This is a genomic window from Vibrio methylphosphonaticus (genome assembly GCF_023634655.1).
Taxonomy (GTDB): Bacteria; Pseudomonadota; Gammaproteobacteria; order Enterobacterales; family Vibrionaceae; genus Vibrio; species Vibrio methylphosphonaticus.
The window spans coordinates 115343-159160 of record NZ_JAMKMS010000012.1 but is presented as its reverse complement, the minus strand read 5'-3'; the positions used below and the strand labels follow the sequence as shown (position 1 = coordinate 159160).

Below are 43818 nucleotides of genomic sequence, written 5' to 3'. Positions count from 1 at the left end.
CTTTCTTTATCGCCTTGCAAAGCAAGAACTTGAGTTTTTTTTAAAGATAATTGGATTTTTTCGGTGATATCGGTTTGGAGTGTGATAAAGCAGGAAAAAGCAGAAGTTAATCATAAAAAAGTCTAAAGTTATTAGACGTAACGTCGAATACCGGCGTTATGATTGCAGTAAGGTCATGGCTAAGTTCGGGGTTTGCTTCGCTTGAGCCAAAATGCTCGTGCTTACTTGCTGTAATATCTGCTGTTTAATCATTTGCGTGGTTTCTTTGGCGTAGTCGGTGTCTCGGATCCGGCTTCTCGACGATGACAAGTTCTCTTCCATATTAGCGAGATTATTAATGGTATGTCCAAGTCGATTTTGATTGGCCCCCAATTCTGAGCGATGACTATCAACGAACTTCATTGCCTTATCAATAACAGAAACGGACAGCTGAGCGCCGCCTACCGAATCTATCGACAGATCGTCAACGGTGACAAAACCTTGCGTCTCCATCTGCAATTCGCTTGCTAGCGCCCCTGAAAACGTCACTTCGTTCGTCACTTTTTGCGAATCGGCAAACAACTGTAATTGTCCATGCTCATTCACAGATGCCGACAACACCTTTGTTTGACCATTAATGTATGTCGCCACCTGCTCTATGTCATCGCCAATTTTCGCTTCAATTGTTTCTGTCATACTACGACCTGCTGAGTCTACATAGCTAAAGCTAAGCTGTTGCTGACCTTGCATAACACGCCAATTTTCCGATGCTCCATTCAATGATTGGTACGCCGATCCGCCCATTTGCAGCTGATCGGTTCGCATACTCTTAAGCTCAACCTGCAATGCCTCCCCTGCTGCCGCGCCAATTTGAAAAGACGTACTGCCAAACTGACCATTGAGTAACTTTCTTCCGCCAAAAGAGGTCGTTTCTGCAATACGATTTAGCTCATCGTTAAGTGCAGTGAACTCTTCTTGCAAAGCTCGCCGGTCATTAGGAGAATTCGCGCCATTAGATGACTGCAACGACAAGTCACGCATACGTTGCAAAATTTTCGATGTTTCATTCATAGCACCTTCCGCCGTTTGCATGATGGAAATACCATCGTTGGCATTTCGTTGCGCGACACTTAATCCCGAGATTTGTGCATCTAGACGGTTGGAAATTTGTAGCCCTGCCGCGTCATCTTTTGCGCTATTAATACGACTGCCCGACGCCAATCGCTCTAACGATTGATTTAGAGCGTCAGTCGCCTTGTGGAGCTGATTTTGCGCCATCATTGCACTAACATTGGTATTAACGGTAATAGACATAACAATCCACAAAACAGATGATTGTTATTGATATCGGCGGGTAAAAGAAAAACTTAAGGAAGGTAAACCCGGTGTGCAAGTGAAGCAAACGAGTTTCTTGCTCGAACCGCAAGAAACTCTATATTGGTCGTTATACTGATCGCTATCGAGCAAAGGCCATTATTTTACGGTCAACTCAGCTAGCATGCCCTGAGAAGGGGCAAAGAAATACGCGCCAGTGACGGCTTTAGTAAAACGCAGCAATTGGTCGGTTTTCCCATCGGTTACCCCGTACATACTTTCAAGCATCGCATCAAAGTTATGAACCGTATTACAGTAAGCGATAAACAGTAAACCGTGCGCGCCACTGACACTGCCGTAAGGCAAGCTGTGACGAACAATTTTCAACCCTACGCCTTCTTCTTTCAAGTCCACTCGCCCTACATGAGAGGCCGCTGGCACATCGTCGAGTTCAATGGAGTCTGGCTTAGTTCGACCAACCACTTTTTCTTGTGCCGCAACATTGAGTCGACTCCAAGCAGGAAGGTTATGTTCAAAACGTTGGACCATCACATAACTGCCGCCAGCTAATTCACCTTGGCTGATGAGCGCGACTTCTGCACGCTTTTCGCCTTTAGGGTTTTCAGTACCATCGACGAAATCTGTCATATCGCGTGAGTCCATAAATCGGAACCCTTGAGTCTCGTCGACAATCGTCACATCGGATGAAATGTCTAACATCAACTTACGCAAAACGAAGAAATGTAAATCATGACGCTTAGAATGACAGTGAATGAGTACATCCACATCTGTCGAAGGCGCATGAATCTCGCCTTCACCTAATTCAGGAAACGGCTTCAGCTCAGCTGGCATTGACTGAGTAAGTCCGGTCCAAAACTGGTGGCTGAATGCTAGAGATAACGTCAAAGCTGCGTCGGGTTGAGATTGATTGAGATCATCCACCAGCTTAGGTAAGGCTTGTAATGCAGCGAGCACTTGTTGCGGATTTTGGTTCACTTTCAATTGCGTATACAGCGCGAAAGGTTCCGCATCTGGGATAATGGCACTTTGTGGTAATGACATAAAAACTCCTCTATTTTTGCTCAGTGTATTTTTAACTAGTGACTAGAGTTATGATTGTGATCAGTAACCGAACGGATATCGTTTGGAATTGCCAAACAATCTACCACAGTACGGCTGTTGACCAAATAAATGGCGAACCAAAGTAGCAGCACTAAGGTCAGCGCATTGGTCCAACTGAACCCCCAATGTTGTAAATTCACTAAATACGTGGTGTGGATCAACTGCCCTGCGACCACAACCAAAGAAATCGGTTTCAAGTAGTTCACCAGTCCGTTTATGAATGTCGACTCCGGCTTCCTTAAACTGATCAGCCACATCGCAATAGCAATAGGCAATCCCATCGCAAGCCCTATATACAGCATCTGCTGATCAGGGTAGACGTACTCTAGAATGGTTACACCATCATTTCGGCTAGCGCCAGCCACGACAAACACCACCCATGCTCGGATCAGGAAAAACCACCCTAACCATAACCAAATGGGGGCTTTTAAAAAACCATGTTTATCGTATTGCTCAAATGCATAGCGCATGTGTCTATCTCTCTTTGTCTCGTATCACATTATATTGAGTTGCACGTATGACTATTCAAGTTCATGCGCGACATTGTGATAAAATAAAGACAATGTATTTGCGAGTCGCTTGGTATTTATAAATAATGAAAAATCAACAACCCATCCCATCCGCTGAAACTCAGCAAGAAGCAATGAGAATTGCAAAGTCCACACAAAAACCCGGTCAAACGAAAGAGCAAACGCGATTAGTCGCACAAGGGATTGAAAAAGGGATCGCCCTTTATAAGAAACAACAAAAAGAGAAAAAACGCCAAGCGGATAAAGCCCAAAAAAAACAACGAAGAGAGAAACTAAAACCCGCGATAACGGATCACACGGAACCAAGTGACTCTGTCTCACCTCAAGCCGTAACGCCCCCTTCGAGGCTGCCTTGGGGGTTATTAACGATCAGCTGGATAGGTTTTGCTGCGTATGTATTCTTTCTGCACTCATAAAATATCAGCGGCATTGCTCTGCATTGTCATGTTATCCGGGTGCTCGTCACCTGCGCATAACCTCACGCAACAATCTGCATCCGTGGTACTGAGATTGGATCAAAATATTGATACGTCACAGTGCCAATGGAAAGGCGACGTGACTGGCTCTGAAGGGCATTGGTATAACTTTCTCTTCCTACTCAATAGCACTATGGCACGAGGTGCGATGAATGACATTAAAAATAACGCGGCCGAAATAGGCGCTAATACGGTCTATCTACTGTTGCCAATTGATTTCCAAACATCTGTCACACTGTTCGGTAGCGCTTACGATTGCCAAAAATAAAGCCAGGGTCTAGACCCTGGCTTTATTTTTTATTCGCTCGCACGTTCTTAATATTTCATCCCCGTTCGAAGATGACCATTGCTGCTATACGCCTAACGTTGATTCAATATCAACTTTACGCTGTACGACCCATTGGCTATCAAACGGTCCCCAGTCAGATAACTGGTAATATCCATCATTGTGTCTACGCCCATCTTGAACAAACATCAGTTCAATACCGATACCGGGTAGCGCTTTGATCACATCTTGTATGGTGCGACGAGGCCACCCCGTTCTTTCAATCAGCTTTGGCACATTCGGTCTGTCTATGCTCTCAACAAGCAGTGCAAGATAGAGACGACGTGCAAATACAGGACTCAGTTCCATTGACACCTCCTAATTATGTGCTTCACCAATATATTCAATTTCACCAGCATGGTGTTGCGCTTGATCAATTTCTCGATAATCGGTTTTGTTTCAATTACCTTGATTTTGTAACGACTCTTTAGGATTTTGCAGCAAATCACGGTAATTCTTCGCCAAACTGACCTAAAAACCAACGAGTAAAAGTCCGACCAAGACCGACAGGCTTTGTCTCTCACAACACTTCTTGATAGGATGCAAAGAACAACACCCATAACAAGAACCCTCATATCTAAAGAGGGATCATCAGCGCTCAAAGGACACCAATATGTCGACAACTATGTTTGGAATTCCAAACTGTGACACCATCAAAAAAGCAAAAAAATGGCTTGAAGCCAATAACATTGAATGCCAATTTCACGACTATCGTAAGCAAGGCATTACCCCTGAATTAGTTGAACAGTTTTGTCAGCAACTCGGCTGGGAATTAGTACTCAACAAACGTGGCACCACATACCGTCAGTTATCACCAGAACAAAAAGAACAATTAAACGAAACGAATGTTGTCGCTCTGCTGGTTGAGCAGCCTGCCATGATTAAACGCCCAATTCTCAAAGTTGACGATCAACTGCACATTGGCTTTAAGGCAGAACAATACCAACAAATTTTCAATCTATAACCCTATCGGTCACTGTGACCAGTTCCGATAACACCGTTAAAAATAAGATACAAGGATCCTCAAGGATGACAGACAGCCCCGTTTTGGCACTAGCAAAAGACTTAATTAGCCGCCAATCAGTAACACCCGAAGATGCCGATTGCCAAAAAGTGATGATAGAGCGACTTAAAGCCCTAGGATTCGACATTGAAATTATGGTATTCGAAGATACCACTAATTTTTGGGCTCGCCGCGGAACCGCCGCGCCACTTTTTGCGTTCGCCGGTCACACAGATGTCGTGCCTGCTGGCTCTCTCGACCTTTGGCATACTCCACCGTTTGAGCCAACCATCATTGATGGTCACTTACATGGCCGCGGCGCTGCCGACATGAAAGGCTCACTCGCTTGCATGATCGTCGCCGTTGAACGCTTCATCAAAAACAACCCTGATCACACCGGATCCATTGCGTTCTTAATTACGTCTGATGAAGAAGGTCCTTTTATCAACGGTACGACACGTGTCGTCGACACCTTAATGGCGCGTAATGAACTTATTGATATGTGTATCGTGGGTGAGCCTTCCAGTACCGAGCATGTTGGAGACGTTGTTAAAAATGGTCGCAGAGGCTCCATCACTGGCGACCTATGCGTTAAAGGGATTCAAGGTCACGTTGCATACCCTCAATTAGCTCGTAACCCTATCCATCAATCCCTCACCGCATTGGCTGAGTTAGCGGCAACTAAGTGGGATGACGGTAATCAGTATTTTCCACCAACAAGCTTTCAAATTCCAAACCTGCATGCAGGCACAGGGGCAAGTAATGTCATCCCTGGCGAATTTAATGTCCAGTTCAACTTTCGCTTCAGTACTGAATTAACCGATGAAGACATTAAGAAACGTGTCCATTCAACACTCGACTTACATGGCCTAGAGTATGATTTACAATGGACGCTCAGTGGTCACCCCTTCCTAACGGACACTGGAGATTTGCTCACCGCAGTCGTTGATGCAGTCGCGACAGTGAATAACCAAAAGCCAGAACTTCTTACAACCGGTGGGACATCCGATGGTCGCTTTATTGCAAAAATGGGCACACAAGTCGTTGAACTCGGTCCTGTAAACGCAACCATTCATAAAGTAAACGAATGTGTTAACGTCAGCGATCTTGAAAAGCTCACCGATATGTATGAGCACACACTGATTAACTTACTCGGTCAGTAATAATGATAGATACGTCGCTTGTAGGACTCGATGACACCCAACTGATCGATTTAAAGGTCGCTCAACGTTTATTTCAAGTCCACCCAAATGTTCACAAGGATTTGGCGCATTTAATACAAGCGGCATCCTCCGCTGGCTTTGACCTTTTCATCGCCAGTGGCTATCGCAGTTTCCAGCGACAGTTAGTCATTTGGAACAACAAAATGAATGGCACTCGACCGATCCTGGATAGCCATGGAAAGCCACTAATCACCGAGCAACTGACTGAAAAAGAAAAGGTGTTTGCCATTTTGAAATGGAGCGCTCTTCCCGGCGCAAGCCGCCATCATTGGGGAACGGATTTTGATGTCTATGCTGGAAACTTACTACCAGAAGATACGCCACTACTGCTAGAGCCCTGGGAATATTTGAATGGACATCAACACGCCTTTTACCAGTGGCTAAATCAGAACCTTGCAAGTTACGGCTTCTTTTTTCCCTATCAACAAAGCCTGACTAATGGTGTTGCTTTCGAGCCTTGGCACATCAGTCATCGTCAAGCTTCACAAGAAAATTTGAACCATATGACGGTTGAAGCATTGAGTGAGATCATTAAGCAATCTGAAATTTTGGGACGAGATACCATACTCTCCGAGCTTAATACCATCTACAATCAATACATCATCAACATCAGCCTTTGAGGGCAAATTATGATTGAATGGCTATTCAACCCTTGGGTCATCATCATTGTGGTTTTAGCGGTGGTATTTGGTAACATTGCTGCTTTAAAGTACACCGCTAACATGAAGTTTGATAACCAAAAAAATACGGCTAAGAAAAGAAAATACGAGCTCGATAGACTTAACGAACTCGATAAAGAAAAATACGGCAAGCATGATAAAAAATAAAAAGGACCATAATGGTCCTTTTTATTTTATTGGCTCGCTTTACCCTGTTTTATCACCGTCGAAATTAACGGCTCCAACGAGCGTAACAAGCTCTCGTTGACCGGTTTGCCATCTTTGTCGGTGACATTGATTGACGTACGGTTACCAAGATCACCAAATAGGAAAGTATACTCTCCCGGCTCTAGATCGATAGGCTTCAAGCCAACATCATTCCAAAACTCATCATCTGGTGAGGCGTACTTGGCCTTGGCCGTACCCTGAGACTGATTACGAGAATCAATAGTAAAGCCCATTCTAGGCAATAACTCTGGGACTTCTTGCCACATCACGTTATACGGGGTACGCGCAATAATAACAGGTAGACCACTGCGGTCTGTACCCATACTGATTGGAATTGATTTAACCAGTTGCTGAGCTTTCAACTCTGCTTCTTCTCGTAAATCACGATCATAACGTGCTGTAACCAAGTTGGTCATCAAGGTGTTATAACGCTCTTCATTGGTACGAGTTACTGGCTTCACTGTGCCGGCTTCTCGCCAATCAATCAATTCCATTTTAAAGCCAAAACGACGGTTGGCTTCAAAGCGTGTGATTTCATATCGGCTGCCAATCTCAACATCTTCATCTTCAGAAATCCAAGTTACCCAAGCCGTTTCAATTCGGTCATCGGTTTCTTCAAGCGCTTTGACATCGATCTCGGTAAGCATTTTTTGGACTGTCGCCCATACTTTGTCCATTTCGTCTTGCTTAAGAAGCCATAATGTCACTTCAGAACCTTGACGTTCAACTCGGGCTCCTGGAATTAACTCCAGTACTTGTTGTGGTGGTCGAATATCAACTTCACGCCCGATTCCACCCTTAAAGTCACCCTCTGGGATCTCATAGTTAGGGTAGAATTGTGGAGTGGCGTCTTCAGCCAATTGCCAAGTGCGAAGCTCCGGCGTTTCTAAATAGTTGAAATCATCTTTTGCTTCACGACGAGTGTTAGGATCACTAGAGCAAGCAGCTAATACAATAACAGCTAACGAAGAGACCGCTAGCTGACGAGAAAATTTCATTGAGACTCCCTTAAAAGAGGAGCATAACGCTCCTCTTATATAATCTATTTTAGTAGATACAAGCTTCCGACATTGCCTGAGCAACGACTGGCTTAGCTTGTTCTGACAGTTCAGTCAGTGGCAAACGTAGACCACCTTCTTCAATCAAACCCATTTTGTGCGCCGCCCACTTCACCGGAATAGGGCTTGACTCAACAAACAGGTTTTTATGCAGTGTCATGAGTCGCGCGTTGATTACATGCGCTTCTTCAAATCGACCTTCTAGAGCAAGATCCATCATCTTAGCCATATCAGCCGCTGCAATATTGTTGGTCACAGAGATAACCCCTTTACCACCTTGTTGAATGAAATCCAACCCGGTTGAATCATCTCCACTTAGTAAGATAAAATCTTCGCCACAAAGTTCACGGTGAATTTGAATTCGTGACAAATCACCCGTCGCATCTTTTAATGCAACAATACCTGGAATCTTAGACAGGCGCGCCACCGTCTCAGGCAGGAGATCGACACCGGTGCGTCCTGGAACATTGTATAAGATTTGTGGAATATCACTCTCTTCAGCAATCGCTTTGTAATGCTGATATAACCCTTCTTGAGTTGGCTTATTGTAGTATGGAGTCACACTCAAACAGCCCGCAATACCCACGTTATTTAGCAATCGGCTAAACGTAATGGCTTCATGTGTAGCATTCGCTCCAGTACCTGCAATAATAGGTACTCGTCCAGCGGCAAATTCAACCGTCTTAGCGACAACCTTGACATGTTCTTCTACAGTTAATGTTGCAGACTCACCCGTCGTTCCGACTGCAACGATGCCGTCAGTACCCGCGTCAACGTGAAAATCCACTAGCTTCTTTAAGCTAACAAAATCCACCTCACCATCTGGAGTGAATGGGGTTATTAATGCAACAATACTTCCTGAAAACATGGCTATCTCCCTAAATTGATACTTCTTGCATGGTACTGTAATGATATTGATAAACACAAGAGATTAAAAACAGTTCCCATAAAGAAGTGAATGATTAATTACAGATTTCAGATATGAGGCACGTATAAGATGCGCTTTTGGTGAATATCGGTGTCAACCAACCGTCAAATTTAGCCAGAATATCTTGGTTAGCCTCTATTATTTTCGGTTAGTTTCTATTATTTCACTGAGCTTCTAAGTTGACGCTTAATCTAAGGAGAGAAAAGCCTAAGATCGTGAATGTCGTTAGGATCGGTTTGCACAGATTGAAGCCTTTAGCCGCATTTAAGGGGACATTAGAGAACACTTTCAACAAAAACATCGGTGGTTTTCATCACAGCAACCACAAGAGCTTTAATTTGAGTTGTGCTACCATATCAACAAACATGGAATAGAAGTGTCGCTATGAATCAATACTTAGTCATTACCGCCGTTGGTACCGATCGCCCAGGGATTTGCAACGAATTGGTGCACCTTGTCACTCAATCAGGATGCAATATCGTCGATAGCCGTATTGCTATGTTTGGCAATGAATTTACTTTGATTATGCTGATTTCTGGCAACAGCAGTCATATCACTCGCGTTGAAACCACATTGCCACTACTTGGCCAAGAGCATGACCTCATCACTATGATGAAGCGCACCTCTAAGCATGATTTTCTCGCTAACCAATATACCGTTGAAGTCTTCGTTGAGTCAGAAGACCGCGTCGGCCTAACCGAGCAATTCACACAATTTTTTGCTGACCGAGATATTGGCCTTGCCTCATTAAGTGCACAAACCATAGTTAAAGAGCGAGCGGGTACGGATATTGACCAATTCCAGATCGCCCTAAGCGCCAATGTCGAAGAAAACTGCAATTTAATGCAGCTGCAAGAAGAATTTGATGCACTATGCCAAACCTTGTCGGTGCGCGGTTCTCTTAATTTTATTAGTAGCAACAAGCTATAAGTCAATTACCTATAAAAATAATCACTTCAAAGGAATCAACATGAATACGCTGACGGCTGGCTCACCAGCACCAAACTTTAGCCTTCTCGACCAAGATGGCAATACCGTCTCGCTGGGCGACTTTAAAGGTAAAAAAATTCTTTTTTATTTTTACCCTAAAGCAATGACACCGGGCTGTACGGTGCAAGCCCAAGGCTTACGTGATATTCAATCTCAACTGGCGGAGCATAATGTCGTCGTACTAGGTGCCAGTATCGACCCGGTAAAGCGTTTAGGTAAATTTATTGAACGTGATAACCTCAATTTCACTTTGTTATCGGACGAAGAACACATTGCTGCTGACCAATTTGGCGTTTGGGGCGAGAAAAAATTCATGGGTAAAGTTTACGATGGACTGCACCGCATTAGCTTCCTGATTGATGAAAATGGTGTGATTGAGCACGTATTCAACAAGTTCAAAACCAAAACTCACCATGATGTTGTTTTGGATTATTTAAAAGACAACGCCTAATTAAACGTCGTTGTAAACATAAAAAAGCCTCGCTATTGCGAGGCTTTTCTTATTTCGATTCACGATTCACAGTTGTGTCTCAGTAACCCACACAATCCATTATGTCAGTCTTAGGTTGTCGTTCTGGGATCTTCATGACTTGGCAACGCATTCCAAACCGCTTTGACTAAAGTTGCCAACGGTATGGCGAAGAACACGCCCCAAAAACCCCACAGCCCACCAAAGACTAACACGGCGACAATAATCGCTACAGGGTGCAAGTTAACCGCTTCAGAGAACAGCACAGGGACTAAAACATTACCATCTAGTGCTTGAATGATGCCATAAGCGAGCAACAACCAGTAAAATGGTGGGGTGAGCCCCCATTGGAATAAACCGACGATAGCGACAGGGACAGTAACCGCCGCAGCGCCTATGTATGGAATCAACACCGAGAATCCCACCAGCACAGCAAGTAACGCTGAATAACGTAAGTCTAAAATTGCGAAAGTAATGTAGCTGACACTACCAACAATCAGTATTTCTAACACCTTACCACGTATGTAGTTAGAAATTTGCTGGTTCATCTCCACCCAAACCTCATTCGCCAAGCGGCGATTGCGAGGCAGTAAGCCACTTGCCATACCGACCATTTCTTCTTTATCTTTGAGCAAGAAGAAAACCAATAGCGGAACCAATATCAAGTACACGGCTAACGCTGCTAGGCTGACTAACGAAGCAAATGACCCCTTAACCACATTTTCACCAAGCAGTAAAACTTTATTCTTGAGATTAGACATCACCGACTCGACCAAGTGAATTTCAGCAAGATCTGGATAACGTTTCGGAATTTCTACGACAAATTTTTGCATTCCCGCATACATATTGGGCACATCGTTGATCAGGTTACCGACTTGATTCCAAATCGTTGGTACCAAACCAAACACTGCGAGTAACATCAAGCTGATGAACAATAGAATAACCCCGATAACCGACACGGTTCTAGGCAGTCCAATTCGGCACAGTTGACTGACGGGCCACTCCAGTAAATAGGCAAGAACAATAGCGACAAGTAGAGGTGCAATCAGATACCCAAAAAAGTAGATGGTGATGAAACCACATAGCAATATAAGGACAAGGCTTACCGCCTCTGGATCGGAAAAGCGTCGTTTGTACCAACGACGAATCATATCTAGCATCTACAAATTTTCCTGTTTACTGACAGTAAGTGTGGTGACGTTCCCTGCTTTTGAGCAATCTACGTCGGCATTTTGCATCATAAGGTAGTTGAGTATATCTCTTATTGAGCTCTCATCTATTAATTGAATATGCAATTGTTCGTCGAGCCCTAAGGGCTTAAAAGAACGTTTCACTAATAGAAGTGACATTGGGCAACGCTCTTGACTAAGATCTAAGGTTTGAATCGACATTCGTTTACTAACAACTTAAGTTATGTGCCTCTATAGTAACACCTAAACGATTTGGTGCTATCGCACATTGCTTATCATTCACATTCACAAATGCATTTATCGACATTTATACACCCTGACAATAAATATAATCCTCTTTCCTAGGAGATATTCATCATTTAATGGCGAGGGACATAGAGCGTTAAGTGCTTCCTAATCATTAAGCCATATGCAAAAATGTGGGGATATGGAAAAAGGTAGGAAACCAAGCTCAACAATAGTGGTCAAAACTACCAAATCACAGGAGTTACTTGAATCAGTATGTTAAAACGCGCCCGTTCTTTAGTTTGCCTATGTGTTGCGACAGCTCTAGGCATGCCGCAAGTCACATATGCTGAAGCGGATCTGCCTGAAATTGGTACGGCGGCAGGCGCCACATTAACCATAGACCAAGAAATCATCTATGGTGACGCCTACATGCGAATGCTGAGAGCAAGCTCGCCAATCGTCAACGACCCCGTAATGGTTGAGTATGTTGATTCTATTGGGCACCGCTTAGTATCCAGTGCCAACGATGTAAAAACGCCGTTCACGTTTTTTTTGATTCGTGACCGCAATATTAACGCCTTCGCGTTTTTTGGTGGTCATGTCGCCTTGCACACCGGATTATTTCTTCACGCCCATACGGAAAGCGAACTTGCCTCTGTAATCGCGCACGAAATTGCCCACGTCACTCAGCGACACCTAGCTCGTAGAATGGAAGATGAAGCACGACGTTCACCGGCTACGGTTGCAGCGCTCGTAGGCTCCTTACTACTGGCGATTGCTTCTCCTCAAGCCGGTATGGCAGCATTAACAGCAACCACCGCAGGCTCAATGCAAGCGTCCATAAACTACACCCGAAGTAATGAAAAAGAAGCCGACCGCTTTGGCATTGCGACGTTGGCTCGAGCCAAATTTGACGTCAATGATATGCCTCGCTTCTTTGGTCGACTTGCTGATGACTATCGCTATGCCAGTAAACCGCCACCCATGCTCCTGACTCACCCATTACCCGAGGATCGTATTACCGATACGCGAGCACGTGCGCAAAACTACCCACCATTGCGAGTATTGCCTTCTATTGATTACCACCTAGCAAGAGCAAGGGTCGTCGCCCGCTATGCCAGTATAAAACAAAGTGCGGCGCTAGATTGGTTCGCGCGCACAGCAAAGAAAGCCGACCCTGCCATTAAAGACTCTTTTGAGTACGGCAAAGCATTGGTGTATTTAGATAATAATCAACTCGACAAATCCGAGGCAATTTTAACGAGACTGCTCAAATCAAGACCCAACGATAATTTCTACCTTGATGCCGCTTCCGATCTTTATATTGCGCAAGGTAAGCCAGAGAAATCTGTGCAGTTGATGCAAAAAGCCTTAAAGACCAAACCCAATAATCCGGTGATTACTCTCAACTATGCCAATGCATTACTAGAAAGTGACCAACTAGACCAAACGGTTCAAGTATTACAGCGCTACACCCATGACCACCCCGACGATACCAATGGTTGGCACCTACTTTCAGAAGCCAATATTAAGTTGAGTAACAGTGAAGGTGATTTAGCGGCACGAGCTGAAATCATGGCATTAAATGCACAATGGGATAAAGCGATCCAGCTCTACTCACAAGCTAGCCAACTTGCTGCATTAGGAAGTTTAAAACAAGCTCGCTATGACGCTCGTATCGACCAACTATTGGTTCAACGAGACCGTTTCATGGCATTACAATAAAAAGGAATCCACATGTCAGTCACTATTTTTCACAATCCCCGCTGTTCTAAAAGCCGCCAGACCTTGGCTCTATTAGAAGAGAAAGGCATTCAAGCAGACGTCGTGAAGTACCTCGATACGCCACCGAGTGTATCGGTATTAAAAACACTTTTTAAACAACTCGAGCTAGATAGCGTTCGTGCCATGATGCGAACCAAAGAAGATCTCTATAAATCACTCAACTTAGCCGATGCCGCACTCACCGATGACCAATTATTTCAAGCCATGTTTGAAAACCCAAAACTCATTGAACGTCCAATTGTCGTAAGCAATGGCAAAGCCAAACACGGACGTCCACCAGAGCAAGTACTCGAGATCTTATAGTGAGCTGTCGCATTTTAGTGCTGTACTATAGTCGACACGGTAGCACTCGCCACCTAGCCCGCGCGATCGCAAGAGGGGTGGAAAGCGTTGCTGGCTGCGAGGCGATGCTAAGAACGGTTGAAGAGTTCAACGGCAGTCAGGGGGAAGCAAGCGATGCCTTCGCCACCCTCACTGATTTGAAGCAGTGTGACGGTTTAGCGATGGGAAGCCCTGTTTGGTTTGGTAATATGGCGGCACCATTGAAACACTTTTGGGATCAAACCTCGAGTTTGTGGATCAGTGGGTCACTGATTGATAAGCCAGCGTGCGTGTTCACTTCGTCATCCAGCTTACATGGCGGACAAGAAACTGTGCAACAGTCAATGCTATTGCCATTGTTACATCATGGAATGCTTATCATGGGGATCCCCTACAGCGAGCCTTTACTCCATACTACGACCTCTGGCGGTACCCCCTATGGAGCCTCTCATGTTGCCAGTGACAGCAACCAATTAACCACTGAAGAAGCGACGCTATCCCTCGCACTAGGCAAGCGTTTAGCGACCATGGCACAACAACTCAAACAATCATAATGGACATGAAACGATTGCAACCTAAAGTTCACTACGTACGCTATTTTGCGCTTTGTACCAACTTAACATTACTTGCCTGGGTCATTTTATGGCATAGCACCCTTTCGCCTCATCCGCACGTTAATGCACTTGCCATTACCGTCGCGTGGGCGATCCCATTGCTGCTGCCTTTGCCTGGAATCATTGCTGGTAAACCTTATACTCATGCATGGGCAAACTTCATGCTCATGCTTTATTTCTTGCACGGCTTTACTTTGCTCTACACCGATGAAGGTGAGCGCTGGCTAGCGGCGATCGAGTTACTGCTCACAACATTGACGTTCGTCGGCAACACGCTTTATGCCAGAGTGAAAGGAAAAGAGATGGGACTCAAGTTACCACGCTTATCCAGCGTCGAGAAAAAAGAAAAAGAGACGTTTGAAAATAAGCAATAAGCAATAAGCAATAAGCAATAAAAAATAGGAGGCTTAGCCTCCTATTTTATTACCAGTCATTTAAATAACTAATGCGATATTAGTACAGCCACTCAAATACAAGCTTCGGTTTTGAAATTAGCCCAGACGCGGTTTTCGTATCGCCACTTGGCTCTAGCGATGAGTCCGTTACCGGCGATTTTAAATCGTCAGATACCGTAACATCAGAAACATTTACACCCGTTTCAATCGGCGTTTCCTGCCCATTTTCCTCTGGCGTCAATGCTGAGTCCTCTGGGTATTGAGTCGATTCAACAGCTTCAGTCACTTCTTCAACCACATCCACTTTTTTAACCAAACCAAGTTTCAGCACTTCTTGTTCAAAAGAATCGATAGACCCTAATAGCGCTACACGTACGATTGCATTATTGCCACGAATTTCTGCCACATCAACACGAGCAGTAGAGGCAAGTCGACCTAACGCGCGCTCTAAAGTAAAGAAAGCATCTGCATTCACCAGACCATTAAAGGCGACCGTGACAGTACCTTCACTCTCACCACTGACTACTGAGGTATTTTTAGACGCATAGTAATCACTCACTTGGGCTATTAAGCTTTGAGTCGCTTGATCACCGGACGCACCACCGGTAATTGGTGCAATCTGAGTTTTGCCTAAACTGGCAGGAGATTGATCATATAAAGACCAACGTAGCTGACGACCATCCGCTTTAATCACCATCACAGCATCAACAGGGTAACGCAGTGTCGCCTGTCCTATTGAGCCAACAAAACCGCCCCATAAGTCAGTTGACTGAATACCCGTCATATCATCGAAGTCTCCGACTGGAAACGTTAAAGGCAAACCACGCTTTTTCGCTTCTGTACGCAACTGAGTTGCAATCGCAGAATTGCTGTGCTCCCAAATAATTGAGCGGTCATAGCCATTGTCTTCAACTAGCCACACCATGACGTTACTACGTTCGGCAGGCCAAGATGCCAATTCAGCTTGCTTCAATAACACATCAATCTGATTGCTATTAAACTTCATTTTCAATGCTTGCTCGCCATCAACCTGGGTATAACCAAGCTGAGAAATATAACGAGAGCTCTGCCCTAACGCTTTTTTCACCACACTATTGGAAGCGACGTTCGCGTCACCACTAGCGCGAACCAACACTTCTAGCATTCCCTGCTGACGTGCAATTTCATCGGCGTTTGGCTCTTCCGTATTCACCGCAATTTGAGTTGAATAAATATCAACTTTAGTCAACGCATACGCTGGTAACGAACATAATCCAACCAACAACCAAGCAAAATAACGCATAGGAATCCTAAATAACAAAGATATAAGTCGGAATAATAAGCAAACATGACGGCAGGAGCAAGCAGAGTGCTTCAAGGTTTAGTTAAATTATCCAAACACAAGGTGGGCTTAGCACCCACAAATAGAATAGCACAGCAAGTATTGAGATATTTGTAACAATAAAGGGGATTTATTTACTAAGATCATTAAGCAATCGATTACAAAGTGATACTATCTCGCGAATTTGCCTGACTACGGTTGGGTGTGCTTATGACTTGCTTGGAATATTAAATAATGAAAACTATTCTTCAAGGTTCACAAATGCTATTCGTGGCATTCGGCTCCTTAGTTCTTGTCCCTTTACTGACAGGGCTTGATCCTAACGTTGCCCTATTTGGTGCCGGCGTTGGTACCCTTCTTTTCCAACTAATCACTAAACGCAGCGTACCCATTTTCCTAGCTTCTTCTTTTGCTTTCATTGCTCCAATCATGTTTGGTATCCAGACATGGGGCGTTGGGGCGACCATGGGTGGTCTTATGGCTGCTGGGGTGGTTTACGTCTTAATGGGTGTGCTCATCAAAGTGCGCGGCGTAGCAATTATTCACAAACTATTACCGCCCGTTGTTGTGGGACCCGTTATCATGGTGATTGGTCTTGGTCTCGCACCCGTCGCAGTTAATATGGCGCTAGGTAAAACCAGTGATGGTAGTGTCCAGCTTATCGCCGCTGATGCATCACTATGGATCTCTGCAATTTCATTGCTAGTGACCGTTGGCGTGAGTGTTTTTTCTAAAGGCTTCCTTAAGTTGCTTCCTATCGTGAGCGGGATCCTAGCAGGGTACATCACCAGCCTAGTTTTTGGCGTTGTTGATTTTACTCCCGTCGTTCAAGCGGCATGGTTATCTCTCCCTAACTTTACCGCCCCAGAATTCAACATCAATGCCATCTTGTTTATGTTGCCAGTGGCTATTGCTCCAGCGGTAGAACACGTTGGCGATATGCTTGCTATCTCCAATGTTACCGGAAAAGATTACCTTAAAAAGCCTGGTTTACACCGCACCATCGCGGGTGACGGCGTAGCAACAATCGCGGCATCTATGATGGGCGCGCCACCCAACACGACTTATAGCGAAGTGACTGGTGCAGTGATGCTCACTAAGGCCTTTAATCCTGTCATCATGACATGGGCTGCAGTAACGGCAATCGTACTCGCACTGGTTGGAAAACTTGGAGCGGTACTACAAACGATTCCAGTGCCGGTGATGGGCGGTATTATGATCTTACTATTTGGCTCAATCGCAACGGTGGGGCTCAATACATTAATCAAGAACAATGTTGATCTTCATAAGTCGCGCAACCTTGTAATTGTTGCGATTACTTTAGTGTTTGGTATCGGTGGTATGGCTTTTGGAATTGGCGACTTCAGCCTTCAAGGCGTGAGCTTATGCGGTATCGTTGCAATTATCTTGAATCTTGTTCTGCCTCACGATCTAGGTGAAAACAAGGTTGTAGATAACGCGCAAATAGAAGACTAGACCTACGCAATAAAAAAGGCTGACATCATGTCAGCCTTTTTAAATACTAATTTAGTCGAACTAGCAGCAAGCTAATGCTTAAGGTATCGCCTAGCTAAATTACAGGGTACCGAAGATTTTATCGCCCGCGTCACCAAGACCAGGAACAATATAACCCTTGTCGTTCAAGCATTCATCGATAGCAGCAGTGTAAAGCTCCACCTCTGGATGTGCTTTCTCTAGCGCTTCAATCCCTTCCGGCGCGGCGACTAAAACAAGTACTTTGATCGACTTACAACCTTTCTCTTTAAGAAGATCGATAGTGGCGATCATTGAACCACCCGTCGCTAGCATCGGATCCACAACCAACGCAATACGCTCGTCCATATTTGATGCTAGTTTGTTAAAGTAAGGCACTGGTTCAAGTGTTTCTTCATCACGATAAATACCAACAACACTAATACGTGCACTTGGCATATGCTCAAGAACGCCATCCATCATGCCTAGACCAGCACGAAGAATTGGAACCACCGTGACTTTCTTACCCTTAATCTGATCCACTTCAACGGGACCATTCCAACCTTCAATTGTGACTTTTTCCGTCTCAAAATCTGCAGTTGCTTCATAAGTCAGTAAGCTACCCACTTCAGTGGCAAGCTCACGAAAACGCTTTGTGCTGATGTCCCCTTCGCGCATCAAACCAAGTTTGTGCTTAACAAGTGGGTGTTTAACTTCAACAACTTTCATGTCCAACTCCGGCAATTTTTACAAAACCCCAAAATTATACATGCTTTATTGGCTTATTTCAGTTGAGTTTCGTCAATAACGACAACTTTACACGGAAAAGATTGATCTAATCCTGCTTATTCTTGTCAAACCATGCCTTGGAAAATAGTTTAAATTTTCTTACGCAAACGTTTTCCTTTTTGCGTAAAGCCCTGTTAGAATAGCGCCGCTTTTCACTTCCAATTATTTATCGAGGACTGTCCCGTGAGCGGAAACAACACTTCCCTAAGCTATAAAGACGCTGGTGTAGACATTGATGCTGGTAACGCGTTAGTTGACCGTATTAAAGGCGCAGTTAAGCGCACTCGTCGCCCTGAAGTAATGGGAGGCATCGGTGGATTTGGTGCTTTATGTGAGCTGCCAACTAAATACAAAGAACCAGTATTAGTTTCAGGCACTGATGGTGTCGGCACAAAACTTCGCCTTGCACTTGACCTGAAAAAACACGACACCATTGGTATCGACTTAGTGGCAATGTGTGTAAACGATCTTATCGTTCAAGGTGGTGAGCCGCTATTCTTCTTAGACTACTATGCGACTGGCAAACTAGACGTTGATACGGCTGCAGATGTTGTTTCTGGTATTGCAGAAGGCTGTGTTCAAGCAGGTTGTGCACTCATTGGCGGTGAAACTGCCGAAATGCCAGGCATGTATGAAGGCGATGACTACGATGTTGCTGGCTTCTGTGTTGGTGTCGTAGAAAAAGCAGACATTATTGACGGTACGAAAGTAGCGGCCGGTGATGCACTCATTGCTGTCGGTTCAAGTGGCCCGCATTCAAATGGCTACTCTTTAATCCGCAAAGTGCTTGAAGTATCAGGCGCAGACAAAAACGAAATTCTAGGTGAGCGCACAATTGGCGAACACCTACTAGAACCAACAAAAATCTATATCAAGTCGGCATTAAAGATGATCGCAGAGCATGACATTCATGCAATTTCTCACATCACAGGTGGCGGTTTCTGGGAAAACATCCCTCGCGTACTTCCTGAAGGAACCAAAGCGGTTATCGACGGCAAGAGCTGGGAATGGCCTGCTATCTTCAACTGGCTTCAAGAGAAAGGCAACGTCGAAACCTTTGAAATGTACCGTACATTTAACTGTGGCGTTGGCCTTGTTGTCGCACTTCCAAAAGAACAAGCTGATGCTGCGGTAGCTTTGCTACAAGCAGAAGGTGAAAACGCTTGGGTTATTGGTGAAATCGCCACAGCCGACGCTGGTGAAGAGCAAGTAGAGATCAAGTAATTCATGAAGAATATCGTTGTTTTAGTTTCAGGGAATGGCACAAATTTACAAGCGATTATTGATGCTTGTGAAACGTCGATCACCAACGCAAAAGTGCGTGCTGTATTCTCTAATAAAGAATCAGCTTTTGCTTTAGAGCGAGCGAGAAAAGCCGGTGCCGAAGCAGAGTTCCTTGATCCAAAAGCCAGTGAATCAAGAGAAGCTTTCGATGCCGAGCTTATGCGACGCATCGATGTGCACAACCCTGATTTATTGGTGTTAGCTGGTTACATGCGTATTTTGAGTGGTGAATTTGTTCGCCACTATATGGGGAGAATGATCAATATTCATCCTTCATTATTGCCAAAATACCCAGGTCTCAATACGCATCAACGCGCCATTGATAACTGCGATGAACATCATGGCACTAGCATCCACTTTGTCACAGAAAAACTTGATGGCGGCCCGATCATTTTACAGGCCAAAGTTCCAGTATTTGATAATGATACAGTGGAAGTTCTAGAACAACGAATTCAAATTCAAGAGCACCAAATTTACCCATTAGTGGTGAAATGGTTTGTTGAAGATCGCCTGTCTATGGATGGCAGTAAAGCGGTACTTGATGGACAAGAGCTTGGGGCTCAAGGTTACGCGGATCAATAACTACGTGGATCAATAACTACGCTGTTCAAAAATAAAGTGATGCGAATTTGCTAATAATAGCCTTTACAAAGCGACTATAGCAAAGCGCAGCGACAAAAAAGCGAGTGTTTTTAACACTCGCTTTTTTAATACCCAAACCAACGTTCAGAAGTTGCCCACTCGCCTCTAGCACTACAATGGTTCAGTGGGTGCCTGACTCGCAGGCTTTGCCGCCGCATAAGGTACATCTTTCAATTGCTCACTGTTACTTAATACCAGCTCACCAAAATGAAACAGATTAAACTCACCAGGCTTCATTCGATGCCAAGTCTCATTGCCTGTTAACGGCTGCGTAGCGATCACCGACACCACATCATTGGGCGTAGTCTCCATCTGAAAGTTAATGGTGACATCTTCATCCAATAATGTCGCCTTTCCAAAAGGTGCTTTACGGGTAATCCAATAAAGGTGATTGGTACAAAACGTCATAACAAACTCACCATCACTCAGCATCATATTGTAGACACCGAACTGACGTAGCTCATCACAACACTGTGCCACATAGGCAAACATCGCCATCATGTCTTGTGGTGGCTCAGGAAAGCGACCTTCCAATTTATTCAGTAACCAGCAAAACGACAATTCACTGTCGGTTTCACCCACCGGCCGATGACGCCCTGTGATCAAACTCTGATAGTCCGTTAATTGACCATTGTGTGCAAATGTCCAATAGCGCCCCCAAAGCTCTCGAGTAAAGGGGTGCGTATTTTCTAAGTTTACTTGGCCACGGTTAGCCTGACGAATATGGCTCACTACCGCTCGGCTTTTTATCGGGTAGCTTTGCACTAACTCCGCAATCTGCGAATCACAACTCTGGTTTGGGTCTTTAAACGTTCTAAAGCCCTTCCCTTCATAGAAAGTAATTCCCCATCCATCCTTATGAGGACCTGTATTTCCGCCTCGCTGAATCAATCCAGTAAAGCTAAAACAGATGTCCGTTGGCACATTGGCGCTCATGCCAAGCAATTCACACATTACGTTCCTTATTCCCCATAACCTATTATTTTACAGCTCGCCACTCGACACTACGACGCAGCGATTACTCCATTTCTTTTTCAATCAACTGAATGATGATATGGATAATCTTAATATGAATCTCTTGAATTCGATCGGCATAACCAAAATGTGGCACGCGGATTTCAATGTCAGCCAAGCCAGCCATTTTACCACCATCTTTACCGGTCAGGGCAATGGTCGTCATGCCTTTCTCTTTTGCTGCTTCGATCGCTTTAAGAATATTACCAGAATTCCCCGAAGTAGACAGGCCAAACAGGACATCGCCTTTGCGCCCTACTGCTTCAACATAACGCGAGAAAACATAGTCATATCCAAAGTCATTACTCACACAAGAGAGATGGCTCACATCCGAAATAGCAATACCAGCATAACCTGGACGGTTTTCACGATAGCGCCCTGTTAGCTCTTCAGCAAAATGCATCGCATCACAATGAGAGCCGCCATTTCCACAAGATAAAACTTTACCGTCTTGCTTAAATGATGCTGCTATCATTTTTGCTGCAGCTTCAATTTTTGCGATGTTATCGTCATCACTTAAAAACGCGTTCAAGACATCTGCAGCTTCGCTTAATTCACTTTTAATCAGATCTTGGTACATAGGGCTCTTCTCTTTGTTTCACCGATATGTTCGGCTGTTATCGATTAACTTGAGTGTACCTATAAATCAGAGAGACTGTCGATAGCCATCACAGTTCAATCAGCGCCACATCATCAATTTTTTATGTTAATTCATACGAAATCTCCCAAAAGCAAAACTCACCATCTCCTTATTCTGTGATAGCCAACACTTTCAAATTTTACATTTCCGCAATAATTAGTTTACAATAACAACTGGTACGACCTCCTACCTTTGATGCTTTTAATCATAGAGAGGCGTCATAAAGCCAACAACAACATCCAAAAAAATCAATAACAATACCCAGATAAAGGAACCATCATGGACATCTTGCTCTCTACTGTCATATTGCTCGGAGCGGTTGGCGTTAGCTTTTATCAACGTGCATCCTTAGCAAAATCTCTTTTACTCGTTTCTGCAGCTATGGCAGTAGGAACGCTACTTGGCACTTTTGGCATTATTGCGTGGAGTATTTATGTCCTGCTTATCGCGGTGACTTGTGTTCCCGCTATACGCCAAACACTCGTATCAGAAAGAGCACTCGTTCTTTTCAAAAAAGTGCTACCTGCGATGTCTCAAACAGAAAAAGAAGCACTCGATGCGGGTACGGTATGGTGGGAGGCTGAGTTGTTCAAAGGCAAACCCAATTGGCAAACCCTGCAACACATCAGCGCACCTAAACTTAGCCAAGAAGAACAAGATTTTTTAGACGGTCCAGTTAACGAAGTCTGTGCAATGGTCAACGATTATCAAGTTACTCATGAACTTGCCGATCTGCCAGCTGACGTTTGGCAGTACTTAAAAGACCACAAGTTTTTCTCGATGATCATCAAAAAGCAATACGGTGGGCTAGAGTTTTCCGCCTACGCTCAATCATTGGTACTGCAAAAACTAACGGGTGTGTCTAGCGTTCTTTCCTCTACTGTTGGCGTTCCTAACTCGTTGGGACCAGGTGAATTATTGCAACATTACGGTACTGAAGAACAAAAAGACTATTACTTACCTCGTCTCGCCGTTGGTAAAGAAATTCCTTGTTTTGCATTAACGAGCCCAGAAGCGGGTTCCGATGCAGGTTCTATCCCTGACTTTGGCGTGGTTTGTAAAGGTCAATGGGAAGGAAAAGAAGTACTGGGAATGAATCTCACCTGGAACAAACGCTATATTACGTTAGCACCAGTGGCGACGGTTTTAGGATTGGCTTTCAAGCTGAGAGATCCCGATGGTCTACTTGGAGACAAATCGGATTTGGGCATTACCTGCGCACTGATCCCTACCGACCTTAAAGGTGTCGAAATTGGTCATCGTCATTTCCCATTAAACTTACCATTCCAAAACGGCCCGACTAAAGCACAATCCCTATTCGTTCCTCTCGATTTTATCATTGGCGGACCAAAAATGGCCGGTCAAGGCTGGCGTATGTTGGTTGAGTGTCTGTCAGTAGGCCGGGGGATTACCCTGCCTTCAAACTCAACAGGGGGCATCAAAACAGCGGCATTAGCGACAGGGGCTTACGCGCGTATCCGTCGCCAATTTAAACAACCTATCGGCCATATGGAAGGCATTGAAGAGCCTTTAGCACGTATTGCTGGTAATGCTTATGTGATGGATGCGGCAAGCAGCTTAACAGTCACTGGTATTGATTTAGGTGAGAAGCCCTCAGTCATCTCCGCGATTGTTAAATATCACTGTACCCACCGAGGTCAGCGCTCCATTATCGATGCGATGGACATTGTGGGCGGAAAAGGCATCTGCCTTGGCCCATCAAACTTCCTCGCGCGAGGCTATCAAGGCGCCCCTATTGCAATAACCGTGGAAGGCGCAAACATTCTGACACGTTCAATGATCATTTATGGACAAGGCGCAATTCGCTGTCACCCTTATGTATTAAAAGAAATGGAAGCGGCATACTCGACAGAAGGTAGCGCGGTCTCTGACTTCGATAAAGCGCTGGCTGGCCACGTGTCATTTGCCATTAGTAACTTCATTCGTAGCTTGTGGCTAGGCATTACCGATGGTCGCGGTTCAGATACCCCTCATAAAGATGCGACGAAACGATACTATCAACAACTAAATCGTTACAGTGCTAATCTTGCCTTGTTGTCCGACGTATCGATGGCAGTGCTAGGTGGTTCACTAAAACGTAAAGAACGCCTCTCCGCTCGTCTTGGTGATATTTTGAGCCAACTGTATTTGAGTACTGCAGCACTTAAACGCTTTGATAACGAAGGCCGTCAAAGTGAAGATCTGCCATTGATGCATTGGGGTCTGCAAGACAGTTTGAAACAAACCGAACAAGCTTTGGATGACTTTTTGACGAACTTCCCTAATAAAACCATTGGTCGATTGTTACGGGTTGTCGTTTTACCGTTTGGCACAGTGAGAGTCGCACCGTCCGACACTCTCGATAGCCAGGTGGCGCGAATCCTTCAAACACCTTGTGGCGCGCGCAGTCGTCTAGGCCGCGGTCAATACTTAGAACCAACAGAGTTCAACCCTGCTGGTCGAATTGAGCTTGCACTAGAAGTCGTATTAAAGGCAGAGCCTATTTTCAATAAGATCTGCAAAGAACTCGGTCAACGCCGCCCGTTCACTAACCTCGATAACATCGCTGAAATAGGTTTAGAGAAAGGCATTATTGGACAAGACGAAGCGACGATCTTGAAAACAGCAGAAGCGCATCGTCTCTATACGATTAATGTTGATGATTTCCCATCTGAGGAACTCGCCGCAAAGCCAATCTATCCAGCCATGGAGGAAGTGGCATAAGCCGTGACTAAGGTTAATCTATTCTCCAACACATAATAAAATGCCAACCGATAAGGTTGGCATTTTTTGCTCTAACACTCAGTCACTACGTCCTGGTCAGTAATCATAGCTAACCCGGCATCTTTAGTTGCATTTCCGGTGTTACGGCTCGTATAGCGCGTTTTCGTCTCACTATCCACCACACCAGTGCCCCTAGCAGTATCAAAACGGTATTACCAACAAGGATAGCAATCATTGCTCGTTGTTTAACTGTCGCTCTGTGCTGTGCAATTTGCGCTTCCTGTTGCGCTTTCTTCTTGGCTTCTCTCGCTGCCACTTGCAACGCTTGCGCTTTATCTAAATCAATCGCCCCTACCACGCTAAATGACCGACTAGGCAAATCAAAAACAAGCTCTCGATCCGTCATCGATTCATTCGCATAAACATGCCCAGACCAGTGATAGGTACCCACCTCATTATGATCGGTGAACAATGAGGTCAACTCTGTGTCACTCTCGCCACTTTGACCTTGTACGACTTGCTCACTGTCATTGGGAGAAACTAATGCGATCGAGGTGGCTAAACTTCCCGCTTGGATGGTGCCTGCTTCGCCACGCAGCCTTAATTGATGAGGCGCGCTGTCGTCTCCTTGAATAAAACGAGTAGTGAATGGCGTCGGATAGACAAAGACTTCTTGTTCAAGTGCGCGCAGAAACACACCATTACCCGTCGTGATTCGAACGTTGTATTTACCGGGCTCGATGGTGATCGGAAGCTCAACGGTAAAAACACCATCTCCAGCTCGTTCATCTAGACCAACGCCATCGTCAAAAAACTCGCCAATAACCATTGGAATGGGCTTCGCCTTAGAGTCCTTCATCTCTTGCTCTTCGAGGTAGCGTGTCATGACTACCTTTAGGTTCACATGAGTCAAAATACTATCAATAATTAAAGGTTCACCATTACTCAGCAAATGAGAAGTAAACTTGATTTTTTCACCTTGGTACAGGCGCTCAGGTAGGGCTTGCGCTTTTAACGACAACTTAGAAACTAATTGGATATTATTCTTAGGCGTAACTTTACCAATCGCTTGCCAAGGGCCGGGCATTGGACGTTCAATCGTCACAATATCGGCGGTAGGCTCTTCAATCCAATGTACGTTGGCTGGGTGCTTCCAAGCGTAGTATTTTCTTCCATCAGGGCGAACTAAGGTGACGGGGCGAGAGTTATCTTTTCGGTAAACAAGAAACGTAATTCGCTCGACAGTTTCGTCCACACGAAATCGGTTGTCCAAAAATGACATCGCAGACTCACTGGCTATTGCTGTGCCAATGAGCGTCAACCACAGACTAAACGCTATGAAAATCCTCTGCATGCCTTTCTCCTACTGGCGCCATAAACAGTTACCGCCTTTTCCTACGATATCCAAGCGCGCATTATGCGCTTCTAGTTCATCGGCCGTTGCATGCAAAACCTTTAGCGCTTTTCGTCCTGTCGTTAATCTTTTGATCATTTCTGAGTCCGAGTCCCCAGATTGCCCTGCATTGAACTGCAAGTGCGTCTGTCCACCCGTCATAGCTAAATAAACGTCAGCAAGGATTTCCGCATCGAGTAAAGCGCCGTGCAATATACGCGCAGAAGTATCGATGGTGTAATGTTTCGCTAAGGAATCAAGGTTTTTCCTTGCGGGCATATTAGCCATACGCTTTGCCATGGCCAAGGTATCGGTAACCTTGCAATGGTCTTCCGTTTTGCCAATGCTCGCATCCACCATGGAAAACTCAAGATCCATGAAGCCCACATCGAAGGGCGCGTTATGAGCCACCAGCTCAGCGCCAGCAATGAACTCAAGAAACTCCGTATGGATTTGCTTATATTCTGGTTTGTCTAATAAGAATTCATCCGTAATACCGTGAACGGCAATCGCATCGGGTTGAATCAGACGATCGGGCTTGATATAAACGTGGAAGTGCCTTCCCGTGAATTTTCGATTGATGATCTCAACCGCACCAATTTCAATAATTCGATGCCCTAGGTAGTGAGGACCACCTTCACGGTTCATACCCGTCGTTTCCGTATCGAGTACGATGATTCTGCGTTGTTCTGAATTGAGACTGGTATTCATGATGTTTTGTATGTCAGACTATAGAAATAAAGTTACAGACCTACATAGTATCAAATCATGGCGAAACAGGTTGAAATTTTCACTGACGGATCTTGCTTAGGTAATCCGGGGCCTGGCGGGTATGGCATCGTACTGCGCTATAAACAAACCGAAAAAAAACTCTCCAAGGGCTATCAGCTCACAACCAACAATCGCATGGAAATGATGGCAACCATAGTGGCACTCAAAACACTAAAAGAGCCGTGCGATGTCATTCTTACCACCGACAGTCAATATGTACGTCAAGGCATCACACAGTGGATTCACAACTGGAAAAAACGAGGCTGGAAAACAGCCGACAAGAAACCCGTAAAGAACGCCGATCTTTGGAAAGCGCTAGATGAAGAGACCGCACGCCACTCTGTCGACTGGCGCTGGGTCAAAGGGCATGCCGGTCACCGTGAAAATGAAATGTGTGATGAACTAGCAAGACACGGAGCTGAAAACCCAACAGAAGACGATATAGGCTATCAGCCTAGTTAATCTTGCGTTTGTCGGCAGTTCGGTAATTCAAACTCACCGGTGTGAGTTTTTTCTTTAACTGCCAATGTGGTTTTATCGGTTTAAGCGGATACGTCCGCTTTCGAGCGACAATAAAGTACAAACTCCCCATCGGTGAAGCCCAATCCCCCACACTGCTCTCTAACCATGTCCACATCGTGCGATGTCGCTTCATTGGAAACAATGCATACGTATCAGCGTGAATCACCTGATAGTTAAGTACACTTAGCCAGTCACGAATTCGATTGGGCGTAAACATACGTCCACTCCAAGGAAAGTTATTACGTCGCCAAGGCATCAAGCTCGCGAGCCCTGTAAAACTGATTGGATTAAAGCCGGTGATTATAAGATAACCATCATCAATCATCACACGATCTACCTCGCGCAATAAGCGATGCGGGTCATCACAGTATTCCAGTTGATGGGCAAGAATAACCGCATCAAAGCTTTTTTCTAAAAAAGGGAGTTCATACCGATCGGCGATCACATTGTGCAGTGGGTTTTTAGCGTCTAAATTAACTTGATGTTGTATATTGCAGTTACAACTTGTCAACTCGCAGCTTAAGCCACCCAGTTTAAGCATATGATAACCAAAAAGCTTTGGGCACCACTCATCCAAACGAGTCTGAATAGATTCAGAAACCCATTGACCGTTGGCAAGTTCTTCCCAAGAATGGGGATGGTCGAGCTTTTTCTTGCTGCGTGCTGGCTTCATATTTTCGCGCTCTCTCTCAAAGTGAATTGGAGAAACAACAATGTTACATATCAAAAGCATACCCGCATTTAATGATAATTACATCTGGCTGATTCAAAATAACCAGAAGTTGTGCGCTGTTGTCGATCCTGGTGACGCGGAACCCGTCATTGCCTATTTAGAGCAACATCAACTCGAACTCACCACGATTATGATTACTCATCATCACTGGGACCATATTAATGGTATTGACGCACTCGTCGCCAAGTACCCCAACCTTACGGTGATTGGTCCCGATAATTCCGCTATTCCTCATTTAACTCATCACGTATCGGAAGGACATCGTATTCATTTATTCGGTGAAGAATTCTTAGTGCTCGATTTACCAGGGCATACCCTCGACCATATTGGCTATGTTGGCGATGCGAAACTTTTTTGTGGCGATGTGTTGTTTTCAGCAGGATGCGGGCGAATCTTCGAAGGAACACCAGAGCAGATGTTCCATTCCTTACAGAAGCTAACGTTGCTTCCAGAAGAAACGGATGTATTTTGCACGCACGAGTATACACTGAGTAATCTTGCGTTTGCGATGGCAATCGAGCCTCATAATGCCTTTCTTCACGAGTATCGAGAGCAAGCTAATCAGAAGCGAGTACAAGGTATTCCGACGCTACCTACTTCTATTTCCATCGAAAAACGTATCAACCCGTTCTTAAGAACTCAGCAAATAGAAGTGATGAAATCTGTTGCAAATAGAAGTGTCAACAACGATCCTGTGTCTACTTTTACCGCATTACGTGAGTGGAAAAACGAATTTTAACGTTTTCCTGCTTGTATTGGCACCAACCGTATTAGTATTATGCACGACCGTTCAAGTAACCGTTTGTAGTAAAGACCATGCATAAGAAAATCAGTTGGGCCTTAGCCCTGTTGCTGGCAGGGTGTCAAATGACTCAGCCAGATTCAAGCAGTAACACAACAGAGCCTACCAACTCTCCTTCAGAAACCGCCAAAACTACAACTAATAAACCGGTTTCTGTTGAACCAGCTGTCGCAGCACCGAAAGCCCTTACCCCGCAGCAACAAGAAGATGTGTGGAAGCGTATTGCGATGCAGCTGAAAATGCCAACGCCAGACCACGCTAAAGTCGACTACTATCGCCAATGGTACATCAAACACCCAAGCCACCTAAATACGGTTTCACAACGTGCTCAGCCATTCCTTTATTTAATTACCGAGGAAATAGAAAAGCGTGGGCTGCCTTTAGAACTAGCATTATTACCTGTCGTTGAAAGCTCGTTTGATGCGTTCGCCTATTCACATGGTAGTGCAGCCGGTCTATGGCAATTCGTGCCTGCAACAGGTAAAGCATTCGGACTAGAGCAAACCTATTGGTATGATGGCCGAAGAGACGTTACCGCCTCAACAACCGCAGCATTAGACTTCCTAACGCAACTCAACAAGCGCTTTGATGGTAACTGGCATCATGCGATTGCGGCCTATAATAGCGGTGGTGGTCGTGTAAACAGTGCGATTCGTAAAAACAAGAAACTCAACAAACCTACTGATTTCTTCTCACTCGATCTCCCAAAAGAAACCAGTAGCTACGTACCAAAATTACTTGCGTTGGCTGACGTACTCGCCAATCAAGAAAAGTATGGTCTAAATATTCCAGCGATCCCGAACCAACCAGCATTGCAGTTGATTGATCCGGAAGAGCAACTCGATTTGGCCATCGCGGCAAAGTATGCCGGAATTTCAGTTAAAGAACTGCAAGGCTATAACCCAGCCTACAATCAATGGGCAACGGCGCCATCAGGACCACAATCTTTATTACTACCAATCGCAAGCGTTGAGCAGTTCCAACAAGAACTGGCGAAAAACCGCGGAAAAGGCATGCGCTTGGTACGTTATAAGGTTCAATCTGGGGATTCGTTGAGTGTCATTGCACAGAAACATCAAACAACGACTAACGTCATCCAAAAAGCAAACGGACTGATAAATAATAACATTCGCGCAGGCCAGTATTTACTTGTCCCAACGTCAACGAAAAATGATGACATCTACGCATTAAGCGCGTCTAACCGCCTAGCAAAGACACAGTCAACATCTCGTGGTAATTACAAAATCACCCATAAAGTCGCAAGTGGTGACAGTTTGTGGTCTATTGCGAAAGCCAACAAAGTGTCTCATCAATCGCTCGCGAAATGGAACGGGATGGGACCAAGAGATACCCTGCGTATTGGGCAAGACATCGTCATTTGGAAAGACCAATCAAATGGCGCAATCATTCGAACGGTCTTTTACTCTGTGAGAAATGGCGATACCGTCAGTGGCATTGCGCATAAATTTAATGTTCGCACTAATGACGTCGTTAAATGGAATGGCCTAGAAAAGCAGCGATATTTAAAGCCAGGCCAAAAACTCAAGCTTTATGTTGATGTCACTAAAACTAGCACATAACAGATTGAACTTGAGACAATAAACGCTTCTATTCACAGAAGAGAACAATTAAAAACGGCCTATCTAGGCCGTTTTTTTATAAGCAATCCCAACTCATCAATCAAGACGAAATTCAGCCATCATGGGGTTATGATCCGATGCTGTAGAGGCAGGAGAAGAAGAAGACAATAACGTCATTCCGCGATAAAAAATATGATCAAGAGGCAGACCGGTAACAAAGCGTTTGCGGTTGTCATCTTTAAAGGTTACTTCTTTAATGTGGTACTTTTTGAGCACATTTAGCAAAACCTCAAGGCGCTCCTCACTCCAACTATTAAAGTCGCCAGCAATCAACAACGCGCCTTTGTGGCTAATTAATACCTGCTTAAATGACTCTAGCTGCGCCTGATATTCCTCGGTCCCTATCGTAAAGTTAACAGAGTGAAGATTAACGGTAATGAGTTTAGTCCCATTACTTAATGCGTACTCTGCATACAACCCCGATTTCGGTAACCTAAGCCAGGGCTCTACCTGTAAATTAGCACACGCGATTGACGGCATCTGGGTACTAAGATTAAGCACGCCGGCAGATACATCAAAAGCCTTAAAAGCGGTAGCTTGCTGGCTACTCCAACTTGATTCCTTTAGCCATTGCATAAAAGGCGCGTCGAGATTGGCCTCTTGTAACAGTGCAAGCTGCTTCCCCTTAGACAAGCGCTCCAGCTCCGATAAGAGATTTTCCCGGTTTTGCTTATAGATATTCCAAACTAATATATTCAACTTACCGGCATTATCGATCACTTGAGCACTATCGCCTTGATAACACTTCAGTTCCTTAGCGACGCTACCGCTATGAATAGACGTGACTTCAGGGGTAGTTCGCGTGGTAAAAATCAATTGAAAACTGCCAAACACCACAAGGGTGGCAACGAGCAGTCCCCATATCAGCCACTTCATTTTCATTTATTACTACCTCCCAATAAAAAAGGAGTAGATAACTACTCCTTTTTACAGTCTATCCGAATTGGACTAAATTGCGTCTTCATCTTCCTCGCCAGTGCGAATACGCACGACACGGTCAATATCGGTAATAAAGATTTTACCATCGCCAATTTTGCCAGTCTGAGCGGTTTCAATAATAGTATCTACACATTGATCCGCAACATCACTTGAGACAACAATCTCTAACTTCACTTTAGGAAGGAAGTCCACCATATACTCCGCACCGCGGTAAAGCTCTGTGTGTCCTTTCTGACGCCCAAAACCTTTCACTTCAGATACCGTCATGCCTGTGATACCTACTTCAGCTAGCGCTTCACGTACATCGTCTAGCTTAAAAGGTTTGATAATCGCTTCAATTTTTTTCATGTTCTTCCCTTACATCACTTTTATGTCGATATTATCTGGTAGCCAGTAAAAACAATCAATCAAAACAAAAAGCCCGAAGGACAACTTCGGGCTCTAAATTGAATTTTTTTGTAATAATTACTTTAGGCTTGCATAGTAAGCCGCAACGTTCGCGACATCTTCATCACTAAGCATTGAAGCCTGAGCTTGCATAACGGCAGCCAACCCACCATTACGTTCTTTATTTTTGTAAGCATTAATAGACGATACTAAATACTGTTCATTCTGCCCTTTGAGGTTAGGGTAGCCAGGAATGACAGCAATACCATCAGCTCCGTGACAAGCGGCGCAAATCGCGGCTTTTGCCTTACCTGCTTGTACGTCAGCCGCTACTGCGGTTCCACTCAAAACACTGACAGCGAGTGCTGCACCTATCACGAATTTATTCATTGCATTACCTTTTTGCTATTTCCATATATACCAGATATCAAAGTATCAAAGACGCCTTCCCGTACCTGGCGATTTATTATGCTTACGATTGTGACATGAAATTAGTTCATTTGTCCCAAATTAGTTCACAGTCTGAACCATAAAAAGCTTTATCGACAAATAAGTTAGCGACAGCGACCACTTCCTCATTAACCATTAAAATAGGTAATCGGCGACGCTGCCAGCTTGGTATTCTGTATTCCTGAAATAATTTTTTCATTTTCCTTGAGCCACTCCGACCATAAGGATGAGCACTGAGACCTTCCGGATTAAACATAACAGTGATAGGCAAAGTTAACGCTGAGCGATTTAAAGTCATAGTGGCTGATTGAGAAATGGTCGCAACACTCAGTACCCCTAAATCATCGGGCAAACGTAACGCACTCGATAAATCCCAACGTTGCGAGCTCCCCGATATATCTTGAGAATCAGGGACCCAGTACAACTGCCCATCAAAGCGCCTAATCGCACCCGATGTGAGACGTAACTCAGGATTTGCATCATCTTGAGCGCAAGCCACCTCTTGCCAAAGTATCTGCAACTGCCTCTCACTGGGGAGCGTCACCGACAGTAATTCCAGCCACAATCTCAACAGATAATCACGTTTCACCGTAGACAAGGGCGTTAATGCCGATATGGATAGACCACCCAAGGTGCCAAGCATCACGTCCAGTTCTGGGCGCAGCATTTCGTAAAGCAATGCTTCTTGCTGGGCACATAAGCGAGCACTTCGATGTACTGCATGGGCAAAACTCGGCCAGCGATTATTGAGGACGGGCATCACTTGATGGCGAAGGAAGTTGCGGTCAAAGCGCGTATCCTCGTTACTTTCATCCTCAACCCACTCTAGCTTTTCTTGTACGGCGTAAGAAGCGATAGCCGATTGAGATGCCATCAAGAGCGGGCGAACAATACGCCCTTTACCCCAAGCCATATCCTCCGCCATTGAGGACAGCCCCTTGGGCCCACTCCCTCGCTTTAACGCCAGTAAAAACGTCTCAGCCTGATCATCTAAATGCTGTCCTGTTAATAAAACATCACCAACATCGACATATTGTTCTAACGCGTGATATCGCGCGTCGCGTGCAGCCTTTTCTACACTTTGCCTGTCACCAAGGTTGAGCTGTACTCTCTCGGCTTCAAACCTAATGCCCTCTTCTCCAGCCCAACGTTGGCAATCCTCTAGCCACCGCTCAGCGTAAGCACTTAGCCCATGATGAACATGAACCGCAATACATTGTCGATTCGGGTGTTGCTTGGCATAGATAGACAGCAGTCGCAATAATACCCGAGAGTCCATGCCACCGCTCAACGCGAGGATAACCTTCGATTTGTCGTTTAATGACGCAGATAGAGCGTTTGAAAATTGCTGATAAAGTGCCATTGCGGATCCTAAAAACAAATAAAGCGAGCCTATGCTCGCTTTATTATACTAATGAGATGAGCTTAACAGTAGCCGTAACTCATTAAACGCTTATAACGACGCTCAAGCAACGATTCATGATCCAGCTGGTCCAGGTCTTCAAGTTGACGCACTAGCGTTGCCTTGAGATTTTCTGCCATCTTAATTGGATCACGGTGAGCGCCACCCAACGGCTCCTCAATGATATCATCAATCAGCTCCAGCTCTTTTAGACGAGGGGCAACTAGGCCCATCGCTTCAGCCGCTTGCGGTGCTTTGTCTGAATCACGCCATAAAATAGACGCACAACCTTCCGGCGAGATTACCGAATACGTGGAGTATTGAAGCATATTCACGTAATCACCCACACCAATGGCCAGTGCACCACCAGAACCACCTTCGCCAACAACCGTACAAATAACCGGTACTGTCAGACCTGACATCACTTTAAGGTTCTTAGCGATTGCTTCTGATTGACCGCGCTCTTCAGCGCCAACACCTGGGTACGCGCCAGCCGTATCAATAAACGTAATGATAGGCATTTGGAAACGTTCTGCCGTTTCCATTAAACGCAATGCTTTACGATAGCCTTCGGGTTTTGGCATACCAAAGTTGCGCTTCACTTTTTCTTTCGTTTCACGGCCCTTTTGATGACCAATAATCATCACTGGACGACCGTCCAATCGCGCCATACCACCAACGATCGCTTTATCGTCAGCAAAAGCACGATCACCTGCTAGCTCATCGAACTCAGTAAACACGTGCTCGATGTAATCGAGCGTATAAGGGCGCTGAGGGTGACGAGCCAATTGTGCGACTTGCCAAGCGCCTAAATCACTAAAGATCTTCTTTTTAAGCTCTAGGCTTTTTTTCTCTAGTTGTTCGATTTCTTTGTCTAAATCAATCGCACTATCACCACCATGGCGAGATACATCGCGCAAGGCTTCAATTTTAGCTTCTAGTTCTGCAATTGGCTTTTCAAATTCAAGAAAGTTCAAGCTCATCAATGAATCCTTTTCGATTCAGCCCTCAAGATAATATTGAGGACCCAATTAGTTAAATTCGAGTTCTACCTGGTCTTGACCAAGTAACTGCTGTAATTCTTCTAATAACGTGTCGTTTGGTGTGACACGCCATTCTGTACCCAGCGTAAGCTTTGCTCTCGCATCTTCTCGCTGGTAATAAATATTAACCGGCACAGTTCCAGCTTTATGTGGCGCTAGAATATCAGTAAAGCGTTGGTAAAAGCGCTCATCAATTTGTTTTTCAAGTAAGGAAATTGATAATCCACGAGTAAATTTCTCGCGCGCGCTTCCTAAGTCTAAAACTTCGCGGGCAGACATTTTAAGCCCACCATTGAAGTCATCAAAGCTGACCTGTCCAGAAACGACCACTATTTTGTCTTTTTCGAGCAATTCAGCATATTTATCTAGTGCATCTGAGAACAACATCACTTCCATACGCCCAGAACGGTCATCCAATGTCATCAAGCCAATACGATTACCACGCTTTGTTGTCATCACCCTCGCGGCAATAACTAAGCCGGAAAGCGTTAACGACTGATCTCGTCTTGTTGGCGTTGCTTCATTTAGTCGACAACTGGTGTATTTATTCAGTTCCCTTAAATACGCATTTATGGGATGGCCAGTCAAATAAAGGCCGAGCGTTTCTCGCTCTCCCTCTAACCACACCTTTTCAGGCCATGCTGGTACCTGAACGTATTTGTGCTCAACTTCTTCTGGTGCTTCAGTCAATACCCCAAACATATCCGACTGGCCGAATGCTTCAGCCTGATGATGCTGGCTGGCTGCTTTCACTGCATCATTTAGTGACGCCATCAAAGCAGCACGATGAGGACCTAATCGGTCGAGTGCTCCTGCCATAATCAGCTTTTCTATGACACGCTTGTTCACTTTTTTCAGGTCAAGTCGCGCACAGAAATCGAATAAGTCTCGGAAATGCCCACCTTTGTTTCGCGCATCAATAATGGCTTCAATTGGGCCTTCACCTACCCCTTTGATGGCGCCGATACCGTAGACGATAGCACCATCATCATCGACATTAAAGCGATACAGCCCTGAGTTGATATCTGGTGGCAACAACTTAAGCTTCATGCGTAGACATTCGTCCACCAGTCCAATCACTTTTTCGGTGTTGTCCATATCTGCAGTCATTACCGCCGCCATGAACTCGGCAGGGTAATGGGTTTTCAGCCATAGCGTCTGATAAGACACCAGTGCATAGGCCGCAGAGTGAGATTTGTTAAAACCGTAACCTGCAAACTTCTCTACCAGATCGAAGATCTTCATCGAGAGTTCGCCATCAACGCCATTCGCGACCGCACCTTCTTCAAAAATGGTACGTTGCTTTGCCATCTCTTCTGGCTTTTTCTTACCCATCGCACGACGAAGCATATCGGCGCCGCCTAGCGTATATCCCGCTAGAATTTGGGCGATCTGCATAACTTGTTCTTGATACAAGATAATGCCGTACGTCGGCTCTAATGTCTCTTTAAGCGACTCATGTTGCCATTTTTCATCTGGGTATGACACCGCTTCACGACCATGTTTACGGTCGATAAAGTTATCCACCATCCCTGATTGCAATGGACCAGGACGGAACAGAGCAACCAACGCGATAATATCTTCAAAACAGTCAGGCTGAAGTCGCTTAATCAGATCTTTCATACCACGCGATTCCAGCTGGAAAACAGCGGTGGTTTCAGAGTTTTGGAGCAACCTAAATGACGCCGGATCTTCTAAAGGAATCGACTCAATACGAACCGGATCTTTGCCTTCTTTTTCCAAACGAGGATTAATCAGGCCTAACGCCCAGTCAATGATCGTGAGTGTTCTTAACCCTAAGAAGTCAAACTTGACTAAGCCTGCGGTTTCCACATCATTTTTGTCGAACTGGGTAACTGGGAAGTTCCCCTCCGCATCTGCATAAATAGGCGCAAAATCCGTGATGGTGGTGGGCGAGATAACAACACCACCCGCATGCTTACCCGCATTACGAGTACAGCCCTCAAGAATTCGGCACATGTCGATGAGATCGCGAACTTCTTCGTCGCCGTCGTATAATTGCGGCAGCGCGGGTTCCGCTTTGAATGCTTTCTCAAGTGTCATTCCAGGATCAGGCGGAATCAATTTTGAAATTCGGTCTACAAATCCAAAGGGATGCCCTAACACGCGTCCAACATCACGAATAACCGCTTTTGCCGCCATGGTACCAAAGGTGATAATTTGCGATACCGCATCGCGACCGTACATCTCGGCCACATGGTCGATAACCTGATCGCGCTTATCCATACAGAAATCGATATCAAAATCGGGCATGGAGACACGTTCAGGGTTCAAAAATCGTTCGAACAGTAAGTCGTATTCCAACGGATCTAAGTCGGTAATTTTTAGTGCGTAGGCAACCAGTGAACCCGCACCTGATCCTCGACCAGGCCCAACAGGGATATCATTATCTTTTGACCACTGGATAAACTCCATTACGATCAAGAAATAACCTGGGAAACCCATCTCATTGACAACATCGAGCTCTATTTGTAAACGTTCGTCATATTCTGGACGACGCTTAACACGCTCTTCTTCATCAGGAAATAGAAATTCAAGTCGCTCTTCTAGCCCTTCTTGTGATTTTTTCACTAAGAAGTCGGTTTCAAGCATCCCTTCGGTTGGGAACGCAGGCAAGAAATATTCATCTAGGCGAACCGTCACGTTACAACGTTTTGCGATTTCTACTGAGTTTTGCAGTGCCTCAGGAATATCAGCAAACAGCTCACACATCTCTTCTTCAGAACGAAGGTATTGCTGCGCGCTATAACGCTTTGGTCGTTTCGGATCATCAATAGTATAACCGTCATGAATCGCGACACGAATTTCATGAGCATCAAACAGTTCAGGTTCAACAAAAACAACTTCATTCGTGGCAACAACCGGCAAGCCTCGCGCTTCAGCAATTTCAATGGCAAAGTGCAAGTAACTCTCTTCGTCAGCACGACCGGTGCGCAGCAACTCTAAATAAAATCGGTCGGCAAAGTGAGTCTCATAAAACTCCAGACATTGGTTCGCTAACGCACGATTACCTTTTAATAGTGCCCTTCCAACTTCACCGTTTTTACCGCCAGAAAGTACAATTAAGCCTTCTGATAACTCGGGCAACCATGCTTTGTCGATGACTGGCTGATGTTGTACATGACCACGAAGATACGCTTTGGAAATCAATAGTGTCAGGTTGTTGTAGCCGGTGTTATTGATAGCAAGAACCGTAATACCCGTCAGCTCATCGCCAAACTCATCGGACTGCATCGTAAAATCAGCACCAATTATGGGCTTGATTCCGCAACCATGAGCATTACTGTAAAACTTCACTAAGCCACACAAGTTAGTAAAGTCGGTAAGCGCCATGGCGGGCATATTCATCTCAGCGACTTTCTTAACGAGTGGCGGCACTTTCGATAAGCCATCCACCATAGAGAAATCACTATGTACACGCAGGTGTATAAACTTGGGATCTGACATACTAAATCCTAATTGTCACGATAGTGTGGTTCATGGTCATCATTACTTATTCAATACCCAATGCGCGCTTAACTGGCTTAAAGCTTTTGCGGTGCTCGTCAATAACGCCATGTTGTTCAATCGCATCGAAGTGTGCCTTTGTCGGATAGCCTTTGTGTTTGGCAAAACCAAATTGAGGATGACGCTTGTCTAGCTCATCCATTTCAGCGTCTCGAACCACTTTGGCAATAATAGATGCCGCGCTAATTTCTGAGACGCGCAAATCCCCTTTAACCACAGCTTGTGAGTCCATTGGCAAACTTGGTGTCCGATTACCATCGATTAACACGAGGTCAGGGTTAACCTGGAGCCCAGCGACTGCTCTTTGCATTGCTACCATCGTCGCCTGAAGAATATTAAGTTCATCTATCTCTTCTGGAGAACAACGTCCAACCGCCCATGCCAACGCTTTTTCTTTAATTTCTGGGTAGAGCGCTAAACGCTTTTTTTCTGACAGCTTTTTGGAGTCAGCCAGCCCCGATATCGGGTTATTAGGATCTAAAATGACCGCGGCTGTCACAACGTCCCCAACGAGTGGTCCGCGCCCAACCTCATCCACCCCTGCAACCATGCTATAACCGTGCGGATATTCAAAAGGCGGATACTCTACTGGCGTTTTTTTGGTCATGTTCTTCACTTATTAATTAATTTCAACACAGCTTGAGCGGCTTGTTCATCCGCATTTTTCCGAATCCAGTGATGCATCTCAGTGAACTTATCTAGCACCACAGTGTTGTCTTGGTTCAATAACACCGCTAACGCATTATACAGATTTTCAACCGTACACGCGTCCATCAAACACTCTTCAACAATCCCGTCATCAGCTAAAATATTAGGCAACGAGACGTATTTGGTTTTCACCAAGCGCTTGGCTAAAAAGGTGGTAACCGCATTCATTTTGTAACCAACAACCATTGGTCTTTTTATCAGCATACATTCTAATGCAACGGTACCTGATGCGAGCAACACCACATCAGCCGCGGTGATAACGTTTCGCGCCGTGTCCTGAACGATGTGAAAGTCCAACTCCGGGGCGAAGGTTTTCCAAGCCTCTACGAACTGCTGTCGGCGCTTATCATTTACCGCAGCAACCACGAAACCTAAGTTTGGATTATCAGCGTGCAGTTTTTGACACGTTTCGATAAACGGCTGAGATAACATCTTAAGTTCATTATTTCGGCTTCCTGGTAGCACTGCGAGCCAGGTTTTATCCTGTTCAAGACCTAAAAGGGTACGAGCAGAGTGCTGATCCGACTGCAAAGGAATAGCATCAGCCAACGTATGACCAACAAATTCACAAGGCACATTATGCTGGTCATAAAATGCCTTTTCAAACGGCAAAAACGCCAACACAAGATTAGTCGCTTCGCCAATTTTAATGATGCGTTTTTGGCGCCAAGCCCAAACGGAGGGGCTGACATAATGCACGGTCGGCGTGCCCGCCTTTTTAAGGTCAAGCTCTAACCTTAAGTTGAAATCGGGGGCATCAATACCAACAAAGACATCGACGGGGTTTTCAGAAAAGTAACGGACAAGCTCCGCCTTAACATGCAATAAACGTCGTAAGCGGCCCAACACCTCAACCAGCCCCATAACCGCAAGTTCTTCCATATCAAATAGAGACTCACAACCTTGTGCGATCATTTTGGGCCCACCAATCCCAACGAACTCCGCGTCAGGGTAGCGCTGTTTAATTGATGTTATGAAACCTTCACCTAAGGTGTCACCGGATAGCTCACCAGCTACAATGCCAATTCGAAGTGGTCTTGCCATGCTTTTTCCTTTTGTTGACGTCATTCGTGCCCAAGTGATCTTCTATCGACCTAAAAGACAAAAAGACCGCTAAGTATCACACCAGCGATCTTTTATTTTCGTCATGTGTCGACGATACGTGCATATCTGTGTTTAGCGAATAATGCCACGCTCTGAGTTTTCAAAACTGTCGATCAGGCGACGGACAGCCGGGAACTCTATCGCCATTTCTTCTAAAATGGGCTTCACTTCGGCTAAGGTTTTTCCAGAGCGGTACATTTCTTTATAAGCTTTTTGCAGCGCTCTCAGTTCCGGTTTTTCAAAACCATTACGCTTCAAGCCTACTAAGTTGAGACCAAACGGCGTCGCATGATTACCTTGCGCTAATACATACGCAGGGACATCTTGTACAACAGCTGAACACCCACCAACATAAGCATAAGCGCCGACGGTACAGAATGGATGAATCGCGGACAGAGCCATCACGCCAGCATAATCACCAACGGTCACATGCCCACCCAAAATAGCATTGTTACCTATATGAGTATGGTTTCCAACAATCACGTCATGGGCAATATGCGCGTTGACACACAGTAAATTATCATTACCCACAACCGTTTGCGTTTTATCTTGAGTCGTACCGCGATGGATCTGCGCGCTTTCACGAATCACATTACGATCGCCAATAATAACTCTTGTATCTTCACCACCGTATTTTTTATCTTGGTTTTCTTCACCAATGATAGCTTGTGGGAAGATGCGGTTATCACAACCAATCGTCGTATTACCTTTAATGACAACATGCGACATGATTTCGTTATTTTCACCGATCGACACGTCACCTGAAATGTAAGTAAATGGGCCTACGCTGCTGTTCGCGCCAATAGACACATTGCCTTCAATCACTGCACTTGGATGAATTTTCGCGGTTTCATGAATCATACTAGAACTCTCGACGGGCACATTTCAATTCAGCGGAACAAACAACTTCGCCATCAACTTTCGCGACGCCATTAAAGGCTGCGATGCCACGGCGCTCTTTTAGAAATTCCACTTCAATAACTAGTTGGTCACCGGGTGTCACTGGCTTACGAAACTTAGCTTTATCAACACTAGCAAAGTAGTAAAGCTCGTTGCCCTGAGGTGCGCCAAAAGATTTAAATGCCAATAGCCCAGTTGCTTGAGCCATCGCTTCAAGAATCAATACACCAGGAAACACTGGCATTTGAGGAAAGTGACCGGTGAACTGAGGTTCGTTAACTGATACGTTTTTGATCGCCTTTAAGTATTTTGCTTCTTCGTAGTCGGTAACACGGTCAACCAACAGAAAAGGATAACGGTGAGGTAATAGTTCCTGAATTTCAGTGATGGTCATTATTTTAGTATCAGTACTCAAAGCTATATTCCTATTTCAATTCTTATATCTTACTACAGGCATTATATACCCAAATCCACTCGAGTGTCAGTTAGGGTAGTTAAGATGTAGATAAGTAAACAAACAATAAAAAGACCCGCCTAGTGCGAGTCTTTTTCAAAGAAGATAAACGTCTTACTCTTCTTTATCAATTAACTGTTTTTCAGCGGCTTTAAGTCGCTTGTTCATATCATCGATGCGATGCACACGAGCGGCTGTTTTACGCCACTCTTTATTGGTTTGCAATGGGATACCAGAAGAATAAACCCCCTTCTCTGCAATGCTTCGCATTACCATCCCCATGCCAGTAACAATGACACCATCGGCAATTTCAATATGGCCGTTAATGACACTGCCGCCACCAACTTGGCAGTACTTGCCTATTGACGTGCTACCAGCAATGATTGTACCACCGGCAAGTGCGGTACCATATCCGATGTGCACGTTGTGAGCGATTTGTAACTGATTGTCGATAATGACATTATCTTCAATAACAGTATCATCCAGCGCGCCACGATCAATCGTCGTGCAAGCGCCTATTTCTACGCGATTACCGATACGAACGGTGCCTACTTGTGGGATTTTTACCCACTCGCCTTTCTCGTTTGCATAGCCAAAACCGTCTGAGCCAATCACAGTATTTGCTTGGACTAAGCAGTGCTCACCCAACTCCACACGATGATAAATGCTGACATTTGACCACAATTGAGTATGAGCCCCTAGTTTGGCACCCTTACCAATAAAGCAACCCGCACCAACTCGAACATTGTCAGCCAGCTCAGCGCCTGCTTCAATCACAGCATTGGCGCCAACAGACACATTTTCGCCCAATTTAGCCTCAGAAGAAATCACGGCACTCGCCGCGATCCCTTCAGCCGCTTTCGGCGTTGAGTCCAAGGCTTGTGCCACTTTGGCGTAGGCTATATAAGGGTCTGCAACCACTAGAGCATTCGTACGACAATGCTCTAGTTCGGAAGCTTTGACCATGACGGCAGAAGCATGACTATCCGCTAAGTGCTTTGCATACTTTGCGTTGGTCAGGAAAGTAATCTCCCCTTTACCAGCGCTATCCATTGGCGCAACGGCATGGATACGAGTTTCCCCATCGCCATGAAGCTCACCATTAGTGATTTCAGCAAGTTGAGCTAAAGTCATTTCTGTCATCATTGTCCTACCGCTTTGTTAATCTGTTGCTTTTCTAGATCAATTACTTAAGTGAATCAATAACGTTTTGAGAAATATTGAACTCTTCCTTCGCGTAACCTACCGCTTGGATGTCAATGATCATGTCGTAACCTTGCTTCTCTGCAACTTTCTCTACCGCCTCTTGGATCACTTTAAATAGCTTCTGCTTTTCTTCCGCTTCACGACGTTGGCTCGCTTTTTCTAGAGCCTGGCCTTTGATTTTGTACTTACTATCAAGCTGACCGATCTCGATACGAAGTTTTTCTACTTCTTCTGTACCTAAAAGCTCACCATCACGTTGTAGCTTTTCCATCTTCTTAGCCGCATCCGCTTGAATGGCTTGCAACTCAGCTGCTTTGTCTTTGAATTCACTTTGAAGCTTTTGAAGAACTGCCTCACGCTGTGGCAAAGCTTGGAATACCTGAAGCGTATTCACATAACCAATTTTTTGTGCCGCTTCCGCTGCATTAGCAAAAAGTGAAGACGTTAGGATTACCAGGCCAAGACCAGCCGCTTTCATCATGTTTTTCAAGGTCAATTCCTCTATTTATATGCAATGTTTTATCGCCTATCAGCTAGGCTCTAAATGTGTAAATTCTGCGCTCTAGTACTAGAACGTATTACCAATCGTAAAGGTGAAGGCTTCTGTTTTATCACCTTCAAACTTCTTAACTGGTGTTGCTAGTGAAAATACCAATGGTCCCATTGGAGACATCCATTGAACCGCTACGCCGACGGATGCTCGATAATTCGATGGATCCGAGTAATCGTAATAGTATTGCTGACCTGACATGTTAGGGTCCGGTGACAAATACGTAAACTCTGTATCCCACAAACTCGCTGCATCAAAGAACACACTAGTACGAATTTGGTTACGGAACTCATCAGACGCGAACGGTGTCGGGACAATAAGTTCAACACTTGCCAACGCTACCGCGTTACCACCAACAGATTGCTCTGTCGCAGAATAACATGGGTTGTTACTACCTGGATTACTTGAGCAACCATTTGGATCATCGTAAACCGCTTTCGGGCCTACTGAGTTCTGTCTAAAGCCACGTAACGTAGAGAAGCCACCGACATAAAAGTTCTCATAAAATGGTAACAAGTTATCGTTGCCATTAGTTTGCCCGTAACCATTACCGTAACCCAAT

47 protein-coding genes (1 of these 47 running past the window's edge) are annotated in these 43818 nt (G+C 45.0%); 19 read left to right on the top strand and 28 right to left on the bottom strand.

What is annotated here, in order from left to right; all coding sequences use genetic code 11:
- Positions 1–156: 156 nt before the first annotated feature.
- From M9196_RS15220 to M9196_RS15210, 3 genes are all read right to left on the bottom strand, one after another.
- Positions 157–1293: a flagellin gene (locus tag M9196_RS15220; protein ID WP_250618384.1), complete on the bottom strand. Its 1137-nt coding sequence runs from the start codon at positions 1291–1293 to the stop codon at positions 157–159.
- A 159-nt stretch (positions 1294–1452) separates the two neighbouring features.
- The gene (locus M9196_RS15215; RefSeq protein ID WP_250618383.1) at positions 1453–2355 is read right to left on the bottom strand and encodes a Dyp-type peroxidase; all 903 of its coding nucleotides are present in this window, start codon (positions 2353–2355) and stop codon (positions 1453–1455) included.
- Positions 2356–2390: 35 nt separating this feature from the next.
- Positions 2391–2885: a DUF2919 domain-containing protein gene (locus M9196_RS15210; RefSeq protein ID WP_250618382.1), complete on the bottom strand. Its 495-nt coding sequence runs from the start codon at positions 2883–2885 to the stop codon at positions 2391–2393.
- Positions 2886–3010: 125 nt separating this feature from the next.
- Here M9196_RS15210 and M9196_RS15205 point away from each other — a divergent pair, with 125 nt between their 5' ends.
- A complete protein-coding gene (locus M9196_RS15205; protein ID WP_250618381.1) occupies positions 3011–3361 on the top strand; it encodes a DUF2956 domain-containing protein in 351 nt (116 codons plus the stop codon).
- A complete protein-coding gene (locus tag M9196_RS15200; RefSeq protein WP_250618380.1) occupies positions 3339–3689 on the top strand; it encodes a DUF4156 domain-containing protein in 351 nt (116 codons plus the stop codon). Before M9196_RS15205 ends, M9196_RS15200 begins: the two co-directional genes overlap by 23 nt.
- Positions 3690–3773: 84 nt before the next feature.
- On the opposite strand, the gene M9196_RS15195 is transcribed toward M9196_RS15200, so the two are convergent.
- On the bottom strand, positions 3774–4055 hold the full coding sequence (locus M9196_RS15195; RefSeq protein WP_250618379.1) for a winged helix-turn-helix domain-containing protein: 282 nt from the start codon (positions 4053–4055) through the stop codon (positions 3774–3776).
- A gap of 304 nt (positions 4056–4359) precedes the next feature.
- Here M9196_RS15195 and M9196_RS15190 point away from each other — a divergent pair, with 304 nt between their 5' ends.
- From M9196_RS15190 to M9196_RS15175, 4 genes are all read left to right on the top strand, one after another.
- Positions 4360–4710 (top strand): ArsC family reductase, encoded by a 351-nt coding sequence (locus M9196_RS15190; protein ID WP_250618378.1) that lies wholly within the window; start codon positions 4360–4362, stop codon positions 4708–4710.
- A 65-nt stretch (positions 4711–4775) separates the two neighbouring features.
- Positions 4776–5912, top strand: a complete 1137-nt coding sequence (dapE, locus tag M9196_RS15185; RefSeq protein ID WP_250618377.1) for a succinyl-diaminopimelate desuccinylase — start codon at positions 4776–4778, stop codon at positions 5910–5912.
- Between the two features lie 2 nt (positions 5913–5914).
- Positions 5915–6592 carry a M15 family metallopeptidase gene (locus M9196_RS15180; RefSeq protein WP_250618376.1) on the top strand — a complete coding sequence of 226 codons (678 nt, stop codon included), beginning with the start codon at positions 5915–5917 and terminating at the stop codon, positions 6590–6592.
- A gap of 9 nt (positions 6593–6601) precedes the next feature.
- The gene (locus M9196_RS15175) at positions 6602–6799 is read left to right on the top strand and encodes a DUF2897 family protein (RefSeq protein WP_250618375.1); all 198 of its coding nucleotides are present in this window, start codon (positions 6602–6604) and stop codon (positions 6797–6799) included.
- A 26-nt stretch (positions 6800–6825) separates the two neighbouring features.
- On the opposite strand, the gene bamC is transcribed toward M9196_RS15175, so the two are convergent.
- Positions 6826–7857, bottom strand: a complete 1032-nt coding sequence (bamC, locus tag M9196_RS15170; RefSeq protein WP_250618374.1) for an outer membrane protein assembly factor BamC — start codon at positions 7855–7857, stop codon at positions 6826–6828.
- A gap of 49 nt (positions 7858–7906) precedes the next feature.
- The gene (gene dapA, locus M9196_RS15165) at positions 7907–8785 is read right to left on the bottom strand and encodes a 4-hydroxy-tetrahydrodipicolinate synthase (RefSeq protein WP_250618373.1); all 879 of its coding nucleotides are present in this window, start codon (positions 8783–8785) and stop codon (positions 7907–7909) included.
- 444 nt (positions 8786–9229) lie between these two features.
- Between dapA and M9196_RS15160 the strand changes: the two genes are divergently transcribed.
- Complete coding sequence (locus M9196_RS15160; RefSeq protein ID WP_250618372.1) at positions 9230–9775, top strand: glycine cleavage system protein R; 546 nt, start codon at positions 9230–9232, stop codon at positions 9773–9775.
- Positions 9776–9815: 40 nt separating this feature from the next.
- Complete coding sequence (bcp, locus tag M9196_RS15155) at positions 9816–10286, top strand: thioredoxin-dependent thiol peroxidase (RefSeq protein WP_250618371.1); 471 nt, start codon at positions 9816–9818, stop codon at positions 10284–10286.
- A gap of 110 nt (positions 10287–10396) precedes the next feature.
- Here bcp and M9196_RS15150 read toward each other — a convergent pair whose 3' ends face one another.
- Together M9196_RS15150 and M9196_RS23745 are read right to left on the bottom strand one after the other, a co-directional pair.
- Complete coding sequence (locus tag M9196_RS15150) at positions 10397–11464, bottom strand: AI-2E family transporter (RefSeq protein WP_250618370.1); 1068 nt, start codon at positions 11462–11464, stop codon at positions 10397–10399.
- Positions 11465–11695, bottom strand: a complete 231-nt coding sequence (locus M9196_RS23745) for a sulfurtransferase TusA family protein (protein WP_406707689.1) — start codon at positions 11693–11695, stop codon at positions 11465–11467.
- A gap of 300 nt (positions 11696–11995) precedes the next feature.
- On the opposite strand from M9196_RS23745, the gene bepA reads away from it, so the two are divergent.
- Genes bepA through M9196_RS15130 form a run of 4 tightly spaced genes read left to right on the top strand, consistent with a single transcriptional unit; the run spans position 11996 to position 14816 of the window.
- Complete coding sequence (gene bepA / locus M9196_RS15145) at positions 11996–13447, top strand: beta-barrel assembly-enhancing protease (RefSeq protein ID WP_250618369.1); 1452 nt, start codon at positions 11996–11998, stop codon at positions 13445–13447.
- A gap of 12 nt (positions 13448–13459) precedes the next feature.
- A complete protein-coding gene (gene arsC / locus M9196_RS15140; protein WP_250618368.1) occupies positions 13460–13810 on the top strand; it encodes an arsenate reductase (glutaredoxin) in 351 nt (116 codons plus the stop codon).
- Positions 13810–14382: an NAD(P)H:quinone oxidoreductase gene (gene wrbA / locus M9196_RS15135; RefSeq protein WP_250618367.1), complete on the top strand. Its 573-nt coding sequence runs from the start codon at positions 13810–13812 to the stop codon at positions 14380–14382. The genes arsC and wrbA overlap by 1 nt, the downstream gene beginning before the upstream one ends.
- A 5-nt stretch (positions 14383–14387) precedes the next feature.
- The gene (locus M9196_RS15130; RefSeq protein ID WP_250618389.1) at positions 14388–14816 is read left to right on the top strand and encodes a DUF2069 domain-containing protein; all 429 of its coding nucleotides are present in this window, start codon (positions 14388–14390) and stop codon (positions 14814–14816) included.
- Positions 14817–14895: 79 nt separating this feature from the next.
- Here the strand turns inward: M9196_RS15130 and M9196_RS15125 are convergent, their stop codons facing one another.
- Positions 14896–16119, bottom strand: a complete 1224-nt coding sequence (locus M9196_RS15125) for a DUF2066 domain-containing protein (protein WP_250618366.1) — start codon at positions 16117–16119, stop codon at positions 14896–14898.
- A gap of 273 nt (positions 16120–16392) precedes the next feature.
- On the opposite strand from M9196_RS15125, the gene M9196_RS15120 reads away from it, so the two are divergent.
- Positions 16393–17634 (top strand): uracil-xanthine permease family protein, encoded by a 1242-nt coding sequence (locus M9196_RS15120; RefSeq protein WP_250618365.1) that lies wholly within the window; start codon positions 16393–16395, stop codon positions 17632–17634.
- 99 nt (positions 17635–17733) lie between these two features.
- Here M9196_RS15120 and upp read toward each other — a convergent pair whose 3' ends face one another.
- A complete protein-coding gene (gene upp, locus M9196_RS15115; protein ID WP_250618364.1) occupies positions 17734–18360 on the bottom strand; it encodes a uracil phosphoribosyltransferase in 627 nt (208 codons plus the stop codon).
- Between the two features lie 243 nt (positions 18361–18603).
- Here upp and purM point away from each other — a divergent pair, with 243 nt between their 5' ends.
- Positions 18604–19644, top strand: coding sequence for a phosphoribosylformylglycinamidine cyclo-ligase (purM, locus tag M9196_RS15110; RefSeq protein WP_250618363.1), 1041 nt, complete (start codon positions 18604–18606; stop codon positions 19642–19644).
- A gap of 3 nt (positions 19645–19647) precedes the next feature.
- Positions 19648–20286, top strand: coding sequence for a phosphoribosylglycinamide formyltransferase (purN, locus tag M9196_RS15105; protein WP_250618362.1), 639 nt, complete (start codon positions 19648–19650; stop codon positions 20284–20286).
- Between the two features lie 171 nt (positions 20287–20457).
- Here purN and M9196_RS15100 read toward each other — a convergent pair whose 3' ends face one another.
- Positions 20458–21300: a class II glutamine amidotransferase gene (locus tag M9196_RS15100; protein ID WP_250618361.1), complete on the bottom strand. Its 843-nt coding sequence runs from the start codon at positions 21298–21300 to the stop codon at positions 20458–20460.
- Between the two features lie 64 nt (positions 21301–21364).
- Positions 21365–21940: a D-sedoheptulose 7-phosphate isomerase gene (gene lpcA, locus M9196_RS15095; protein WP_250618360.1), complete on the bottom strand. Its 576-nt coding sequence runs from the start codon at positions 21938–21940 to the stop codon at positions 21365–21367.
- A gap of 339 nt (positions 21941–22279) precedes the next feature.
- On the opposite strand from lpcA, the gene fadE reads away from it, so the two are divergent.
- On the top strand, positions 22280–24724 hold the full coding sequence (fadE, locus tag M9196_RS15090; RefSeq protein WP_250618359.1) for an acyl-CoA dehydrogenase FadE: 2445 nt from the start codon (positions 22280–22282) through the stop codon (positions 24722–24724).
- 109 nt (positions 24725–24833) lie between these two features.
- On the opposite strand, the gene M9196_RS15085 is transcribed toward fadE, so the two are convergent.
- Positions 24834–26078: a TIGR03503 family protein gene (locus M9196_RS15085; RefSeq protein WP_250618358.1), complete on the bottom strand. Its 1245-nt coding sequence runs from the start codon at positions 26076–26078 to the stop codon at positions 24834–24836.
- A gap of 9 nt (positions 26079–26087) precedes the next feature.
- Positions 26088–26828, bottom strand: a complete 741-nt coding sequence (dnaQ, locus tag M9196_RS15080) for a DNA polymerase III subunit epsilon (protein ID WP_250618357.1) — start codon at positions 26826–26828, stop codon at positions 26088–26090.
- 57 nt (positions 26829–26885) lie between these two features.
- On the opposite strand from dnaQ, the gene rnhA reads away from it, so the two are divergent.
- Positions 26886–27350 carry a ribonuclease HI gene (rnhA, locus tag M9196_RS15075; protein ID WP_250618356.1) on the top strand — a complete coding sequence of 155 codons (465 nt, stop codon included), beginning with the start codon at positions 26886–26888 and terminating at the stop codon, positions 27348–27350.
- Here the strand turns inward: rnhA and M9196_RS15070 are convergent.
- A complete protein-coding gene (locus M9196_RS15070; protein ID WP_250618355.1) occupies positions 27343–28083 on the bottom strand; it encodes a class I SAM-dependent methyltransferase in 741 nt (246 codons plus the stop codon). The genes rnhA and M9196_RS15070 overlap by 8 nt on opposite strands.
- Before the next feature lie 40 nt (positions 28084–28123).
- Here M9196_RS15070 and gloB point away from each other — a divergent pair, with 40 nt between their 5' ends.
- On the top strand, positions 28124–28882 hold the full coding sequence (gene gloB / locus M9196_RS15065) for a hydroxyacylglutathione hydrolase (protein WP_250618354.1): 759 nt from the start codon (positions 28124–28126) through the stop codon (positions 28880–28882).
- 77 nt (positions 28883–28959) lie between these two features.
- Positions 28960–30525: a lytic transglycosylase gene (locus M9196_RS15060; protein ID WP_250618353.1), complete on the top strand. Its 1566-nt coding sequence runs from the start codon at positions 28960–28962 to the stop codon at positions 30523–30525.
- A 96-nt stretch (positions 30526–30621) separates the two neighbouring features.
- Here the strand turns inward: M9196_RS15060 and M9196_RS15055 are convergent, their stop codons facing one another.
- The 13 genes from M9196_RS15055 to bamA all read right to left on the bottom strand — a co-directional run.
- Complete coding sequence (locus tag M9196_RS15055) at positions 30622–31467, bottom strand: endonuclease/exonuclease/phosphatase family protein (protein ID WP_250618352.1); 846 nt, start codon at positions 31465–31467, stop codon at positions 30622–30624.
- 66 nt (positions 31468–31533) lie between these two features.
- On the bottom strand, positions 31534–31872 hold the full coding sequence (gene glnB / locus M9196_RS15050) for a nitrogen regulatory protein P-II (RefSeq protein ID WP_250618351.1): 339 nt from the start codon (positions 31870–31872) through the stop codon (positions 31534–31536).
- Positions 31873–31989: 117 nt separating this feature from the next.
- Positions 31990–32301, bottom strand: coding sequence for a c-type cytochrome (locus tag M9196_RS15045; RefSeq protein ID WP_250618350.1), 312 nt, complete (start codon positions 32299–32301; stop codon positions 31990–31992).
- Positions 32302–32407: 106 nt separating this feature from the next.
- Positions 32408–33724 carry a tRNA lysidine(34) synthetase TilS gene (gene tilS / locus M9196_RS15040; protein WP_250618349.1) on the bottom strand — a complete coding sequence of 439 codons (1317 nt, stop codon included), beginning with the start codon at positions 33722–33724 and terminating at the stop codon, positions 32408–32410.
- Positions 33725–33786: 62 nt separating this feature from the next.
- Positions 33787–34746, bottom strand: coding sequence for an acetyl-CoA carboxylase carboxyl transferase subunit alpha (accA, locus tag M9196_RS15035; RefSeq protein ID WP_250618348.1), 960 nt, complete (start codon positions 34744–34746; stop codon positions 33787–33789).
- A 48-nt stretch (positions 34747–34794) separates the two neighbouring features.
- Complete coding sequence (dnaE, locus tag M9196_RS15030) at positions 34795–38274, bottom strand: DNA polymerase III subunit alpha (RefSeq protein ID WP_250618347.1); 3480 nt, start codon at positions 38272–38274, stop codon at positions 34795–34797.
- A gap of 46 nt (positions 38275–38320) precedes the next feature.
- Positions 38321–38941 (bottom strand): ribonuclease HII, encoded by a 621-nt coding sequence (rnhB, locus tag M9196_RS15025; RefSeq protein ID WP_250618346.1) that lies wholly within the window; start codon positions 38939–38941, stop codon positions 38321–38323.
- A 5-nt stretch (positions 38942–38946) separates the two neighbouring features.
- The gene (gene lpxB / locus M9196_RS15020; protein ID WP_250618345.1) at positions 38947–40086 is read right to left on the bottom strand and encodes a lipid-A-disaccharide synthase; all 1140 of its coding nucleotides are present in this window, start codon (positions 40084–40086) and stop codon (positions 38947–38949) included.
- A gap of 132 nt (positions 40087–40218) precedes the next feature.
- Positions 40219–41007, bottom strand: a complete 789-nt coding sequence (gene lpxA / locus M9196_RS15015) for an acyl-ACP--UDP-N-acetylglucosamine O-acyltransferase (protein WP_250618344.1) — start codon at positions 41005–41007, stop codon at positions 40219–40221.
- 1 nt (position 41008) lies between these two features.
- Positions 41009–41440 (bottom strand): 3-hydroxyacyl-ACP dehydratase FabZ, encoded by a 432-nt coding sequence (gene fabZ, locus M9196_RS15010; RefSeq protein ID WP_390902915.1) that lies wholly within the window; start codon positions 41438–41440, stop codon positions 41009–41011.
- Positions 41441–41614: 174 nt separating this feature from the next.
- A complete protein-coding gene (gene lpxD, locus M9196_RS15005; protein WP_250618388.1) occupies positions 41615–42643 on the bottom strand; it encodes a UDP-3-O-(3-hydroxymyristoyl)glucosamine N-acyltransferase in 1029 nt (342 codons plus the stop codon).
- 43 nt (positions 42644–42686) lie between these two features.
- Positions 42687–43187: an OmpH family outer membrane protein gene (locus M9196_RS15000; RefSeq protein WP_250618387.1), complete on the bottom strand. Its 501-nt coding sequence runs from the start codon at positions 43185–43187 to the stop codon at positions 42687–42689.
- Positions 43188–43274: 87 nt separating this feature from the next.
- A protein-coding gene (gene bamA, locus M9196_RS14995) for an outer membrane protein assembly factor BamA (RefSeq protein ID WP_250618342.1) crosses the window boundary here: on the bottom strand, positions 43275–43818 show its final stretch. The gene runs 1892 nt beyond the window's last position; 544 of the gene's 2436 nt are visible here — the last part of the coding sequence; the start codon falls outside the window, past its right edge; the stop codon is at positions 43275–43277.

Excerpts from the sequence above, each read along its gene's own strand:
- M9196_RS15220 (WP_250618384.1), bottom strand. The coding sequence starts at position 1,293 with ATGTCTATTACCGTTAATACCAATGTTAGTGCAATGATGGCGCAAAAT.
- M9196_RS15215 (WP_250618383.1), bottom strand. The coding sequence starts at position 2,355 with ATGTCATTACCACAAAGTGCCATTATCCCAGATGCGGAACCTTTCGCG.
- M9196_RS15210 (WP_250618382.1), bottom strand. The coding sequence starts at position 2,885 with ATGCGCTATGCATTTGAGCAATACGATAAACATGGTTTTTTAAAAGCC.
- M9196_RS15205 (WP_250618381.1), top strand. The coding sequence starts at position 3,011 with ATGAAAAATCAACAACCCATCCCATCCGCTGAAACTCAGCAAGAAGCA.
- M9196_RS15200 (WP_250618380.1), top strand. The coding sequence starts at position 3,339 with ATGTATTCTTTCTGCACTCATAAAATATCAGCGGCATTGCTCTGCATT.
- M9196_RS15195 (WP_250618379.1), bottom strand. The coding sequence starts at position 4,055 with ATGGAACTGAGTCCTGTATTTGCACGTCGTCTCTATCTTGCACTGCTT.
- M9196_RS15190 (WP_250618378.1), top strand. The coding sequence starts at position 4,360 with ATGTCGACAACTATGTTTGGAATTCCAAACTGTGACACCATCAAAAAA.
- dapE (WP_250618377.1), top strand. The coding sequence starts at position 4,776 with ATGACAGACAGCCCCGTTTTGGCACTAGCAAAAGACTTAATTAGCCGC.
- M9196_RS15180 (WP_250618376.1), top strand. The coding sequence starts at position 5,915 with ATGATAGATACGTCGCTTGTAGGACTCGATGACACCCAACTGATCGAT.
- M9196_RS15175 (WP_250618375.1), top strand. The coding sequence starts at position 6,602 with ATGATTGAATGGCTATTCAACCCTTGGGTCATCATCATTGTGGTTTTA.
- bamC (WP_250618374.1), bottom strand. The coding sequence starts at position 7,857 with ATGAAATTTTCTCGTCAGCTAGCGGTCTCTTCGTTAGCTGTTATTGTA.
- dapA (WP_250618373.1), bottom strand. The coding sequence starts at position 8,785 with ATGTTTTCAGGAAGTATTGTTGCATTAATAACCCCATTCACTCCAGAT.
- M9196_RS15160 (WP_250618372.1), top strand. The coding sequence starts at position 9,230 with ATGAATCAATACTTAGTCATTACCGCCGTTGGTACCGATCGCCCAGGG.
- bcp (WP_250618371.1), top strand. The coding sequence starts at position 9,816 with ATGAATACGCTGACGGCTGGCTCACCAGCACCAAACTTTAGCCTTCTC.
- M9196_RS15150 (WP_250618370.1), bottom strand. The coding sequence starts at position 11,464 with ATGCTAGATATGATTCGTCGTTGGTACAAACGACGCTTTTCCGATCCA.
- M9196_RS23745 (WP_406707689.1), bottom strand. The coding sequence starts at position 11,695 with ATGTCGATTCAAACCTTAGATCTTAGTCAAGAGCGTTGCCCAATGTCA.
- bepA (WP_250618369.1), top strand. The coding sequence starts at position 11,996 with ATGTTAAAACGCGCCCGTTCTTTAGTTTGCCTATGTGTTGCGACAGCT.
- arsC (WP_250618368.1), top strand. The coding sequence starts at position 13,460 with ATGTCAGTCACTATTTTTCACAATCCCCGCTGTTCTAAAAGCCGCCAG.
- M9196_RS15130 (WP_250618389.1), top strand. The coding sequence starts at position 14,388 with ATGAAACGATTGCAACCTAAAGTTCACTACGTACGCTATTTTGCGCTT.
- M9196_RS15125 (WP_250618366.1), bottom strand. The coding sequence starts at position 16,119 with ATGCGTTATTTTGCTTGGTTGTTGGTTGGATTATGTTCGTTACCAGCG.
- M9196_RS15120 (WP_250618365.1), top strand. The coding sequence starts at position 16,393 with ATGAAAACTATTCTTCAAGGTTCACAAATGCTATTCGTGGCATTCGGC.
- upp (WP_250618364.1), bottom strand. The coding sequence starts at position 18,360 with ATGAAAGTTGTTGAAGTTAAACACCCACTTGTTAAGCACAAACTTGGT.
- purN (WP_250618362.1), top strand. The coding sequence starts at position 19,648 with ATGAAGAATATCGTTGTTTTAGTTTCAGGGAATGGCACAAATTTACAA.
- M9196_RS15100 (WP_250618361.1), bottom strand. The coding sequence starts at position 21,300 with ATGTGTGAATTGCTTGGCATGAGCGCCAATGTGCCAACGGACATCTGT.
- lpcA (WP_250618360.1), bottom strand. The coding sequence starts at position 21,940 with ATGTACCAAGATCTGATTAAAAGTGAATTAAGCGAAGCTGCAGATGTC.
- fadE (WP_250618359.1), top strand. The coding sequence starts at position 22,280 with ATGGACATCTTGCTCTCTACTGTCATATTGCTCGGAGCGGTTGGCGTT.
- M9196_RS15085 (WP_250618358.1), bottom strand. The coding sequence starts at position 26,078 with ATGCAGAGGATTTTCATAGCGTTTAGTCTGTGGTTGACGCTCATTGGC.
- dnaQ (WP_250618357.1), bottom strand. The coding sequence starts at position 26,828 with ATGAATACCAGTCTCAATTCAGAACAACGCAGAATCATCGTACTCGAT.
- rnhA (WP_250618356.1), top strand. The coding sequence starts at position 26,886 with ATGGCGAAACAGGTTGAAATTTTCACTGACGGATCTTGCTTAGGTAAT.
- M9196_RS15070 (WP_250618355.1), bottom strand. The coding sequence starts at position 28,083 with ATGAAGCCAGCACGCAGCAAGAAAAAGCTCGACCATCCCCATTCTTGG.
- gloB (WP_250618354.1), top strand. The coding sequence starts at position 28,124 with ATGTTACATATCAAAAGCATACCCGCATTTAATGATAATTACATCTGG.
- M9196_RS15060 (WP_250618353.1), top strand. The coding sequence starts at position 28,960 with ATGCATAAGAAAATCAGTTGGGCCTTAGCCCTGTTGCTGGCAGGGTGT.
- M9196_RS15055 (WP_250618352.1), bottom strand. The coding sequence starts at position 31,467 with ATGAAAATGAAGTGGCTGATATGGGGACTGCTCGTTGCCACCCTTGTG.
- glnB (WP_250618351.1), bottom strand. The coding sequence starts at position 31,872 with ATGAAAAAAATTGAAGCGATTATCAAACCTTTTAAGCTAGACGATGTA.
- M9196_RS15045 (WP_250618350.1), bottom strand. The coding sequence starts at position 32,301 with ATGAATAAATTCGTGATAGGTGCAGCACTCGCTGTCAGTGTTTTGAGT.
- tilS (WP_250618349.1), bottom strand. The coding sequence starts at position 33,724 with ATGGCACTTTATCAGCAATTTTCAAACGCTCTATCTGCGTCATTAAAC.
- accA (WP_250618348.1), bottom strand. The coding sequence starts at position 34,746 with ATGAGCTTGAACTTTCTTGAATTTGAAAAGCCAATTGCAGAACTAGAA.
- dnaE (WP_250618347.1), bottom strand. The coding sequence starts at position 38,274 with ATGTCAGATCCCAAGTTTATACACCTGCGTGTACATAGTGATTTCTCT.
- rnhB (WP_250618346.1), bottom strand. The coding sequence starts at position 38,941 with ATGACCAAAAAAACGCCAGTAGAGTATCCGCCTTTTGAATATCCGCAC.
- lpxB (WP_250618345.1), bottom strand. The coding sequence starts at position 40,086 with ATGGCAAGACCACTTCGAATTGGCATTGTAGCTGGTGAGCTATCCGGT.
- lpxA (WP_250618344.1), bottom strand. The coding sequence starts at position 41,007 with ATGATTCATGAAACCGCGAAAATTCATCCAAGTGCAGTGATTGAAGGC.
- fabZ (WP_390902915.1), bottom strand. The coding sequence starts at position 41,440 with ATGACCATCACTGAAATTCAGGAACTATTACCTCACCGTTATCCTTTT.
- lpxD (WP_250618388.1), bottom strand. The coding sequence starts at position 42,643 with ATGACAGAAATGACTTTAGCTCAACTTGCTGAAATCACTAATGGTGAG.
- M9196_RS15000 (WP_250618387.1), bottom strand. The coding sequence starts at position 43,187 with ATGATGAAAGCGGCTGGTCTTGGCCTGGTAATCCTAACGTCTTCACTT.